At 52.2% G+C, this 57,671-nt stretch carries 43 protein-coding genes (2 of these 43 only partly in view); 22 read left to right on the top strand and 21 right to left on the bottom strand.

Annotation, left to right across the window (positions count from 1 at the left end; translation table 11 throughout):
• Both LA337_18360 and LA337_18355 read right to left on the bottom strand, forming a co-directional pair.
• Nucleotides 1–1,478 carry the 5' portion of a type I secretion system permease/ATPase gene (locus LA337_18360; protein UBI15110.1) on the bottom strand. The gene continues 715 nt to the left of window position 1, outside the view, so only the first 1,478 of its 2,193 coding nucleotides appear in the window; it begins with the start codon at nucleotides 1,476–1,478; its stop codon lies beyond the left edge, outside the window.
• An 89-nt stretch (nucleotides 1,479–1,567) separates the two neighbouring features.
• Nucleotides 1,568–2,911: a TolC family outer membrane protein gene (locus LA337_18355; GenBank protein ID UBI15109.1), complete on the bottom strand. Its 1,344-nt coding sequence runs from the start codon at nucleotides 2,909–2,911 to the stop codon at nucleotides 1,568–1,570.
• A gap of 332 nt (nucleotides 2,912–3,243) precedes the next feature.
• Between LA337_18355 and LA337_18350 the strand changes: the two genes are divergently transcribed.
• Nucleotides 3,244–12,333 (top strand): retention module-containing protein, encoded by a 9,090-nt coding sequence (locus LA337_18350; protein ID UBI15108.1) that lies wholly within the window; start codon nucleotides 3,244–3,246, stop codon nucleotides 12,331–12,333.
• Between the two features lie 62 nt (nucleotides 12,334–12,395).
• Nucleotides 12,396–12,671 (top strand): hypothetical protein, encoded by a 276-nt coding sequence (locus LA337_18345; protein UBI15107.1) that lies wholly within the window; start codon nucleotides 12,396–12,398, stop codon nucleotides 12,669–12,671.
• A gap of 83 nt (nucleotides 12,672–12,754) precedes the next feature.
• Here LA337_18345 and LA337_18340 read toward each other — a convergent pair whose 3' ends face one another.
• Genes LA337_18340 through LA337_18320 form a run of 5 tightly spaced genes read right to left on the bottom strand, consistent with a single transcriptional unit; the run spans nucleotide 12,755 to nucleotide 19,388 of the window.
• Entirely contained in the window at nucleotides 12,755–14,689 is a 1,935-nt protein-coding gene (locus LA337_18340; GenBank protein UBI15106.1) for an EAL domain-containing protein, read from the bottom strand.
• Between the two features lie 9 nt (nucleotides 14,690–14,698).
• Nucleotides 14,699–15,337, bottom strand: a complete 639-nt coding sequence (locus LA337_18335; GenBank protein UBI18511.1) for a transglutaminase-like cysteine peptidase — start codon at nucleotides 15,335–15,337, stop codon at nucleotides 14,699–14,701.
• Between the two features lie 56 nt (nucleotides 15,338–15,393).
• Nucleotides 15,394–16,287, bottom strand: a complete 894-nt coding sequence (locus LA337_18330; GenBank protein UBI15105.1) for a transporter substrate-binding domain-containing protein — start codon at nucleotides 16,285–16,287, stop codon at nucleotides 15,394–15,396.
• Complete coding sequence (locus LA337_18325) at nucleotides 16,271–17,203, bottom strand: transporter substrate-binding domain-containing protein (protein ID UBI15104.1); 933 nt, start codon at nucleotides 17,201–17,203, stop codon at nucleotides 16,271–16,273. The genes LA337_18330 and LA337_18325 overlap by 17 nt, the downstream gene beginning before the upstream one ends.
• A complete protein-coding gene (locus LA337_18320) occupies nucleotides 17,196–19,388 on the bottom strand; it encodes an EAL domain-containing protein (GenBank protein UBI15103.1) in 2,193 nt (730 codons plus the stop codon). The genes LA337_18325 and LA337_18320 overlap by 8 nt, the downstream gene beginning before the upstream one ends.
• Before the next feature lie 696 nt (nucleotides 19,389–20,084).
• Here LA337_18320 and LA337_18315 point away from each other — a divergent pair.
• From LA337_18315 to LA337_18275, 9 genes are all read left to right on the top strand, one after another.
• Nucleotides 20,085–22,193 (top strand): EAL domain-containing protein, encoded by a 2,109-nt coding sequence (locus LA337_18315; GenBank protein UBI15102.1) that lies wholly within the window; start codon nucleotides 20,085–20,087, stop codon nucleotides 22,191–22,193.
• Nucleotides 22,194–22,255: 62 nt separating this feature from the next.
• On the top strand, nucleotides 22,256–24,346 hold the full coding sequence (locus tag LA337_18310; GenBank protein ID UBI15101.1) for a methyl-accepting chemotaxis protein: 2,091 nt from the start codon (nucleotides 22,256–22,258) through the stop codon (nucleotides 24,344–24,346).
• Nucleotides 24,343–25,410: a chemotaxis protein CheB gene (locus LA337_18305; protein ID UBI15100.1), complete on the top strand. Its 1,068-nt coding sequence runs from the start codon at nucleotides 24,343–24,345 to the stop codon at nucleotides 25,408–25,410. The genes LA337_18310 and LA337_18305 overlap by 4 nt, the downstream gene beginning before the upstream one ends.
• Entirely contained in the window at nucleotides 25,407–26,819 is a 1,413-nt protein-coding gene (locus LA337_18300; protein ID UBI15099.1) for a chemotaxis protein CheR, read from the top strand. Before LA337_18305 ends, LA337_18300 begins: the two co-directional genes overlap by 4 nt.
• Nucleotides 26,820–26,830: 11 nt before the next feature.
• A complete protein-coding gene (locus LA337_18295; GenBank protein UBI15098.1) occupies nucleotides 26,831–28,963 on the top strand; it encodes a response regulator in 2,133 nt (710 codons plus the stop codon).
• 22 nt (nucleotides 28,964–28,985) lie between these two features.
• Nucleotides 28,986–29,348: a response regulator gene (locus tag LA337_18290; GenBank protein UBI15097.1), complete on the top strand. Its 363-nt coding sequence runs from the start codon at nucleotides 28,986–28,988 to the stop codon at nucleotides 29,346–29,348.
• A gap of 13 nt (nucleotides 29,349–29,361) precedes the next feature.
• Nucleotides 29,362–31,038 carry a diguanylate cyclase gene (locus LA337_18285; protein ID UBI15096.1) on the top strand — a complete coding sequence of 559 codons (1,677 nt, stop codon included), beginning with the start codon at nucleotides 29,362–29,364 and terminating at the stop codon, nucleotides 31,036–31,038.
• An 11-nt stretch (nucleotides 31,039–31,049) separates the two neighbouring features.
• Nucleotides 31,050–31,574, top strand: coding sequence for a chemotaxis protein CheW (locus LA337_18280; protein ID UBI15095.1), 525 nt, complete (start codon nucleotides 31,050–31,052; stop codon nucleotides 31,572–31,574).
• Nucleotides 31,558–31,917 (top strand): hypothetical protein, encoded by a 360-nt coding sequence (locus LA337_18275; GenBank protein ID UBI15094.1) that lies wholly within the window; start codon nucleotides 31,558–31,560, stop codon nucleotides 31,915–31,917. Before LA337_18280 ends, LA337_18275 begins: the two co-directional genes overlap by 17 nt.
• A gap of 6 nt (nucleotides 31,918–31,923) precedes the next feature.
• Here LA337_18275 and sitD read toward each other — a convergent pair whose 3' ends face one another.
• The 6 genes from sitD to LA337_18245 form a co-directional block, all read right to left on the bottom strand.
• Entirely contained in the window at nucleotides 31,924–32,775 is an 852-nt protein-coding gene (gene sitD, locus LA337_18270; GenBank protein UBI15093.1) for an iron/manganese ABC transporter permease subunit SitD, read from the bottom strand.
• A complete protein-coding gene (sitC, locus tag LA337_18265) occupies nucleotides 32,772–33,629 on the bottom strand; it encodes an iron/manganese ABC transporter permease subunit SitC (protein ID UBI15092.1) in 858 nt (285 codons plus the stop codon). Before sitC ends, sitD begins: the two co-directional genes overlap by 4 nt.
• Before the next feature lie 2 nt (nucleotides 33,630–33,631).
• Nucleotides 33,632–34,447, bottom strand: coding sequence for an iron/manganese ABC transporter ATP-binding protein SitB (gene sitB / locus LA337_18260; protein ID UBI15091.1), 816 nt, complete (start codon nucleotides 34,445–34,447; stop codon nucleotides 33,632–33,634).
• Nucleotides 34,444–35,361 carry a metal ABC transporter substrate-binding protein gene (locus LA337_18255; GenBank protein ID UBI15090.1) on the bottom strand — a complete coding sequence of 306 codons (918 nt, stop codon included), beginning with the start codon at nucleotides 35,359–35,361 and terminating at the stop codon, nucleotides 34,444–34,446. Before LA337_18255 ends, sitB begins: the two co-directional genes overlap by 4 nt.
• A gap of 182 nt (nucleotides 35,362–35,543) precedes the next feature.
• Nucleotides 35,544–36,317: a hypothetical protein gene (locus LA337_18250; GenBank protein ID UBI15089.1), complete on the bottom strand. Its 774-nt coding sequence runs from the start codon at nucleotides 36,315–36,317 to the stop codon at nucleotides 35,544–35,546.
• A gap of 10 nt (nucleotides 36,318–36,327) precedes the next feature.
• Complete coding sequence (locus LA337_18245; GenBank protein ID UBI18510.1) at nucleotides 36,328–37,368, bottom strand: porin; 1,041 nt, start codon at nucleotides 37,366–37,368, stop codon at nucleotides 36,328–36,330.
• A gap of 407 nt (nucleotides 37,369–37,775) precedes the next feature.
• Between LA337_18245 and LA337_18240 the strand changes: the two genes are divergently transcribed.
• Nucleotides 37,776–39,146, top strand: coding sequence for an adenylosuccinate lyase family protein (locus LA337_18240; protein UBI15088.1), 1,371 nt, complete (start codon nucleotides 37,776–37,778; stop codon nucleotides 39,144–39,146).
• A gap of 46 nt (nucleotides 39,147–39,192) precedes the next feature.
• Here LA337_18240 and LA337_18235 read toward each other — a convergent pair whose 3' ends face one another.
• Nucleotides 39,193–40,086, bottom strand: a complete 894-nt coding sequence (locus LA337_18235; GenBank protein ID UBI15087.1) for a MurR/RpiR family transcriptional regulator — start codon at nucleotides 40,084–40,086, stop codon at nucleotides 39,193–39,195.
• 353 nt (nucleotides 40,087–40,439) lie between these two features.
• Between LA337_18235 and dcuC the strand changes: the two genes are divergently transcribed.
• From dcuC to LA337_18220, 3 genes are all read left to right on the top strand, one after another.
• A complete protein-coding gene (gene dcuC / locus LA337_18230) occupies nucleotides 40,440–41,807 on the top strand; it encodes a C4-dicarboxylate transporter DcuC (protein UBI15086.1) in 1,368 nt (455 codons plus the stop codon).
• Nucleotides 41,808–41,859: 52 nt separating this feature from the next.
• On the top strand, nucleotides 41,860–43,554 hold the full coding sequence (locus LA337_18225; protein ID UBI15085.1) for an NAD-dependent malic enzyme: 1,695 nt from the start codon (nucleotides 41,860–41,862) through the stop codon (nucleotides 43,552–43,554).
• 85 nt (nucleotides 43,555–43,639) lie between these two features.
• The gene (locus LA337_18220) at nucleotides 43,640–43,984 is read left to right on the top strand and encodes a nitrous oxide-stimulated promoter family protein (protein ID UBI15084.1); all 345 of its coding nucleotides are present in this window, start codon (nucleotides 43,640–43,642) and stop codon (nucleotides 43,982–43,984) included.
• Nucleotides 43,985–44,100: 116 nt separating this feature from the next.
• Here the strand turns inward: LA337_18220 and LA337_18215 are convergent, their stop codons facing one another.
• The 7 genes from LA337_18215 to hypA form a co-directional block, all read right to left on the bottom strand.
• Nucleotides 44,101–44,529: a TOBE domain-containing protein gene (locus tag LA337_18215; protein UBI15083.1), complete on the bottom strand. Its 429-nt coding sequence runs from the start codon at nucleotides 44,527–44,529 to the stop codon at nucleotides 44,101–44,103.
• Nucleotides 44,530–44,573: 44 nt separating this feature from the next.
• Complete coding sequence (gene flhA, locus LA337_18210; GenBank protein ID UBI15082.1) at nucleotides 44,574–46,652, bottom strand: formate hydrogenlyase transcriptional activator FlhA; 2,079 nt, start codon at nucleotides 46,650–46,652, stop codon at nucleotides 44,574–44,576.
• A 206-nt stretch (nucleotides 46,653–46,858) separates the two neighbouring features.
• Nucleotides 46,859–47,869, bottom strand: a complete 1,011-nt coding sequence (gene hypE, locus LA337_18205; protein ID UBI15081.1) for a hydrogenase maturation carbamoyl dehydratase HypE — start codon at nucleotides 47,867–47,869, stop codon at nucleotides 46,859–46,861.
• The gene (gene hypD, locus LA337_18200) at nucleotides 47,866–48,987 is read right to left on the bottom strand and encodes a hydrogenase formation protein HypD (protein UBI15080.1); all 1,122 of its coding nucleotides are present in this window, start codon (nucleotides 48,985–48,987) and stop codon (nucleotides 47,866–47,868) included. Before hypD ends, hypE begins: the two co-directional genes overlap by 4 nt.
• On the bottom strand, nucleotides 48,987–49,259 hold the full coding sequence (gene hypC / locus LA337_18195) for a hydrogenase 3 maturation protein HypC (GenBank protein ID UBI18509.1): 273 nt from the start codon (nucleotides 49,257–49,259) through the stop codon (nucleotides 48,987–48,989). Before hypC ends, hypD begins: the two co-directional genes overlap by 1 nt.
• Nucleotides 49,250–50,122 (bottom strand): hydrogenase nickel incorporation protein HypB, encoded by an 873-nt coding sequence (hypB, locus tag LA337_18190; protein UBI15079.1) that lies wholly within the window; start codon nucleotides 50,120–50,122, stop codon nucleotides 49,250–49,252. The genes hypC and hypB overlap by 10 nt, the downstream gene beginning before the upstream one ends.
• A gap of 103 nt (nucleotides 50,123–50,225) precedes the next feature.
• Complete coding sequence (gene hypA, locus LA337_18185; protein UBI15078.1) at nucleotides 50,226–50,597, bottom strand: hydrogenase maturation nickel metallochaperone HypA; 372 nt, start codon at nucleotides 50,595–50,597, stop codon at nucleotides 50,226–50,228.
• A 198-nt stretch (nucleotides 50,598–50,795) separates the two neighbouring features.
• On the opposite strand from hypA, the gene hycA reads away from it, so the two are divergent.
• The 7 genes from hycA to hycG all read left to right on the top strand — a co-directional run.
• Nucleotides 50,796–51,254, top strand: coding sequence for a formate hydrogenlyase regulator HycA (hycA, locus tag LA337_18180; GenBank protein ID UBI15077.1), 459 nt, complete (start codon nucleotides 50,796–50,798; stop codon nucleotides 51,252–51,254).
• Nucleotides 51,255–51,397: 143 nt separating this feature from the next.
• The gene (gene hycB, locus LA337_18175) at nucleotides 51,398–52,009 is read left to right on the top strand and encodes a formate hydrogenlyase subunit HycB (protein ID UBI15076.1); all 612 of its coding nucleotides are present in this window, start codon (nucleotides 51,398–51,400) and stop codon (nucleotides 52,007–52,009) included.
• Nucleotides 52,006–53,832, top strand: coding sequence for a formate hydrogenlyase subunit 3 (gene hycC / locus LA337_18170; protein UBI15075.1), 1,827 nt, complete (start codon nucleotides 52,006–52,008; stop codon nucleotides 53,830–53,832). Before hycB ends, hycC begins: the two co-directional genes overlap by 4 nt.
• A gap of 2 nt (nucleotides 53,833–53,834) precedes the next feature.
• Complete coding sequence (locus tag LA337_18165) at nucleotides 53,835–54,758, top strand: respiratory chain complex I subunit 1 family protein (protein UBI15074.1); 924 nt, start codon at nucleotides 53,835–53,837, stop codon at nucleotides 54,756–54,758.
• A 17-nt stretch (nucleotides 54,759–54,775) separates the two neighbouring features.
• A complete protein-coding gene (gene hycE / locus LA337_18160) occupies nucleotides 54,776–56,485 on the top strand; it encodes a formate hydrogenlyase subunit HycE (GenBank protein ID UBI15073.1) in 1,710 nt (569 codons plus the stop codon).
• A 9-nt stretch (nucleotides 56,486–56,494) separates the two neighbouring features.
• Nucleotides 56,495–57,037, top strand: a complete 543-nt coding sequence (gene hycF, locus LA337_18155; protein UBI15072.1) for a formate hydrogenlyase subunit HycF — start codon at nucleotides 56,495–56,497, stop codon at nucleotides 57,035–57,037.
• On the top strand, nucleotides 57,037–57,671 hold the 5' portion of the coding sequence (gene hycG / locus LA337_18150) for a formate hydrogenlyase subunit HycG (protein ID UBI15071.1). It continues 133 nt past the right edge of the window; 635 of the gene's 768 nt are visible here — the first part of the coding sequence; its start codon is at nucleotides 57,037–57,039; its stop codon lies off the right edge, out of view. Before hycF ends, hycG begins: the two co-directional genes overlap by 1 nt.

Here is a 57,671-nt window from a genome sequence, read left to right as displayed (position 1 = left end):
CCCTGTAACTGTTCCCGCTTGAGCGGATTTTCATCCGCGCGACGCTCCTGCGCCAGCGACATCATTTTCTCGGTATTTTTGATGGTGAGCTTCGCCTGCTGATAGCGGGCGATAAGGCCGGTAAGCTGGCCCAGCGGCATCAGAGCGCGACCATTGAGCATGTAGCAGGCGATCAAACCACCCATACTCAGCTTACCGCCGATAATCATGTATACCCCGACGATGATCATCACCACGCCCGAAATTTGCTGGAACCAGCCGGTGAGGTTGCTTGCCAGGCTGGACAAGGTTTTGACGCGCAGTTCCAGACGACTCAGGCTGCCCAGCGTCTGTTCCCACTGGAACTGGCGTTCACTTTGGGCATTGTTCACTTTGATGGCATCCAGGCTGCCCAGGGTTTCAATCAGCAATGCCTGACGTTCGCTGGCGAGGCTCATGGTTTTTGCCACCGCGTCGTTGACCGGTTTTTGCAGCGCCCAACTACACAGCAAGGCAATCGGCAATGTCAGTATCGGGATCCATGCCAGGGCGCCGCCGATAATGCCGATAACGATCAGCAGCAACAGGGTGAAGGGCAGATCGATAATCGTCGTCAGCGTGAGCGATGAGAGGAAATCACGCAGCGACTGGAATTCATGAATGTTTTGCGCAAAGCTCCCCACCCGCGCAGGGCGCTCTTTCATCTCCATGCCGATAATGCGTTCAAACAGGGTCGAGGAGATGATGAGATCGCTTTTTTTACCCGCAAGATCCAAACAGATACCGCGTAGCATTTTCAGGATCAGATCAAAGATAAAGGCCAGACAAATCCCCACCGCCAACACCCATAACGTGACCGTTGCCTGGTTTGGCACGACGCGGTCATAGACGTTCATGGTAAAAAGCGGCGTGCCGAGCGCAATCAGGTTGATCAGCAGGCTGGCCAGCACCGCATCCATATACAGAAAGCGTGATAGCTTCAGCGTGTCTTTAAACCAGGATTTAGTGCGTGGCAGGAAGGCTTCCGCCTGCAAATCGAATTCATGACGCGGATGCGCAAAAATGACTTTACCCGCATAGTTGCGCTCAAGCGTGGCTAAATCGACGCAAATTTCTCCACCTTCGCTTTCGCTGGGCATAAAGCGGGCGCTGCCGTCATCGTTCCATGCTAACAATACGCCGGTTCCGCCAGCGTTCAATAACAACACTGCTGGCAAAGACATTCCCGGAATTTTATCGAGCGTGCGCCTGACGACTCGCGCTTTTAAACCGGCTCTTGCCGCCGCGCGTGGAAATATATTCAGCGTGAGCCGATCGTTTTCTAATGGCAGACCGCTGCTGAGTGTTGAACGACTCGCCGGTTTACCATGCAGAGAACACAGAATAAGTAAGCTATCTAATAACGGGTCGTCATTATGGCTACGTGGGTCGTGATATTGAGAACCTGGCGGAACATAATTCTCGGGGACGTCATTTAATAATTCGGCTTGTGCACTCATTTTCGCAACCATTCTGACCGTACACGGTTAAATAATAGCAGGCTTATAATAAGCATGTAGGTCAGAGATTTAATGGGTATTAATAATTATTAATTAAGTTCCGGTAAACTATTTTCTTCTGCAGAATCTACCGGTTGCCCTGACGGCGGCGGTGTGATTTTTAGAATATTCATTAATTCACCGGTGCGTTCGCTAATTCGATAGCCGCTGGTCATTGCCAGATAACGTAATTCAACAAGGCGACGTTTAGAGGAGAACACTTCATTTTCACTATCGAGTAAATCCAGCAGGGTACGTTCGCCAAGACTGAATTGATCCTGATAAGCCGTGCGCACTTTGACGCTTCGGTCGGCATATTCTTCTGCAGAAGGAAGCTGGGCGCGTGCGTTTTGCAGCGCTGTCCAGGCCAGGCGCAGCTCCTGATTCAACTGGCGAAGCGTGTTATTGCGCACATCCTGAGCCTGCTTGTGCAGATAAGCGCGGGAGTTCATATTGGCTTTGTCGCTGCCGCCCTGGTACAGGTTGTAATGCAGTTTAACCATCGCCTCCCATTCTTCGGTTTGTGCGCGGGTGGTATCGGTGTTGTTGCTAATCCCGCGGGAAAGCTCTACGTCTACGCGTGGATAGAAAGTTGATTTCGAGGCCTCATATTGCTGGTGCGCAGCTTCGATATCCGCATTGGCGGACTTCAGTAATGGATTATTTTTCTCCATTCGGCTTTTGGCTTCTTCCAGCGAGGTCGGCAGATGAGAGTCAATGCTCTCTGGCTGGCTTAAGCCCTGCGGATCCATGCCCGTTACGCTGACAAAGGTGGTTTTCGCGTCTTCCAGATTGGTCTGCTCGGTCAGCAGATTGTTACGCGCCTGGGCCAGACGCGCTTCGGCCTGCATAAAGTCTCCGGAGCGACCAACGCCCTGATCGGTACGCAGTTTTATCTGGTCGTAAATGCGCTCATGATTCGCCAGGTCGTCTTCTGCAAGGCGCACAAACTCTTCGCGTTGCAGCACATCGAAATAGGCCTGAATTACGGCATAAGCGGTACTTTCGCTGGTGTTCATTACGCCGTAGGCGCGCGAGTCAACGGTCGCTTTTTGCCGCGCCACTTCGCTATTGGTGGCAAAACCGTTGAACACATTTTGCTCAAGGCTGAGAGTCGCTTCGTTAGGCGATTGAGTCAGACCGTTATTGCGACCTGCCGCGCGGGTAGTCGCATCATCAACATTTTTGCGCCCGGCTTCTGCGTTCAGATTCAGGGACGGTAAATAGCCGCCTTGTGCCGCCCGCAGTTCTTGCTCTGAGGAATAACGGCTATTTATTGCGGCATTAACTTCTGGATGATTCGCTAATGCTTCTTTAACGGTATTTTGTAAGTCTTCTGCAATTGCTACATTTATTGAAAAGCACGAAAGCAGAAAAACTAAAAACTTCTTCATGACATGAATGCCTTATATCTCACGGTTATGACATCCAGTTGTCGTCGCTATCATCCATTTTTACAAATGCGTTATATTAATTAACAAATATGAATTATCTTAATTAATGGCTGTTATCAGCTATTCGACGACATGTTTTGTCACATCGTGTTTTATTTTTGGTTATTTTTTATTATATTTATTTGCCAGTCAAGTCTCATGTAATTGCATTCAATAAAATGTGTTTTTTTCTACATTGAGATATTAATGTTTACATTAAATTAATGTGATATTTGTTCGTTAATATATTAGCGAGTTTATAAAAATAATGATGATATTTAAGTGAGGTTACGGTGAGCAAATTACTCGGTGTGATCAAAGCAATCATTGGACAGGTTTACGTTATTGATGCCAATGGCGCACAACGACAGGTTCATGAAGGCGACAGGGTATATAGCGGTGAAGAAATTGTGACCGGCGCCAGCGGCGCGGTAAGCGTCTCTTTACCTGACGGAAAAACGCTGGATATCGGGCGTAACAGCCACTGGGGCGAGCATGGGTTACAGGCCAGCCATAACCCGGAGAGTAGTGCCCAGGATATTGCCGCCGCACAAAAAGCCATTGCCGAAGGCGCTGATCCGACGCAGGTGCTGGAAGCCACCGCTGCAGGTAATGAAGCGCCGATAACATTAGAGGGCGGCGGAGGCGGTCATACTCTGGTGCAGCTTGAATTGACCGGGCAGGTGGTTGATCCGACAGCAGGTTTTAACACTCAAGGTCTCGGTAGTCCGGGCTGGGATATCAATCTGCCGATAGGAGGCGTGACCGAGGGCTCCGCGAATATTTTCCCGCCAGAAGTGCAAATTACCGAGTTTGCCGGCAACGATGGTTTTATTAACAAAAGCGAATTTCACCAGACCCATTTAAGTGGCACCAGTAATCAAAATCACGTCACGCTTACCTTCACCGATAGCCAAAAAAACACATTCACCGTAACTGTTCCGGTTAACAACGGGCACTGGAATATTGCTACCGATCTGGCAGGACTGGTACCTGGAAATGTAACAGTTGTGGCAATCGCGACCGATGTGACGGGACGGACGGCGGAAAGTTTTGACCATGCGCTGATTGATATTACTGGACCAAATATCAGCATTAGCGTTGAAAATGTCACGCCGGATAACCTCATAAACTTCGAAGAGTCACGCCAACCGCAAACGTTAATCCACGGGATTGTCGGCGGTGATGCAAGGCCTGGCGATCTCATTTCCTTACTGGTCGATGGCCGGGAATATACCGGCGTTGTTACCGACCCGGGGACAGGGACTCTGACTTATACCATCCCGGTGCTGACTCAGGGATTATTGAATGACCCGAACATTCACGCCACGTTAACCTCTGTCGACGATGCCGGAAACAGCACCACGGTTTCTACCGATCATCACGTCAACAACGATCTGTTTGCGCAAAATGCCGTGACCATTGAAACGGTGGCGAATGATGATGTCGTCAACGCCAATGAGTTTCGTATGCCGACCGTTATTTCAGGCGTTGCCAGCGGTGATGCGAAAGCGGGCGATCCGGTAACGCTGACCATTCAGGGCAAAGCGTTTCACGGCACGGTTTTCGACGATCATGGTCAGCTACGCTATGAAATTGTGGTGCCTTCCGCAACCCTGAAGGAAGGTGCGAACGATGTGCAGGTGACGCTGGTCAGCCATGACGCTGTAGGTAATGAAGCCACCGCCGTAACGCATCGCACTGTGGTGCTGGATACTCAGGCGCATAACGCGCTGTCCATCGACAATGTGACCGACGATAACACCCTGAATCGTGTAGAGCTGTATATGCGCAACCAGGTGATTTCCGGCACAGTGAGTGGCGAAGACGCCAAAGTTGGCGACCCGCTGCAACTGGAGATTAACGGTCATCAGTACCACGCTCAGGTTATCTCCCTTGGCAATAACAGGCTGGGATACCGTGTTGCGGTGAGCTCATCTGACTTTGCAAATAACAGCACGCCGGTTGATGGTAACGTGGAAGTGAAGGTTACAGTCACCTCTCACGATGCGGCGGGCAACCTGGCGATTGCCACCGATACTCACAGCGTACACATTGATAATCTCGCGACTAATCAGGTCAACATTGGCGCGGTAGCGACGGACGATGTGGTCAACGCCATTGAAAACCGTATGACCACGCTGATTAGCGGCGTGGCGGGCGGTGATGCCAAAGCGGGCGACGCGGTTGTCGTTAGCGTGCAGGGGCTTAAATTTGCCGGAACGGTGGTCGATGATAACGGCCAGATGCGTTACGAAGTGGCATTACCGAAAGGGACGCTGCTGGAAGGTAAAAACGATGTGGTGGTGACCCTGGTCAGTCACGATGCGGCAGGTAACGAAGTAACGGCGATCGCGCACCGTACCATCATGCTGGACACTCAGGCGCACAACTCTCTGACAATTAATGATGTAGACAGCGATAACACCCTGAATCGGAGTGAGCTGTACTCACGTAACCAGGTCATCTCCGGCTCCATCGGCAGCAATGAAGATGCTAAACCTGGCGATCCGGTTCAACTCGAAATTAACGGTCACCAGTACCGCGGGGAGGTTATCGATTTAGGCAACAATACGCTGGGCTACCGTATCACGGTAGACACTTCAGACTTTGCCAACAACAGCGTACCGATTGACGGTAATGTGGAAGTGAAGGTCACGGTTACCTCTCACGATGCGGCGGGTAACCTGGCGATCGCCACCGACACCCACAACGTGCACATTGATAACTTTGCCACCAACCAGGTCAGCATCGACGCGGTAGCGACGGATGACGTAGTCAACGCCATTGAAAACCGCATGGTAACGCTGATTAGCGGTGCAGCCGGCGGTGATGCCAGAGCAGGCGATGTGGTCACTGTTAGCATGCGTGGGCAAAACTATACCGGAACGGTCGTTAATGATAACGGCCAGTTGCGCTATGAAGTTGCACTGCCGAAGACGGCCTTGCTGGAAGGCAAAAATGAGGTGGCGGTAACGCTTGTCAGCCATGATGCGGTGGGGAATGAAGTTACCGCTCTGGCGCATCGCACCATCACGCTGGACACGCAGGCGCATAATACTGTCCGTATACATGACGTCACTGTAGATAATGCGTTGAATTATCAAGAGCTAACGGCGGCTAAACAGACGATTACCGGTTTTGTTGGCGGTGAAGATGCGAAGGTCAACGATCCGGTCTTACTGGAGATAAACGGCCATCAGTACAGCGGTAAGGTGATTGATTTTGGCCGCGGAAAACTGGGGTACAGCATCGATGTAGACTCGTCTGCATTCGCCGATAACAGCGGTCATGTGCTGACGAATGTGAAAATTACCGCAATGGTGACTTCTCATGACGCCGCGGGTAACCTGGCGATCGCGACCGATTCCCATAAAGTTCATATCGATAACTACGCGGAAAACACCCTCAAGATTGACGCAGTGGCGACGGACAATGTGGTCAACGCCAGTGAAAACCGGATGCCCACCATTATTAGTATCGTAGCCGGTGGCGATGCCCGGGAGGGGGATGCGGTAAAAATAAGCGTTCATGGGCAAGACTTTAACGGCACGGTGGTCAACGATAACGGTCAGCTACGCTATGAAGTGGTTCTGCCGCATGGAACCTTGCATGAAGGTAAGAATGCGGTAGTTGCGACCCTGTTGAGCCATGACGCGCTGGGCAACGCAGTGACCAGTGAGTCGCACCGGATTATCACGGTTGATACTCATGCGCAAAACGCTATCTCACTGGATAACATTGCCACGGACAATGTCATCAATTTCCAGGAACTGTCTGCGGCAACACAGCGCATTACCGGCATCGTCGATGGTGAAGATGCGAAAGTTGGCGATCCCATTCAACTGGACGTTAATGGTCATCAGTACGCAAGCCAGGTCATTGACCTTGGTCACGGGCATCTGGGTTACCGCATTGATGTTGACTCATCAGCCTTTGCGAATAATAGCGTCCATGTGTTAACGGATGTCGATGTGCATGTCACTGTCACCTCTCATGATGCGGCGGGTAACCTTGCCATCGCTACCGATAGCCATAAAATTCACATCGATAATTTTGCCAAAAACGAGGTAACGACTGATGTAGTGGCATCGGATGATGTGGTGAACGCCATTGAAAACCGCATGCCGACGCTGATTAGCGGTATCGCGAAAGGTCTGGATGCCAAAGCGGGTGACGTGGTGACTGTTCACGTGCAGGGGCAAAATCAGGACTTTAGCGGCACGGTGGTTAACGAGCACGGCGTTCTGCGCTACGACGTGTTTGTTCCAACGGGTGTGTTGCAGGAAGGCAGCAACGACGTGATGGTGACGCTGGTCAGCCACGACGCTGCGGGCAATCAGGCGGTGGCGGTAGAGCATCGAAGCGTTACGCTGGATACGCAAGCGCAAAGCACCGTCACTATTGATAGCGTCACTGATGACAACAACCTTAACCATCTTGAGCTGGATACGCCGATGCAGCTCATCAGCGGTAAGGTCGGCGGTGATGCGCAGGTTGGCGATGCGGTGATCGTAGAAATCAATCACCAGACGTTTAACGGCAAGGTGATTGATCTCGGGGGCGGTCACTTAGGCTATCAGGTCCCGGTCGACTCAACGGCGTTCAGCGATAACAAAGGTAACCAGGATAAAAATGTGACCGTGAGCGTCACGGTTATCTCCCACGATGCGGTTAAAAATGAGGTCATTACCACCGCAACCCATGACGTCCATATTGATAACCATGCCGGGGCCAGAATTACCGTTGATACGGTAGCGGGCGATGACAAGCTCAACGGTGCAGAAGCCGCGAAACACCTCACTGAGGTGATGGGGACGGTTGGCGGCGGCGATGTGCATGTCGGGGATAAAGTTCAGGTTATCGTACATGGACATACCTACGAAACAACCGTTCAGCGACTCCCGGAGCATAACAATGCGCTGGGATATAAGCTGGACGTTCTGAGCCGCGATCTGGTCAAAGACCCGCATATCGTGGCCCGCGTAGTCGGCGAAGATAATGTGCATAATTTCCAGAAAGCGGAGATATCGCACGATCTGGTGGTTGATTTACATGCGAAAGCCATGCTGACAATTGATCCCGTCACTGGCGACAATATGATTAATGGCGATGAATCAAAACAGCCATTCACGTATGTAACCGGGAAAGTGGCTGGGGACGTTCATGTCAATGACGTTGTTTACCTTACCGTGAATGGTCACGTCCTGACGGGGAAAGTGAGTGACGTAGGAGGCGGGGTTCTCGGCTACAGCATTAAAGTCAGTACTGCCGACCTGATCTCCGATCCGCATTTAACCGCGACGGTCAGCACCACTGATGGCGCGGGCAACCCGGCTACGGCCAATGCAGAAACCACCGTTATTATCGATACCCGTGTGGATGCGCAGATAACCATTGATGCCGTGACGCCGGATAATACGCTGAACCTTGCTGAGCAAATGCATGGCTATACGATAGTGAGCGGTACGGTGAGCGGTGAAGTTCATCCGGGCGATCCGTTCACCATGACCATCAATGGACACAACTATTCAGGCGTGGTGGAAGATCGCGGCAATCAGCAGATGGGCTTCCATATTCCGGTTGCCACGGCCGATCTGGTTGCCGATCCGCATATCGACGTCACCATGGATATCACGGACGATGCCCTGAACCATGCGCAAATTACAGCGCATCATACGGTTACGCTGGACGCTGAAGCGAAAGCCTCAATCACTATCGATCCGGTAACGGGCGATGATGTATTGAATCAGATTGAATTAGGGCAAACCACGACGATCGTCAGCGGTACGGTCGGTGGCGATGCAAAAATTAATGATGTGGTGCACCTGAATATTGGTGGCCATACGGTTGATGCCACCGTGGTGGACCTGCCAAATCTGGGAACGTTGGGTTACGCCATTAAGGTGGATACCCAGTGGCTGCAAAACGATCCGCATATTACTGCAACCATCACCACTACCGATGCGGCAGGTAATAACGCGACGGCAGATGCGCACAGTACCGTGGTCATTGACGATAAGATTGACGCGATTGTGCATATTGATCCGATCTTCACCGGTAGCGGTGGTGGGGTGATTAACCACGACGCAGCCCTTAATCCGCAAACGACGGTTACGGGTACGGTGGGAGGCGATGTCAAAATCGGCGATACCGTTGAGTTGACCATCAATCATCAGATCTACTATGCGCAGGTGGAAGATCACGGCGGCCAGCGGGCTTTCAGCACTAAGGTGTCGACCCTGGATCTGCTTCTGGATCCGAACATCCATGCCGAAGTAACGGCAAAAGATGACGCAGGCAATATTGCACACGGGCACGATGACATGCCTGTGGTGGTTGATACCGTTGCAGATGCCGGGATAACGATTGACTCTGCGATGTCTCAGGGGGGTCAAAGCCTCAATCCGCACGGACGTCCCGAATTCATCACGGTAACGGGGCATGTTGATCCAGACGCACAGTCTGGCGATGTGGTTACGGTCGATGTCGGCGGCGGCCAGTTGCAAACTAATGTGATCACGCTGCCGGATGGAAAGCTGGGTTACACGTTTAATGTTGTTTCAGGGGCCTGGCATGATGACGGTAATATCACGGTATCCATCACCACTCATGATGATCATGGCAATACGGCAACGGCGGTAGAACATAAGTTTATTGACCTTCCATGGTTAGGCAATATCGCTGTTCCAGCCAATACTCCTTATGGTATGCACACCCCGTCGACAACAGGTACTGGCACCACACCGCCGCACCAACCGACCGTGCATCTCACCGTTGATAAAGTGGCGGGCGATGACGTTCTCAACCACGATGAAGCGCAAAAAGGAACCACGGCTATCCGAGGTCTGGTCACCGGCGACGTTCAGTCCGGAGACAATGTTATTGTCACCATCAATCATGTGCAGTACTCCGGGCACGTCATGACTATCCCGACGATGCCGGGGCAACTGGCATACGAAGTGGATGTGCCGACGAGTGAACTGCAGGCGCATCCAACGTTTGATGTCTCTGTTACGGCGGGGATTGCGACAGACTCGGTGCAGAAAACCATCACCATCGACACGGATAACCCGCTGCAGATAACGATGGATAAGATTGCCGGTGATGATGTTATCAATGCGGCGGAAGCGCAAAGCGGTAAAACCACCATCAGCGGTACGGTAAGCGGTGAAGGGATTCATGACGGGAGCGTGGTGAGCCTGCAGGTTAATGGCAATACGCTGACCGCGGTAGTGCATGATGATAAACACGGACACTGGGCCTGGTCCACGAAGGTCAGTATCAACGACCTGCATAATGATCCGGATGTTGTCGCGACGGTATTGGCGACGGATGCTCATGGCAATCAGGGCAGTGCCTCCGCCAGCAGCCATGTCGTGGTCGATCTGAGCGCTAATGCTGGCGTGACGATTGATAAAATTGCCGATGACAATGTGCTTAATGCGCAGGAGTCGCAGCAGCATAAGATGACCGTAACGGGGTCGGTCTCAGGAGATGTGCACCCGGGCGATAAGGTGACGCTGACGGTTAACGGCAACCCTTATGCGGCGACTGTCGATAATAATCATCACTACAGCGTGGATATCTACACCCAAGACCTGCTGGCCGACAGCGCCATTGTCGCCACCGTTTCAGGATATGACGATCACGGTAACGTGCAGCCAGCCAGTTTCACGCAGGGCTACTCGATTGATAAAACGGCAGGCGGCAGTGTGACCATCAACACCGTCGGCGGCGACGATATTATCAATGCTGATGAAGTGAAAGGCGGTAGCGTTGAGGTGAGTGGTACGGTGGATGGCGATGTGCATCTCGGTGATAAAGTTGCCATTCTCATCGATGGCGTCACGGTACATACGCGTGTTATTGAGCTGCCGCATATGAACGGACAGCTGGGCTACAAAGCGATGGTGAGCACGACTGGACTGCAAAACGACCCAACTATCCATGTGAGTGTGCAAGGACAGGATTCGGCGTTGAACCCAATGCATGCCGTGAACGACAAAACGGTCACTATCGACACGCAGCTGAATGCCGCCATCATACTGGATGACGTGACGACAGACGACGTGCTGAATGACCTGGAAACGCAGCAAGCGAAAACCATCATCAGCGGTCATGTGACGGGAGATGTAGACGTCGGCGATCAGGTGACTGTCACGGTTAACGGTAAAGATCTGGTTGCTGATGTGAAAGACAGCAGTGGTCAAAAAGTGTTTAGCGTCGAGGCCAGTACGGCCGACCTGCTTCACGATCAAAATATTACCGCTCATGTCATTGCCCACGATGATTCCGGCAACCATGGAAAAATCGATACCAGTAAGGCCATCACCATTGACAGGACCGCTGCGGGAACGATGGATATTGATAATGTCACCCAGGATAACGTTCTCAATCATCAGGAACTCACTGGAGCGACGGTGAGGGTAACCGGGCATCTTGGCGGTGATGTGGATGTGTGGGATTCGATCAAATTAAACATTGGCGGTCAGGAATTTACCGGTTCGGTAGATACGCTGAGCAATGGCGATCGGGTTTATCACGTTGATGTGGACAGTCATGTCATGGAAGTGAACACCACATTTTCGGTGGAGGTCAAAGGCCATGATGCGCCGGGCAATCCGTATTCAAAGACAACGTCCCACAGCTATTCGGTTGATCAACAGGCAGACGCCACGCTTATCGTCGATAAAGTTACCGGGGATAACCATATCTCACGCGCGGAATCACAGCATACCGTCACGCATATTACCGGCAGCGTGAGCGGTGATGTGCATGATGGCGAGCATATTAAAGCGCTGGTAAATGGTCACCAGTACGATGCCATTCTTCATCAGGGCAATAATGGGCTGACCTATGACATTGAGGCCGATACCTCCGCATTCCGTGCAGGTCATAACCGGGTAAACGTATTGGTTGAGGCGCATGATGACCACGGCAATACTACGCCTTATAGCCAAACGCTGAACGTGACGATGGACGATCCCACGCCAGTGAAAGGACATACGGTGGATAAAGGGAATCATGCTGCGATGCAACATGCGCTGCATAACCTGTTCGATGACAATGCATTGTCTCTGTCTTACGCGCCAGCAGCAACCGGGCACGGCCAAGCGACAGCCGTGCTCAGCGCTGACGATAAGGCGAAGGGCGTACTCGAAAAAGTCGATCTCAGCGATCTGGCGCGCGAACTGCATGAAGGCGTAGATATTGCGAAGTACATTCAAAGCGGCGGCGATCATCACTTGATCGCCAGTCCGGCAAAAGTGGCGCATGGAATAGATACCGCGCTGTCTGGTCCGGCAAGTAGCGAGATGCATTCTCCGAGCTACTCGTTAGATCACCTGATTGCTAAACCCGATCAAAACCACACCCACTAACGATTGCCTGCTGCCTTGCGTAAACAGGGCAGCAGCATCTTGCAAAATGAAAAGGCATTGATATGAATTCTGATTCATCTGCTGCAAACGTGCAGGCAGAAGGCGGGGCAAAAAGCCCGGAAAATGGCAACCAGCAGGCTTTAGCGACGTTGCAAAAAAGCGACCTCGAGATGGTGCGCGTGCTCGACGATCTGATTTACCTGTTGATGCGTAAAGGCGTGATTGCCATTACCGATCTCCCGCCGATGGCGCAGGTTAAATTATTGAATCGTGCGAACGCGCGCCAGGAACTTGGCGGGTTAGAACAACTACTAGGCGGTGATGATCGTATTTTTTAGCTGACGCAGGCAGTGAGTTTGTTGGCCGGATAAGCGAAGCGCCATCCGGCAACATACAAGCGTATCAAGGCTGCCTGCTTTTATCAGAGCGGTGCGGGTTCACCTAATAATTGGCCCATTGCGCCATCAATCCCTAACTCCTGCAATACCTTCAGTTCGCCTTGTGTTTCAACCCGTTCGGCAATGAGCGGCAAGTCAATACTGCGCGTGGCGCTGCATAATACTTCAATAAATAAACGCTTATCGTTTTCTTCATCAATATTGCGGATATAGCTGCTGTCGATTTTCAGGTAAGCAAGTCCCCACTGTGACAGATGGCCGATCATATCGAAACGACTACCGAAGTGTTGCAGACCCAGCGCGCAGCGGTGCTGACTGACGGCTTTAACAAACGCCGCCATTTGATAAGGGCCTGGCAGTTGGTTCTCATCCAGTTCCAGAATCAACTGACTGGCTAATTTCGGTGAATAACGCAGCGGGTGGAGCAGCTCAGCAATGGCGGTCGCACTGGCGACAGAGCTCCCGGAGATACTCAATGCCAATTTTCCGGGCGCGGTTTTCAACTGATTCAACGTTAGTTTCAGCATCACTTTATCGAGGCGTTGGCTCCAGCCAAAGCGGTGGATCCACGGCAGGAATCGACCGGCGGTAAGGGTATTACCTTGTTCATCAATGATGCGCGACAGCACCTTGTAATGCAGAATTTTGTCGGGCTGGCGGCAATCGACCACCGGCTGATAAACCAACTGGAACTGCTGGTTTTCCAGCGCATGCTCCAGACGAACAAACCACAAATGCTGATCTTCTGTACTCGCAGGTACCTCTGCGGTGGGAACGACCTGATGATCGGTGCGCGTTTCGGCTTCTACCAGCAGGCGATCGGCCTGAATCAGCAATGACTGGGCGTTATCTCCGGCGCTAAACGGCACCATGCTGGTGTAGGCCACCGGCTGTTGGTCTGACATCCCGGTGGCGTAAAAGGCCGTCAGCTTTTGGCCGAGCGAATGGGACAAGTCCAGCATTTCACCGTGGGTCACGCCAGGACATAGCAGGGCAAACTCACCGCCGCGAATTCGGGCCAGCGTACTGTCGAGAGAGGCATATTTTTCTTTATGCGCGTTCAGCAGGTTGGCGATATTGAGCAACAGCTTATCGGTATGCGGCCCGCCAAAACGCTGATTCAGACCGCCCAAATCCTGAATGCGGACCAGCAACAGATATCCCGGCGCGGTATCGGCGTCGCTTAGCCGCGCCTGAAGCTGCATATCGAACGCCCGGCGGTTGGCAATTCCAGTCTGGCTGTCGAGATAAGCCTCATTGTGCAGACGTTCGCTGTAGATAGCTTGTTCTTCAAATAACGACTTGAGCTTCGCAGCCATCAAATTCATAGCGCCCACAACGCGGCGCAATTCTGGCGTTTTGGGCAACTCGTGGAGCGTCAGAAACTCGCGGCGGGTAATCGCTTCCGACTGCTTTGCCAGATAATTGAGCGGGCGTAGCAGCTTGCGCAGCAGTAGACTACCGGCGAATAAACAGGCGAGGCTGCAGGACAGCATCCACAACAGATTACCCAGGGTATTGTCCCACAGACGCTGTACGGCAAAGATAGGATCGCTGGTCACTTCAACCCGTGCAGCCTGCTGCCAGCCGCGCATAATCGTTGCCTCACCGGTTTGCGGAGTGACATCCACCAGATCAACGAACCAGCCTGGGACGTCGGGAATAGATGACGCAGCGCTGCGCTCAAGCATCATTTTGCCGTTTGCCAGGTCGACGATGCGGATTTTTTTGTAGTAACCGCTATCGAAAATAGAGCTCACCATCAGCTCGATCATTGCCGGGTCGTTGACGTTGGGCGTCAGCGAAACGCCCAGCGCCGTTGCCGCATCCTGGGCATGTGAAAGAAGTTGGTTATTGGATTGATTGCGGGAACTCTCCAGCGTCACAATAAAATTGCCGCTGAATACAACCATCATAAAGAGAGAGATTGCCAGAAGTAACTGTTTAAAAAGAGACACGGGCGATTCCTATTTATCCATCGGGAAGCCTTCTTCCCGCATTTTGGTGAAAACTTGCTGCCAGCGAGATAGCCTTTTGCTGTCCCCAACACGTTTATTGTTCTGATTGCCGGGAAGCCAAAGGCCAGTGTTGTTAAAGGAGTAGACGGGTAATAAATCCATGCGCTGCGTAGCAGGTGAAATAGTGCTGGTCAGGCTGTCGAGCACCAGAGGAATCGCCTCAGGGGTGGCGTACCAGGTCAGCACCATGTGCGCGCGGTTTAAACGCAGGGCTTTAACGTAAGTGATGCGTAGCTTGTCTTCGGAGACACCCAACTGGCGGAGGGTGAAATATTTGGCGATCGCGTAGTCTTCACAATCCGCTTCACCTTTGCGCAGCGACTCAATGGGAGTGGCCCAGTAATCCACGCTGTGCCAGGCATCAATGTCTTCGGTATAACGGATTTTATCGTTAAAGAATTGATTTACGGCGCGTAATTGCGTTTGCTCGTCGGCACTGCGCAACGTAAGCAAAAGCTGTTGCCAGGCGCGGATCCGTTGTTGCGCCTCTGGCGTTGCCGGGCCGTAAAGCGCATCAGACTTCTGCTGAATACTGGCAAAATCCCAGGCCGCACGTAGCGAATGGACCGATAGCAGCAACAGCAGCATCCCGGGGATTTTCCACAGGCGAAGCAGGCGGTGGCGTAAGCTGTTGCTGATAATGTTCAATGGTTATGCTGGCAACTGCCTGGCGATGGATTTTTCATCTTTTCGCAGGTCCAGGGAGACAACCACTTTTTGCGTAATTGCATATTGGTCGGCGAGGCAAAAAAGTCCTTCAGCGTACTGTTAACAAACGCCACAAACTGCAGATCGTTTTTCCTCATCATAATGGCATAGTGCATATCGTTACCGATGCTCTGTGCTGAGACGCTGAACAGTTCGGGTTGTTCGCTATGATTAATCAGCGGCCAGGCGAGAATATCATCAACAAAGAACGCGGCGGATTCATTATGCGCCATCTTCTCAAATGCACCCTTTATGGTAGTGCTGGTAATCGTTGAAATATTAAGATGTTGCTCTCTGTTTGCTTTATTAAATTCCAGCAAATCTTTTGAGCTTCCGGTCAGACTCACCGTGCGTCCTTTAAGATCGGCAATTGACTGGATATTATTTTTACGCAAAGAGATGATGCGCATCTTTGCGGTGTAATAGTTGTCAGAAAACGACACGCTGGAGGTTCGCTCCGGCGCATTGGTATTTACGCCACAGTCCATATCTATTTTACGCGTGTTTAATGCGGAGAAGCGTTCGGCAAAATTCACGGGAATATAATGAATGGTTAGATTGTTGAGCTTCAGATACTGGCGTAACTTATCGGCAATCATGTTACATACCGCGATGGTATACCCCGTGACCTTGCCACTGTTGTCTGTAAAAGAGAACGGCGGCAGCTGGCGATAACCCACGTTTAGCACGCTGCTGTTCTGAATGTGGTCGAGCGTCGCAGCGTTCTGTTGCGCCATCAGCGCGGGGGAAATGACGATGCCTGCCAGTAACAACAGCCATTGCACCGTGCGCTTCATCCTTGTCATCTCACGATTAATTATATTTTTCATAATCAAAACTGATCTTCTTTTTAGCTGCGGTTAATGCTTTCAGGTTGTCTGACATGGGGATGTTTAAATTAATAGCTTGCGGGGCAATGGGAGACAGAAACCATTTATTGTACAGCGCAGTAAATTCGTTGCTGGTCATCAGGGAAGAGAGCGTGGCATCAACGAATTCTTTAAATTCTTTATCGTGTAACGGCAGTAACAAGCCTGCCGGTAGTGGAGCGCTAAGCGCAATGTTGGAAAGTTCATAGTCTTCAGGGTTAGGTGTTTGCGCAATCATCCCTTTCAGTAAAACGGTGCTGGAGATCAGCGCAGAATACTCGCCGTTCTTCAGTTCATTGAAGGCTGTAATGTTATTGGTATCGAGCTGAATATTAATATCCAGGTCATTAGCGGCATTCACTTTTTGCAGTTGTTCAACGTAAATCGTACCACTTTTTACCAGCACGCTATGTCCCGAAAGTTCTGCCAGACTGTCATTACTTTCATTTTTACGCATCACAAAGCGGGTGCTTGAAAAGTAAAACGGCAGTGAAAATTCGCTAATAGTGTGGCGACTTTTCGAATAAAAGGCAGGTATACACATGATGTCTGCCATGTGGTTTTTAATCAGTACAAACTGCGATGCTGAATTGGCTTTTACCCACTTTACATTCAGCTTTTTAAGCTGAAGTTTTGTCTTGAGCGCGCTGACGATACTGTTGCAGATATCGATAGAGAAACCCGCAGGGCGGTTGCCGTTCTGCCAGGAAAAAGGAAACGCATCATCCTGATAACCAAGGGTAATGGTTTTTGTAGTCGCGATCTGCTCCAGCGTGTGCAGTTGCAACTGAGTTCCCGCTAAGCATGGCGTAGCCCCAACCATCAGCAGGGCAACCGCCATCAGCATGCGTTTTGCCAGGCGCAAGATGTCAGACATGGCACAGTCCTTCTTCACTGACCTCTGCGGCAAACGCGGCAAGTACCTCACGTTCACGCAGCGGATAGCTAAAGAAATAGCCCTGTACATTCTGGCATTCAATGGCGCGCAAAATGTCGCGCTGCTGTGCGGTTTCCACCCCTTCAGCGGTAACCGACATATTGTATTTATGGGCAAACTGAATCAGCATCACAATCAAATACTGGCTGGCATTATCCTGCTGGAGCTTATCGACCAACGTGCGCGCGATCTTGATACGCGTGAAGGGATAGATCAGCAGATAGTCCAGCGCCGCGTAGCCGGTTCCTAAATCGTCCATCGCGATTTCAATACCCAGAGAACGGATCTCTTTCAGTACGGGTAAGGCGATCGATTTATCCAGTTTTTCTGATTCGGTGATTTCTATTTCCAGGCGTTCCGCTGAGATCTGGCTGATGCGTAACGCATCTTTAATCACGTCAACCAGTCCGGGGCTGTGCAACTGGTAGGCCGAGATATTAACGGCAACTCTGACATGCTCTGGCCATTTGGCTGCGGCTTCGCAGGACTGGCGAATAATCCATTCGCCTAAACGCACAATCAGGCCGGAGCTTTCGGCGATATTGATAAAATAATCGGGATAAATCAGCCCCTTAGTGGGGTGATTCCAGCGGATCAGCGATTCGTAGCCATAAACGCTTTCATCTTGCAGATTAATAATCGGCTGGTAATGAAGTTCGAACTCCTTGTTATCAATACCATCGATAATTTCCTGATTAATGAACAGGCTGTGGGTTTGCATCATCACCATGCCGTCTTCGAAGAAGTGGTAGCAACCCCGGCCATGATGTTTAGACGCGTACATGGCAAGGTCGGCATTGATCATGAGCGTTGAGGTAGTATTCCCCTGTCTGGGCGCGGTGGTAATACCGATGCTACAGCTGATAGAAAAAGTATGAGAACTCCAGGTAAACGGGGTGCTCAGCGCGCGGATGATACGCTTCGCCAGCCGATTCGCTTCTTTGATGGCGTTGTCGTCGACATGTTGCAGGATGGCGAATTCATCACCGCCCAGACGCGCCGCAATATCGTTGGGACCCAGCAATAACTGCAGACGTTGGGCAACGCTGATTAACAGTTCATCGCCCGCTTTATGGCCAAAGGTATCGTTCACCGGCTTGAAGTTGTCGAGGTCAATCAACAGCAGATTGAACGCTCTGTCCTCCAGATGCAGTTCACTAACGCGCTTATCCAACGCCTGGCCGAACGAAACGCGGTTGGGTAATCCGGTGAGTGAATCATGATGGGCCATATGCTCCATCTTCTGCGACATTTCATGCATGCGTTGCAGATAGCCACGCTCTTTCATCGCGACGCGCAGTTTTTCAATGGCCCCGGCCAGATGCCCAATTTCGTCATCCTGATCAAGATAGGGGGTTATGCAATCCGTCTCTTCATGGGCGATGCGGGTGAGGGAGTTTATCAGCAGCGGAACAGGACGGAACAGGCGGCGCATAAACATTGTGACCAGGGCCAGCGTCACCAGTAAAATCAGAACAAAAATGATACTGCTCTTTTTAAGCATCGCGTCGTAGGTGGCATACAACTCGCTTTTTTTACCGATGCTGCTTATCAGGCTCCCGAGGATCTCACCAGAAGGCGTCAAAATAGGTACGGCGCTGATAAAGCACTCTTCGCCATTAATCTGGGCGAAACCAACATAGTAATTGACCAGCACATCGCGCGGCAGGCGGCCTGAGAAGGAGATAATCCCTTCGCCATCTTCTGATTTGTTATTGATGCCAACGAAGCCTTTCTCCGGCGTATAGAGAAACAGCCAGGTGGGGCTGTGCGTCTGAACTGACGCCAGCGCCAGGACGTCTACCGGGTTATAACCGGTTTGCAGGATGGAGTCGGTATCGCCAATCTGTCTGTCGGAGACGATGCGGGATATCTGCCCCGCATCGCTGGTCTCAACCGAAACGGTGGTATACACGCTACGGATGATGTAGGTCATAATCTGCGCATTTGCTTCAGCTCGCTGTACCCACTGCTGATAAGAAAAGTTGTCTATCAGGCTCCAGTTAGTAAAGGCGCCAGCGCTAAAAGCAATAACGATACCCGCCAGCAAGAACTGCGTTATTTTGCCAGTGATGGAATGTTGCCACCCTTTTATTGCTTTAAGGGAAAACAGAGACTTTGCCACGGATTATGTTAATTCCTGAAAAGATTACGCGATACTAAATTTAATTTCTGTTATTACTTAATGGAATATTATTGTTGCAAACAAGTAGATGAAAGATGTGAAACGTAATGACGTAACAAATAACTAACATTGAACCATGGTGAGTAATGACAAAAATAACGGTATGCGAATATAGATAACGCTGCTCTTTTCGTCAACAGGCAAAAGTGTGCATAAAAATACATTTTTCGTTATGCCCTCGACAACATATTAATGTTGACATTAATGCTGTCCGCGAAGCTTTTTTGTGCACACTGGTTGGAGGTGCTAATGGCTTATCACTGGAGTTCTTGTTTTTTTACGTGGCATCAATGAATTAGCTTTTATTTTATCAGGGAAGGACGTGGCATTATCCCTGCGGGATGTCCATTTTTGTCTATAAATGGGTATTTATTTCCTGATTTGATATGAATAAGATGCTCACTTCAATATAGAACCTTATTTTATTTTCTCAGTGCGCGGTCAATGTTGACAATTTTGCTATGGTGCATCGACTGACCCAAAAGGATTTGTTTGTGACATTCGAGTCTGGATTAAAGTCCTATTGGTATAGTGCATAGCGGATAAATTGATTTGGACGCAATAATAAATACAAACACTGTGAAAAACATTCGGGAATGGTGCCTGCCACTTGTTTTACCCGGCCTTTTTTACCCATTGGCACAATATCTTAACGGTTACAGTATTCTCAATAATACTATTTTAACAGTTTACGATCTCCGGCTGGCCGTATTTTCAGCCGCATTAGTCTTGTTTGGTTTTCGGGTGATACCGGGATTTGTTCTGTTCCTTATCGTCATGTTTGCGATCGGCCCGCAAAACCAACGGGTAGATGCGTTGTGCCTGATCGTGGCTTCCACCTTAAGCTACGCCGCTTACCGCAGAGTCACGGGCAGACGCAGTTGCGTTAGCTTTGGTCGTATCAAAATCAGCCTTAATCGTCTGGTCTGGCTGTGTGGCTATAACGTCCTGCTGTATCTGGTGTTGGGCAAAATCTTTGCCATATTTGTCACCCATGGCCAACGACCGGATGTGGATAACTTTCCGGCGTTAAGTCTGGGTATGCTGGTACGCGTTCAGGGGAGCATCAACGGCTGTCTGACGGGTATCCCTTTATTTTACAAGATATATCGAATCATCCGTCGACCATCTTTCCTGCTGACTTTCTGGCGGGCAATTGCTGCACAATGTAAAGGCAATATCAGCGCCTTTGGCGCTATTTCATGGTGCGCCTTACTCTTTTTGTTGATGTTCTTTTTAACATCACCGGACAATCTGAACGTCTTTTTCTCTCTCTATAGCCTGATCTTGCTGTTCCCGTTAATGCTGTGGGGATCCATTAAAATTGGTCATTTGTTCACCATGCTGGTGTGGACCATCGTGGTGATCATTTTAGGCAAACATAACGACAGTTATATCGCCAGCGATGTGGACTTCATTCAGCATCAGGCGCTGGTTTCAACGTTGATCTTTGTCTTTACGCTTACCATCGTGATCATGGGAGTGCTGGCCAAATTTACCCGCCAGCGATTTAACCAGGCGCTTCTGCTCGGCCTGACCGATCCGATGACGGGTATGGCGAATCTGCGTGCGCTGAAGACGGAGCTGTTTACGACTGAGCACGCGACGGTGTGCCTGATACAAATTCCGGAGCTGGAGCTGTTTTCGCGCCGCTATGGCTTTCATTTTCGCGCCCGCTATCAGAAGATCCTCGCCGACCATCTGCGCCAACACCTGGTTAAAAGCGAGAAAGTCTATTACCACGCGGGTTACGATCTGCTGATTCGGCTTGAAAATAGTACCTGGGAACGGCTATGCGACTTGTACCAGGCGGCCAATAGTTTTCGGCTTTTTTACAATAACCATCGGCTGGGTTTTCGCAGCGGTTTGGGCTATTGCCTGATTAACGATCTCAGTGATGACATTTATCAGTTGGTGGGGAAGCTGGGCATGGTGGCGGGTTTATCGCTGACCAACGGCAGGCCGGAAAACATTGAGGCGCAGCATAGCCGGATCCTCGGCAACCACATTGTCGATAAAACGGAAATTCGCACCGCGCTGCAAAATGCGCTGGATAACAACGCGTTTGTGCTGATGGCGCAGCCAATCGTCAGTACCAATGGTGAAGCGCCGTATCATGAAATATTGATCCGCATGCTCAACGAACGGGGGGAATTTATTCCTCCGAACAGCTTTCTGCCGGTTGCTCATGATGCGGGGCTGGCGCCTGATATCGATCTCTGGGTTATCGAAAATACCCTGAAATTTATGCGTAACCATCCGCAGCGCTGTTTTTCCATCAACCTGGCGCCGGTGACGGTATGTCGCTCCAATATTATCGCGAAGTTCACCCAGCTCCTGCACGATTACGCGGTGGAGCCGCAGCGAATTATTTTTGAGATAACGGAAGCCGATACGCTTTCAGACAAAGAGCAAACCGTGGAAACGCTTCGTTTAATACGCCAACTGGGATGTCGGGTAGCCATTGATGACTTTGGTACCGGGTTTGCCAGTCATGCCCGCCTGATGAATATCGAAGCAGACATTCTGAAGATCGATGGCTCTTTTATTCGACGGATCACCGAAAGTGAAATCAGCTATTACATCGTCGAGTCATTCTGCCGCGTTGCCGAAATGAAAAATATGCAGGTTGTCGCCGAGTTTGTTGAAAACGCTACGATTCAGGCGTGTCTGGAAAAAATGGATGTGGGGTGGTTACAGGGATATCACATTGGCAAGCCTACGCCGCTGCTTTCGCTGGAATAAGCAGAGCGCGAACTTCTTATGACCAAAAAGAGTCATTTCTTCTCAGGTAGAGAATAAAAAATATGAGTGACATTATTAAAGTGAAAAATCGAACGGCGGGTGCCAGCGGTGTGGGGCCGCGCGTTCGGGTGCTATCCTGGCTACACAATATCCATCCCGGTGTAGCGATGAAGCTCGGCATGATTCTGGTGGTTTGTATCGCAACATTGCTGATTGGCGCCTCTTTTATATTATCGTCTTATCTTTCCAGACAACTGCAGGTCAATGCGCTGGAGATGATTAAGACCAACACGCGTATATTCCACAACAGCATATCTAACGAATTCCAGCGAGTGACACGCGATGCGGAGCATTACAGCAATGTTTATATTAACAACTACCAAAACGTTGCCAATAAACCGCTGCGTTACATGGACTCTACTGAATTAAAAGCGGTCCTGAGTAACCCGAACACCAACGCGCATTTCACCGAACTAACCAGCGTATTTGCCAGCACGTTTATTTTGCAAGGCGAGCAGTTTGTGCGCGTTAGTAGCACCTTGCTGGCAAGTTCAGGCAATACGGCAACCGCAACGGCGTTGGGGCGCGACAACCCGGCATTACCGTTACTTTTGAAGAACAAACCTTTTTCCGGCGTAGTGACGCTATTTGGTAAGCAGTTTATTAGTCACTATGAACCGATTGCCGATAAATATGGCCAGGTGGTTGGGGCGGTTGCGGTAGGTTTTGACGTCAAACAAAGTCTGCAACCGATTATTCAGCGTTTGCTGAATGTGCATATTGGCAAAGATGGCTATGCCTACGTACTGGATGCCGGATTTGAACCGGGTCGGATGTTGGTCCATCCCTCATTGAACAACCAGCAGGCCATTAATATTACTGATGCCAATGGTTTTAAGCTATTTGCCGATATGCTCGAACATAAAAATGGCATCACCTATTACAACTGGGTGAGCGGTTATGGCGCATTGCCGAAAACCAAAGTCGCCGTTTATGAATACGTTGAAGGGATTAACTGGATAATCGCAACGACCAACTACGTTGACGATGTCGCCAAAAGCAGCAATCTGGTGCGTAACGGTCTGCTGTTATTCACCGCGCTGCTGCTGCCCATCATTTTATTGCTGATTGCCGTTGCCAGCCGCTTCCTGATTTCCCGGCGCTTAAACCGCGTATTGGGGATTGCGCAGAGTATCGCTGAAGGCGACTTAACGGTGGATGTGCAGGTCGATCATCACGATGAGATTGGCGAGTTGCTGAGCGCGGTAGAAACGATGCGCCAGCGTTTGCACTCGCTGGTCGGTGGTATGGTTTCTCATGCGAATTCGGTGCATCAGGCGTCGCTGCACATCACCGAGGCGGTAGATGGTCAGGCGTCAACCAGCGTGGAAACCTCTTCTTCAGTGGCTGAAATTACCTCTACCATGGAGGAACTGTCAGCGTCTTCCACGCAAATTGCTGAACATTCGCGGGCGGTTGTGGATATCGCCAATCAGACCCTTGATGACTGTAATAAAGGTTCAGAATCGATGTCGCAGTTGCTGATGCGCATGACGGATATTGACACCGACAATCAGCAAAACATGCGTGAAATCATGATGCTCGGCAATAAGTCGACGGAAATCAGTCGCGTGATGGTAATCATTAACAGCGTCGCGGATCAAACGAAACTGATCGCCTTTAACGCCGCGCTGGAAGCGGCCAGCGCCGGGGAAGCCGGTAAGCGTTTCTCGGTGGTGGCAGCTGAAATCCGCCGTCTGGCCGACTCGGTAACGGAATCGACGGTTGAGATTGAGAATAAGATCAGCGAGATCCAAAACGCAATCAATCGCCTGGTGCTGAACGCCGAAAAAGGCGGCGAGAGCATCAAAGCGGGCGCCAGAGCGTGCAAAGTCAGCGCCGAGCATCTGAATGATATCGTCGTGACTGCAGAGCAAACCTCGACGGCGGCGCTGCAAATATCCCTGTCTACCCAGCAGCAGAAAACAGCAAGTAATCAGGTGGTTATGGCGCTGCGAGAGATTGTCGTTGCCAGTAACTATACCTCGCAGTCCATCAAAGACATTCTGGTTGTCAGCCAGGACATGACGCAGTTGTCGAAAGCGCTGAAAGAGGCGTCGTCCTCATTCACTCTGATGGAAGCAGAAGCATGAATAGCGGCAACATTCGGGTGCTGATCCTCGACCTGGGCAGCGCGTCGCGTAATGAGCTGGTCAGGCAACTGGAGGATCACCCGCATATTAAGGTGGTGGGGCAAGCAGCCCATCGCCGGCTGGCGATTCGGTTGTTGCAACAGCTGATGCCCGATCTGCTGATTCTGACGCTGGATACCTCAAGCGCCGATAACGTCGAGGTTGTCGAAACGATTATGGCAACCAGCGCCATCCCCATTTTGGTCATGAGATTTTGCCCAGAAAAACAATGGGATGATGATTACATTTCACGCGGTGCGCTGGCGGTGCTGCATCATAGCAGTGATTTCCCGCTATCAACGGACGCCCTGCATCGCAAAGTAGAATTGCTGGTTGGCGTGAAAGTTATTCGTCATATCAAGGGATTACGCCATCCAGGTGAACCGGTGATGCCAACTGCACGACCGACAACGGATGCCGCACAGTCGCCGCAGGACTGGCCTTTTGTGCTGGCGATTGCCTGCTCGACGGGCGGGCCGCAGGCGCTGAGTAAGCTATTGCAGGAACTCCCCGGTACGTTCCCGTGTCCGGTGCTAATCGCCCAGCATATAGCTGATGGTTTCGCAAAAGATATGGTGCGCTGGCTGGACAGCGTGACCGAGCTGAAGGTACGACTGGCGCAGGAAGACGATCGGGTACAGGCCGGGTATGTATATATATTACCGCCGGAGCAGCATCTGATCGTCAAAAACAACCAGCGTCTGGCGGCGATCCCCAGACAGGAAAGTGACGTTTACCATCCCAGTTGCAATCTGTTGCTGGAGTCGGTGGCTGAAGTGTTTCGCGAAAAAGCCGTCGGACTGATTATGACGGGGATGGGCAGCGATGGCTGTCGCGGCATCGAGCTTATTTTCCGGCGAGGCGGCAGAACGCTGGCGCAGGACGAAGAGAGTTCGGTGGTATTCGGTATGAATAAGAACGCGATCGACAAGCAGTTGATACACCGCACGATCCCACTGGATGGCCTCGCCAAAGTGTTGCTTGCAATGGCGTGTCACGGGCGCTTTGAGAGTAAATTGCCATGATCCCCAATCTTCCTGATTATGCCCGTCTGATCAAAGAACGGGTCGGTTTACACTTCGATAACGCCATGGAAGCACTGCTGAAAACGGCGCTGAGTCGGCGAATGGCTGAGCGAAAAATCAGTGATTACTATGAATACTACGAGCAACTGCGTATCTCGCAGAACGAGTTTGATAGCTTCATTACGTTGATTACGATTAACGAAACCTATTTTTTCCGTGAAAGCGATACGCTGGATTTAATCTGTGACAAGTGGATCCCACGTCTGTTGCAACAGCGTAGCGGCCCGGTGCGTATTCTGAGTGCCGGATGCTCCTCGGGGGAAGAAGCCTACTCGCTGGCTATCAAGCTGCATGAGAAATTCCTCGGCGCGATGGCGCAGCGTATTGAAATTTACGGCTGTGATATTGACCCGGCAATCCTCGCAAAAGCCCGTAACGCCTGCTATTCAAGCTACTCGTTTCGCGGCGTCGACCCGAGTATTCAGCAACGTTATTTTACCCGCTCGGGAAACCTCTACCGGCTGCATGATGAGATTCGTGAGAAAGTCTCCTTTCATCGCACCAACATTATAAAAGAGCAGTTGCTGCCGGAAGTGGACATCATTTTGCTGCGCAACGTGTCCATCTATTTCGACACGCCAACGCGTCGTGAACTGCACGGTAATTTATTGAAGATGTTACAGCCGCAGGGGGCCTTATTTTTTGGCAATGCAGAAACGCTGGCCAACAATTTCGACATTCTAAAACTGGAGCAGGAAGAGGGCATTTTCTATTTTTGTCACCATCGCGAAGCGGCGAAGGTCGCGCCCGTGCCCCGAGCTGCATCGCGCGTTGCGCCGCCGAGAACGGTGGTTGAACAGGACGCTTCTGCGCCAACGGTGCAGCAGAATAATGACTGGCTGAAGAAAGCACGCGCCTGTCTCGATGAGAAATGTTTTTCTGAAGCCGAAAAGTGTATCGCCTGCGTATTACGCGACGATCCCCGTAATCAGGATGCGCTGCTGATCCAGGGGGTGATAGCCCTTGAGCAACGTGAATTTTCTCAGACAGCCGGCAACGCGCAGCAGATCCTCGCGCAGGATGAGTGGTCGGCAGAGGCCAAAATGCTGCTCGGCCTGGCGATGATGTGGCAACACCAGACGCAGCAGGCTATCGCCTGGTTCAAACAGGTGGTTTATCAGGAACCGGGCTACTGGCCGGCACACTATTACCTGGCCGAAATGTACCGACAAAGCGAGCTGCGCCAGCCCGCACAACGGACTTATCGCGTGGTAATGCAGTTACTGAATGCTGAAATGAACAATCCATCATCGGTTTGTCGTCTGCGTTTGCCGATCGTTTTTCCAGGCCATACGTTTCGTTTCCTGTGTGAACATCAACTGGCGCAATTCGCCCACCAAAGTGGCTAATAAGAGCGATTATGGCTATCTGTCTAAAAAAATTCGTTCTGCGCTTTATTGATGAAGGGAGAGGTCATTTGCAGACGATCAGCGAAGGGGCGTTTCTCCTCTCCGCTGATGAGCATACGGAAGCCTGGATAGGCGAGATGTTTCGCGCCGCGCATACCCTGAAAGGGGGCGCGCGGATGCTGAAACTGCAAAGTATCGCCGATGTCACTCATCATCTTGAGGATGTATTGAGTGAGCTGCGTGATAACAAACTGACGCCGGACAGGGCGCTGGGCAATCTGATTCATGAGTCCGTGGAGTATCTCTCCGGCCAGTTGACGCAGCTTTTTGTCAGCGAAGGGGATAATCAGTTGCCACCGGCGGACGCCGGGCTGTGCGAACGCCTTGCCCGCGCCAGCCGGGGAGAGGCTGTCACACTGGCGGTCGAAGGTGCAGGGACAACGGAAAAAGCAGGCACCCCAACGCCTGCAGCGGCAGCCAGCATGGATTCCGGCATTAAGCAGGCCGATTTCGTGCGGGTAAAGCTGAATAAGCTCGATGGCCTGATCGACATCCTGGGGGAAGTTCTCGCCGGGCATGACCGCCTTGAGCAACAGATCCAAAATCTGAGTCAACTGGTCCCGCGACTGCCAGGCCTGAGCGCCGAACAGCTTCGCCAGCAGATCCACGATTTCAGCGCGCAGTTGAAAGAGAGCGTCCAGCTCCAGCATTTGCAAATGTTTGAACTGTACGACGTGGCGGCACGGATCCGCATGCTGCCGCTTTCAACGTTGTTTGAACCGATTTCGCTGCAGGTCAGTGAGCTGGCTTCCACGCTGAATAAGCAGGTGGTATGCCGCTTTGTCGGCGGAGAAGTGGAAATCGATCGTCAGCTGATTGACCGCTTATCGGAGTCGCTGACGCATTTACTGCGTAACGCCGTCGATCACGGGATTGGCGAGATCGATGAACGTCTGGCGCTCGGTAAATCCACGCGTGGCACCATTACCATCACTACCCAACAGGACGGCAGTGGGATACTACTGCGTATCGAAGATGACGGTCGCGGTCTGAACTATGAGGCCATCAGCGCGAAGGCGGTTAGTAAAGGTCTGGTTCCTGCTTCCATGGCCGGGCAGCTCTCCGAGCAGGAGTGTAATGAGCTGATTTTTCATCCTGGTTTTTCTACCAGCAAGATAGTCTCCGAGCTTTCCGGCCGCGGCGTGGGCCTTGATGTGGTGCGCAAAACGGTGGTGACCGATCTGCAAGGAGATTTACAGGTTTATAGCCGTGCGGGCGTCGGAACCAGCTTTAGTCTGCGTCTGCCTGTTTCGCTAACGATGATGCGCATTCTGCAATTTGAAGAGCAGGGACACCTGTTCGGACTGGCCGCGCAGTATGTGGTCGAGGTGGTGGAGTGCACGGCGCAGGGAATTAGCGATATTGCCGGGCGACCCGCCATTATTTTGCATAACGAGTTTATCCCGGTGGTCTGCACAGGCGCCTTGCTGGGTATTAATGAGCGTCAGGGAAGTTCTCCACCGGCTGGGCAGCGGTTAATCGTGGTGCAAAACCAGTTTAGCAAAATGGCGCTGCGGGTGGATAAGCTGCTCGATGAACGCAAGATGATGATCAAACCGTTACCGAAGCATATGCAGCAGCAGTCGCTGGTTTCCGGGATGGTACAAACGCCGGAAAACCAATTAGTCAGCATTCTGCAAGTCCCCGCGCTGATGGCGATGGCGCAGCAATCGCGACAAACCACGGCACCCGCACCGGCGGCAAACGTTACGCCGGATGCCTGGCACGTGCTGGTGGTTGACGACTCCCTCAATACCCGCGAGATAGAAAAGAATGTGCTGGAAGCGCACGGTTATCAGGTCACGCTGGCAGAAGACGGATTGTCTGGACTGCAAAAAGCGAAACTGACCCAGTTTGATGCCGTACTGACGGATGTCGAGATGCCGTTTATGGATGGTTTCACCTTCACCAAATCCTTGCGAGGAGAGAAAAATTATCAGCACACGCCAATCATCATCGTGACGTCCCGCGCAAAGGAAGAGGACCGGCGGCGAGGGATTCAGGTGGGGGCGGATGCCTACATCGCCAAAGGCGATTTCGAGCAGGACAGTTTGATAAAAACATTAAAAATGCTTTTGTGCTGATGGCGCAAAATCGAGAGAGAAGATGCGAATTTTATTAGTTGATGATGATCTTTTTGCGGCCGAACTGGCGTCTATTTTTTTGCAAATGGATGGCTACGATGTGGTGATTGTGGAAAGCGCGATTTCCGCCTTAGCAAGCCTGGACTCGGACAACAATATCGACCTGGTTATTAGCGATCTGCATATGCCAGAGATTAGCGGACTGGATTTACTGGCGTTGTTACGCGCTCAGCACTGGTCCAAACCTTTTATTTTACTGAGTGCCAATGAAGTGACGGCCAGCGACGTTGCGTACGACCGTTGGGTTAAAAAAGATGAAAACCTTGCGGAAAATCTGGGGGCTGCGGTGAACGCGCTACTGCAGCCACCTGCGGTTACGAAATAAGCCTGGGCGTGTGATGAAACAAGAAAATAAACACATAGCGATGGCGGCTGCGCAGGAAAAAATAGCGCGTTTGCGCCAGGGGTTTTTACGTCGAATCCCCGACATGCTGGCGCAAGCGGAAAGATTACTCGTTCAACTGGTCGCAGAGCCCAGCGAAGCCTGTCGTAAACAGCTGTATATTCTGCTGCACAGTATCCACGGTTCGGCGGGATCATTTGGTTTTAGCCCGCTGGCGAATGCTTCAGCAGAAGGTGAGCGTTTACTGACGGAGCCAGAAACGGAGGCTGGCACGCTGCATTACGATGAGCTGCGGCGAATCATTCGCTGGTTGTACACCCTGACTCAGGAGCAGCTCAATCTTGAGCATCGCATCAGCGATACGGATTTCACTTTACCGATCGCCGCGCAACGCCCGGAAGAGGGATATGTTCGGCGGGCCAGCAAGCCTATCTACCTGTGTGATGATGACCTCGACCAGGTTGAACTGCTCGCTACTCAACTGCGCTGCTTTGGTTTTACCTGCCATGTGTTCGCAAGCACGCAGGATTTTAGTCAGGCCGTATTGTTGCAACCGCCTGCCGTGGTAATTATGGACGTCAGCTTTCCGGACAACGCCTACGGTGGACCGCTGGCGATGTCGGATCTGAAGCGCAAAGTGGGTAAACCTTTCCCGGTGTTGTTTCTCTCGTGTCATAGCGATTTTAACGCCCGCATCAACGCCATTAAATCCGGCTGTGATGGTTACTACGTAAAACCGGCTTCGATTACCGATTTAGTACAGGAACTTCACCGCCTGACTCAACCGTCGCTGAGAAAACCTTATCAGGTGCTGATGATCGATGACGAGCCGGCGGTGGCGGAGTACAACGCCGAAATGCTGCGCATGGCGGGAATGGAAGTACATGTATTGGAAAAACCTCACTATTTACTGCACGTGCTGAATGCGCAACCGATCGATCTGGTGTTGATGGATTACCACATGCCGGAGTTCAGCGGCGAGGAACTGACAAAACTGATTCGCCAAATACCGCAACATATTGGCCTGCCTATCGCTTATCTCTCCAGCGAGACCAACAAGCATGCGCAGTTGGGAGCGATGAGTATTGGCGCGGAGGATTTTATTCTCAAACAGGCCGATCCAGAGGAGTTGATTCGAGCCGTATCGATCCGCGCGGAAAGAATGCGCGTCCTGCGTGCCCGCATGTCGCAGGACAGCCTGAGCGGGTTATATAACCACTCGACGACCACCCATTTTCTTAAAAGCGCGATTGCCGAGTCGAACTACAGTGGCAACCCGTTTTGCATGGTGATGGTGGACCTGGATCGCTTCAAAAGCGTTAACGATACCTACGGTCATGCGGTCGGCGATCAGGTGATTGTCGGTATTTCGCAGCTGTTTTCGCATCGCTTACGCAGCACCGATATCGTGGGGCGTTACGGTGGTGAAGAATTTGTCATCATCATGCCTAACACCAGCAGTGACAAGGCGGCGCGGGTGGTCGAACGATTACGTAGAGATTACGAACAGGTCACGTTTTCCGTCAATGATGTCAGCTTTCACAGCACCTTCAGCGCGGGTATTGCGCAGTGGCAGTTTGGCGATCGGATCGAAACGCTGCGCGAACGTGCCGATCAGGCGCTATACGCCGCGAAGCAAAATGGCCGCAACACCTTCTGCGTTGCTGAGTAAAAGGAGAAAACATGAGCCAACAGCTGGAGCACATTCTCGCGCTGAATCATGGCGAAAAGCCGGAATGTGAAAACGTTGATGAGCCGCAGCGTACGCTGGTGTTATTTCAACTGGCGGGTAAGAATTTTGCTTTTTACGGCGCGCAGATCAAAGAGATCCTCGCAGAGCGCCCGATCTCCTGGGTTCCCTGTTGCCCGCCAATGCTTGAAGGGGTCATTAATTACCGCGGGCGAGTCGAGTCGGTGATGAGGCTGGACAGCCTGATCGACACCCCTGCCGTCAATCTGGCAGGTAAACGCACCATCCTGATTGGTTGTGCCGAAAAAATGCAAAGCGGGATCCTGATAGACAAACTGATTGATGTGCTGGACGTTGTTGAAAGCCAGATTCATTTGCCGGGAGACTCGCTGCCTTCGGCGCTGCAAACGATCGCAGTGGGTGTGGTTAACGTGACGGAAACCTGGTTCACGCTGCTCGACCTGAATCTGGTGTTTGATCGTTATCAGGAGACCCGTGGCTATGACGGCTCTCACTAACCTTGCAGCGGTGCGCGTCACGCTGGGTTCGCAGAATTTTTATATTCCGGCCAGCCAGGTTGGACGCTGCGCGCTGGTGACGCATGTTGTACCGGAAATCCCGCGCTTTAGTCACTGGCTGGGTATTGCCGATGAGCCGCAGGAGGGCAGACACTTGCATTTATGCGTTCCTGACAGCGGCGTTGATACCGGCTGGTACTTTTGGGGACAGCTGGAGAACGTGATGCTCTCCAGCGACACCATTTTTGCCGTTCCGCCGCTTCTGGCGCGCAGTTGCCATCTGCCTGCGCTGCGCGCTTTGGTGGGGCGAGAGGCGTTCAGCCCGCTGTTAAGCTGGCGCTGATTAGCCCTATAGCACATCATGCAGGCGTCGCCGTTCTAAACGGCGGTCGCGCAGGGTGGAATAAATAAAGGTAATCACAAACAGCAGGGAAAATAGTACGACGATGGTAGGGGCCGGAGCACTGTCGATGAAAAATGACAGGTACACGCCCATAAACGAGGTAATAACCGACATAACCACCGCCAGCCACAAGGCGTGAGAAAACTTTCGCGTCATTAAAATCGCAATGGCGCCAGGCGCAATCAGTAAGGAGATCGACAAAATAATCCCGACTGATTTTAGCGTGGCGACAATCGTCAGGGCTATCATGCATAACAGGCCGTAATGCAGAAGTGCGGTGTTAAGCCCGCTGGCTTTTGCCTGATGCGGGTCGAACGCATGCAGCAGCAGATCTTTCCATTTAAGTCCGATGATAAGCGCTATTCCCAGCGTGATAACCGCGGTTTGCATGATATCGCTTAACGATACGCCCAGCATGTCGCCGAACAGTATATGATCGAGATGGACTTCTGACTGGATAGAGACGTACAACACCAGTCCCGCACCAAACATGCCCGAAAAGACAATCCCCATCAGAGTATCGCGTTTGATACGGCTGTTATCGTCGAGATAGCCCGTCGCCACCGCACAGAATAGCCCGGCGATAAACGCGCCAATTGCCAGCGGGATACCTGCAATCCATGCCAGCACAATTCCCGGGAAAACCGCGTGGCTCATGGCATCGCCCATTAGCGCCCAGCCTTTGAGTACTAAAAATACCGACAGCAGCGCGCAGGGGACGGCGACAATAGTGGAGATGACCAGCGCATTGACCATAAAGCTGAACTGAAAAGGTTCCAGCAGCATTGTTAAGATCATACTTGCTCCTTGTTCACCAGACGGGCTCGGCGGCGATTCGCCAGCAGACCGTGTTTTGGCGCGAAGACAAATGCCAGCAGGAACAGCAGCGTTTGCAGAACGACAATAATTCCGCCGGTTGCGCCGTCCAGCCAGTAGCTCAGCCAGGCGCCGAAAAAGCTGGTCAGGCTGCCGATAGCGACGGCGATGGTGAGCAGGCGAGGAAAACGATCGGTCAGCAGCCAGGCCGTTGCTCCGGGCGTCACCACCAGGCAAATCACCAGAAATGCGCCGACGGTTTGCAGTGCGGCGACGGTGGAAACGGAGAGCAGCGTAAAAAATAACAGCTTCAACCGGCCCGGGTTCAGACCGATAGACCGCGCGTGGTTTTCATCAAAAAAGACCACCATCAGATCTTTCCACTTCAAAAACAGGATAGTCAGCGAGATAACGCCGATGATGGCCAGTTGCAGAATATCTTCCGGCGCAATCGCCAGCACGTTGCCGAGAATAATGGTCTGAATGTTCACCGACATCGGATTGAGCGACACCATAAATAGCCCGATACCGAAAAAGGACGAAAAAATCAGTCCGATAATGGCATCTTCCTTCAGGCGTGAACGTTGATTGAGAAACAGCATGCTGCCCGCCGCCAGTCCGCCGGAAAGAAATGCGCCAAGCGCGAAGGGAAGCCCTAACATATAAGCTCCGGCAACGCCCGGAACGATAGAGTGCGACAGCGCATCGCCAATCAGCGACCAGCCTTTGAGCATCAGATAGCAGGAGAGAAACGCGCACAGGCCGCCGACCATCGCCGAGACCCACATGGCGTTGAGCATGTACTGGTAGCCAAACGGCTCCGTCAGCCAGTTCATGATTATTTACCCTCGCTTGTCGCGCGTCGCGAAATAAACGGGCGTTCATCATCGGTAATCACGTGTTGTTCACCGCCGCTCAGCGCAACGTGACGCAGTACGCCGCTGAATGCCAGCTCGAGATTCTCGTGAGTAAAGGTGATTTCGGTTGGTCCACTTGCCAGCACCGTGCCTTTAATCATCACCGTGTAATCACAAAACTCGGTGACGGATCCCAGATTATGGGTAGAGACCAGCATGGTCCGCCCCTCATCACGCAGTTCACGCAGCAGGTCGATGATCCGGGCCTCGGTTTTCACATCCACGCCGGTGAAGGGTTCATCCAGTAAAATAACCTGCCCGTCCTGCGCGATGGCTCTTGCCAGAAAAACGCGTTTTTTCTGCCCTCCGGATAATTCACCTATCTGGCGATGGCGATAGTCCAGCATATCCACCCGCGCCAGCGCCGCATCCACGCAGGCGTGGTCAATCTGTTTTGGCCGACGCAGCCACCCCATATGGCCAAAGCGTCCCATCATCACGACATCTTCCACCAGTACCGGAAATGACCAGTCCACCTCTTCTGACTGAGGGACATAGGCAATCAGATTCTGTTTGAGCGCCTTATTAACCGGCTGTTGCAGAATCGATATTTCCCCGTGCGCCAGGCGGACAAAACCCATCAGCGCTTTAAAAAGCGTTGATTTTCCCGAACCGTTTACGCCGACCAGAGCGGCAATTGAGCCGCCCGGTATCTGAAAAGTGGCGTCCCGCAATGCGGTGTGACCGTTGCGATACGTCACCGTAACCTGATTTACGGTAATCGCAGAGTGACTCATGGTTGTCTCTCCAGGCCCTTATTGATGCCGTTGACAATGGTTTGTGTGGTTACGCGCAGTAAATCCAGATAGGTCGGAACCGGGCCGTCGGCAGCGCTGAGCGAATCGACATACAGCACGCCGCCGTAATGTGCGCCAGACTCACGGGCAACCTGACGTGCTGGTTTGTCGGACACGGTGCTTTCGCTAAATACCGTTGGGATATGATGCGCTCTGATCGCATCGATCACCTTGCGTACCTGTTTGGGCGTGCCTTGCTGATCGGCATTGATTGGCCACAGATACAGCTCCTGAAGGTTGTTATCACGCGCGAGGTAAGAGAATGCGCCTTCGCTGGTGACCAGCCAGCGTTTATCAGCAGGGAGCTTTGCCAGTTCTGCATGCAATGGCGCCAGGGTCTGCTGGATTTTTGCTTTATAATTCTGCGCATTTTTCTGGTAGGTGGCGGCATTGTCTGGATCGTATTTCATCAGCGCATCGCGAATGTTATCCACGTAGATAAGCGCGTTCTCCGCTGACATCCAGGCATGCGGGTTTGGTTTACCGTTGTACGGCCCTTCGCTGATACCCATTGGCTGCACGCCGTTTGAGACCATCACTTCCGGTACGCCGGACAAATTTTGGTAGAAGCGGGCAAACCATAGTTCGAGGTTAAGGCCGTTGGAGAGAATAAGCTGCGCGCCTTGCGCCCGTTTTATATCTCCCGGCGTGGGTTGATATTCGTGAATTTCTGCTCCGGGTTTGGTGATGGAGCTGACGTCCGCCGCGTCACCCGCTACGTTGCTGGCCATATCGGCAATCACCGTAAAGGTGGTTATCACTTTAAACTTTTCTTTCGCCCAGGCGGGTGACAGCGTCAGCGCCGTTAACGCGCTGGCAAGGAGAAATGATTTCAGATGGGGCAGATGCGGCATAGTATCCCTCACAACAAAGTGGTTAATTTATCAACGAATATAGCCTTTGCTATGTTATATAGCACAAGGTATAAATAAATGAAAATAATTCTTATTTGCGTAGGGAGCTAAGGAATTGGCGGGGGATAATGCGTTTCACGCCGACAGAATTGCCGGCGTGTCGGTGATGAATTACCTGATGATTACGACTTCTGGAACTCAGTGACGGTGTCCCATGCAATCTGTTGTAACGCTTTGGCGGTAGCAGGGGTCATGTCCGTATCAACGGGAAGCGCGCCACCGACCGGAGACTGGTTATACAGGGTGGCAAAGAATACGCATGCGGCGAGATACGTTCCAGAAATTGAAGGATGTACACCATCATGATAATACAGATTTATCTCCGGATGGGTTTTGCGCGCTTTCTCAAAAGCCAGGCCAACCGGAGCGACATATCCTCCCGTTTTCTGCGCAATAGAGATATAAGCGTCCGCCAGTTTTTGGCTATCTTCGGGTTTGTCTTTTTTCGGCCAGGTCATGAAATAGACGACTTTTGCACCCGCTTGATGTGCCATGTTGGCCATTTGGGTTGCAGAATCAACGAAGTTTTGTCGGGTACTTTCTTTCTTTGAAATCGTTTCTGTGGAGTTCCCCTGTAATACCACTACATCCCATTTCTGTAGCGTGTTCTGGTAGCGCATATTCTCAATTTGCCAGCCTAAATGGCCGCTGGAAATCGTGATCCCGCGATACTTATACCCTTTTGCATGGTCAGGCAATAAAGACTGTGTCAAATCCCGTAATCGGGTATTGATATTGTTGTTATAGAACGTGAACGAGTTGCCATACAGCGCGACGATTTTATTCTCGCCATCCATTTTCGCATGTGCGGAAGGCGCTAATAATGTATCAGCGTGAGCGCAGATACTACTCAGTGCCAGAGCCGTTGCTGTGACAAGCAAAGTTATCTTTTTCATCGGTTATCTCTTAGAAATCGTAACGGAGCCCAACGATAAGCGCATCATCATTGGTTTTTTTGTTCTTACTGGCGAATTCTTTATCGTAAGTAAATGATAACCACGTATCCTCAGCCAATGTTAATTGCGCCTCAGAACGCCAGTCTTCTTTTTCAGCAATATCTTTACCGTCTTCATTTAAAAAACTATACCCGGTGAGTACCTTGACGGTGCCAAAGTTGTAGGAAATGAGCGAATCCATTCCTTTATAATTATTATCACTATTGTTATCACGGGAAATAGAAGTCCGTAATGCGGTTACCGCGACCTCATAGGCTTTATAACCGAGTTGTAACCCTCCCATAATTTGATCGTTTTGATTACGCCCATCGGTGGTCACTACGCCATCCTGTCGTTTGTAACGACTGGCCGCGAGTGCTGGTGTAATTCTAAAATCACCAAATTTGAAAGACTTGCGATAGCTGGCCATCGCGCCGTAATCCAGGGCTTCGTTGTCGCTGTTGCCATTACCGGAGACCCATGCCAGTTGAATTTCGTTACCGGCAAATTTGGCGTTCCACTGAACGGTGCCGTCCTGGCGGTTGAACTGGTACGAATCATCTATAGTTGTAATACCATAGCTATAGATATTGGGAGTGAAGTTTTTATATTTATCGGTCATTTTCATTACCTGATACAACGGGTTTTTGGTTCTCCCGGTGATCAGTTCACCCCATGTTTTATTTGACAGACCGACATAGGAATAGCGGGCCTCCATATCGCTTTCACCGGTATTGTTATCATTTTTTTCGGTACGCACCTGCCATTCCAAACGACCCACGATTTTAGTCTCAGGCAGAATATCCAGATCTCGGGTGAGATAAATACCTACACGGCCACCCAGATCGCTTCGGCTTTCACTGCCGGCAAATGAATTCTGGCCACTTGCTATTTTGCCCTCAACGCGGCCATAGATATCCAGAGTATTGCCATCCTTATTATAGACGTTTAAGGCGAACGCCGAGGAACTCATACCCATAAGTAATATTAGTGAATAATTTTTTAGCTTCATGTCATCCCTCAAACAAGCATAAATTTCCTGACCATAAAAATGAATTTCACAGCGAGGTAATTGTTTGTGGAAATGGAATGTCAGCGGTATGGGAATCATTTTTTCTCGTGATGAAATGTGATTATTCACGCATAAATATCTCCGATTTCACTATTGTATTAATGGTTCTTATATTTAATAAGCATTTTTTTGGAAATATTGCAGTTGTTTAAAATGTAATTCACAAATTACTGTGAAGTACATCGCACTTCTACTTGGTGAGAAAAATGAAAATGGGAATATTGCATTCTCATGGCCATTTTTGGGGTGGGAATACTATTTTCCCCTATAATTTGGAAAACAGATCCCGCAAACTTGATTAATCACATTTTCGATTTTGACGCATTCATTGGCCGGAGAGGCGCTGTATGTTCGGTAAGCAAACAACGGTATTTGATTCTGATCTTTATTCTTCATTGTTCACCCAGGGGCGGATGCGGGAAATATGGTCTGACGACAATCTGCTGCGGTGTTGGTTGCGGTTTGAGGCGACTGTCGCTCGCGTGCAAGGCGAGCTGGGGATTATCCCTGAGCAAGCCGCCGTCGAAATTGAAAAAACGTGCAGGGATATACAGATAGATTGGCCGGCCCTGGCGCAGGAAACGCAGACGGTTGGTATGGCGATAAAACCGTTGATCGATCAGATCTCTGCTTGCGGCACACCGTTGGTCAGCCAGTTTCTGCACTGGGGATGTACCACTCAGGACCTGCTGGACTCTGGCGTGGCGATGAGACTACAACAAACGCTGCACCTGCTGCGCGAGCAATTACTTGATGTTGGCGAAGCGATGAAAGCGATGGCAATACGTCATACCAGGACGGTGATGGTTGCGCGCACCAATTCGGTGGATGCCTCTGCGACAACATGGGGGCTACATGTTTGCAGTTATCTGGCGGAGGTTAACCGCCATCTGATAAGACTCCAGCAGCTGTACCCGCGCGCGGTCACCGGGCTCTTTGGCGGCGCGGTAGGTAATCTGGCCTCGGTGGGCGAGCAGGGAATGGAAACGCGTGAACGGCTGATGCGAGCGCTGGGTCTGAACGTGCCCTGCGGCATTAATAATGCCAGCCAGGATGCGGTTGTTGAAGTCGTGCAGTTTTTTGCCCTTGTTCACGGCACGCTGTGTCGTCTGGCCAACGATGTCGAAACAATGGGACGCACGCCGATTGCTGAAGTGCTTGAGGGTGAGGGCGGCGGAGGGTCGAGCACGATGCCGCACAAAGTTAATCCGCGTGCCAGTAACATGATGCAAACGCTGGCAAGGATGGGATGGATGTATGCGTCTGGCGCCCCAGCAATGCTGGATCAACAGGACGTACGGGCTGCCTCAATGAGGGTATTAAACTGGACAATCCTCCCGGAGGCCTCTAATGCTTTATCGACCAGCCTGACACGCGCAAAGAATCTGATTGCGCATCTCATTATTAATGAAGAGAAGATGCGCGCCAATTTTGACTGTTCGAAGCACTTTATTATGTCGGAATCGCTGACGATGAGGCTTGCCGCCAAAATTGGCAGAGAGTCTGCCTATAACTTAGTTAAAGACCTGCTGAAGCATGCAAACGGTGAGCAGAGTTTCATGGAGATTGTCCAGGCTAGCCCGGAAATCCGCGCATCATTATCTGTAGAGGAAATTGCCGACGCCTGCGAGCCGCTGTCATATATCGGAGCGAACGACGCGCTAATCGCTGAAACTATAGCTGGGTTCGATCGCGTGAAAACCCCAGAGATAGCCTGATGCATCCTGTTGCCAGGAGTGAGAACACTCCTGGCTGCTGGTGGGTCTAAGTATTGTGGGCTGATGCTGAAAATGTTTCGAAAAAGACGAACAACTCCTCCAGTTGGGCAAAATTCCCCTCGCTCTCACCTTTCTCATACGCCAGATGCAATATAAGTTCGATAAAAAAGAAGCCAAGAATACGGCTTTGAAAAATGGATTGTACGTCGCTGGGAAGAACGAACTGCAGATCGCAGAACTTACCGTAAGGATTCGCCTCTGAGTTGGTAACCAGGACCACGACGGCATTCTTTTTTCTGAACCACTTTGCAATATTGAGCGCTACCCGGTTAAATCGGTAGTAGGAGAACACAATCAAGACATCCTCCTCCTCAATATTGAGGAGGCATTTGGGGAGTTCGCTGATGTCCGTCGGTAACAGGGTGATGTCACTGCGAAAGTACTTTAGCAGTGTACAAAAGTGCGTTGCCATTGCATGAGATGATGAAGGGCCGACGACATAAATATGACGTTGATTGTTCAATACCAGATCGATAAACGCATTAAGGCTTTCAATATCGATATTATTTTTAAATTGATTAAATAATTCTGATACTTTGTGGGTGAAATCGGTAACGATACTTTCAGTGGTAATGCTGGGGTTGTTACGTAGTTTGATGTTTTTCTCAAAGGGTGCGGATATTTTATTTTTTGATAGCGTAATGTCTAATGCTTTGCGAAAAGCAGCATAACCCGTAAACCCAATTTTATTTAAAAATCGGCCAATGGTGGCCTTGCTTACCATCGCATTTTGCGAGAGATCAACAATGCCATGATAGGGGAGTTCATTGAAGTGTTTATTAATGTACTCATTAAGTCGGCACTCAGATTCAGTCAGATCACCCATATTAAGAGTAAGTGAGTTATACTCATCCAGACTTAACGTGTTTTTTTTGTACATAGATAACACCCGATGGCTGCTGTATATCAACGTTGTTATAGGGTAATACGCTTTCGACGTCAATCATAGAATGAATATGTTGGAAACCCGCATCCAGCCTTTTCTAAGGGATGCGACCGCATTCAGATGAGTTGCGATCTTACTCACAAAAAGTGGTGGGAAAACACCTTTCCCGTATTTTACAACCACACAACCCATTACAATTAAATCTCAATATTTGAGTATGTAATACGTTAAATTTACGTGCATATTATAGCTGCTTATATATAGGTGTGATTTTTTACTATCCTACATAAGCTATGATGATATGACAGATAACCCTACCCGATTTGTATGGCATAGGAATTGTTATTATGACGGCGTTTATTATAGCAATAGTGATAACAGTTATTGCTGCATGGTTAATTGTGAAAAACTATCAGCCGCAAACTGTTCTATTACTCGCTGGACTGGCATTATTGACCATTACCGTACTGTTTTATCCTGAAAACAGCATTCTTTATGATAAAGCAAAATCCACGGGGTCAACCTGGCTGGATATCTTTAGTTTTGCAAAAGAATCGCTTACCACACAAATCGCGGGTATTGGTCTTATCATCATGGCGGCGGGTGGATTTGCCAGCTATATGGATCACATTAAAGCGTCGAACGCGATGGTGAATATGTGCATTCGACCGCTGCAGGTGATTAAAGCGCCATACCTGATCCTTGCGTTAGGGTATATCTGCGCACAGCTTCTGCACGTGGCAATTTCAAGTGCGGCAGGTCTGGCAATGTTGCTGCTGGTAACATTCTTCCCGGTCCTGGTACGCCTGGGAGTCAGTAAAGCCTCCGCGGCCGCGATGATCGGTCTGTGCGCGTTTATGGATTTAGGGCCCGCGGTTGGTACGGCGAATCTGGCAGCCAAGCATGCTGGCATGGAAAGCGCTATCTACTTTGCTCATTACCAGATGCCAGTGGCGGTGGTCGTAATGCTGGCCGTAGCGGTGGTGATTTACTTCAGCGCGAAGTATTTCGACAAAAAAGATGGCTTTGTTCCTGGAGCGCAAAGCGTAGCACAAGCGGAAGAAGAAGGCCGTAAGGTGCCCGTCATTTATGCGCTGTTGCCCGTCCTGCCTGTGGTACTGGTGCTGGTCTTTAGCCCTTTGGTTATCAAATCCATCAAAATTGACGTGGTCACAGCAATGATCCTTGGCGCGGTCGTCGCGTTTTTCTTCGAACTGGTGGCTACCCGAGATTTCAAAAGCTGCTGCAAAGGATTACAGGTCTTTTTCAAAGGGATGGGCAGCATGTTTACCAGCATCGTTTCCTTGCTGGTATGTGCGGATATTTATGCCCAGGGGCTGCAGAAAATTGGTGCGGTGGACTACCTGTTGCAGTCCGTGCAAAACGCAGGGCTGGGTTTTACCAGCATGACGCTGGTAATGACCGCGCTGGTGGGCGTCACCGCCGTCCTGACTGGCTCTGGCGTTGCAGCCTTTTTCTCTTTCTCCGGCCTGGCACCTTCGATTGCGGCAAAATTCGGTGAAAACGCTGTCAATATGATCCTGCCAATGCAGTTGATGGCGGGAATGGGGCGTTCAATGTCTCCGGTGGCTGGCATCATTATTGCGGTAAGCAAGGCAGGGGAATGCTCACCGTTTATGATTGTCAGAAGAACGCTGCTTCCAGCGCTGGCCGGTATCGCGGCGATGCTGGTTGCCAACTATGTCCTGATTTGAATCCCGAGAGCCTGTTGATGCAGGCTCTTATTTTTTTATCTGGTTGTAATTTATGGATGGCAACGTGACAAACGATGTTTTATACGTCCCGTTTACGGGGAAGTTACTGCTTGAGTCTCCGTTATTAAACAAGGGAAGTAGCTTCACGCAGCAAGAAAGACATGACTTTAACCTGAGTGGGCTACTGCCTTGCGCGATTGAGAATATTGATGAACAAGCTGAGCGGGCGTATCAACAATATCTTGAGGCTGAATCCCACAGCGCTCGACATATTTACCTGCGTAATATCCAGGATACCAACGAAACTTTATTTTATTACCTGTTGAAAAATCACCTGCCCGAGATGTTGCCAATCGTTTATACCCCAGTAGTCGGGGCTGCCTGCGAAAAATTCTCCTGGATATATCGTCGGGCGCGTGGTGTCTTTATTTCCTGGCCCGATCGCGATCGTATTGACGATATTTTGCATGATATTCCACGACACGATATCAAGGTCATCGTCGTCACTGATGGTGAGCGCATTCTGGGACTAGGTGACCAGGGCGTTGGCGGTATGGGGATCCCTATCGGGAAACTGTCGCTCTATACCGTCTGTGGCGGGGTTAATCCGGCGAATACGCTACCCATTCTGCTGGATGTCGGTACGAACAATACGCGACTGCTGGACGATCCGCGCTATATCGGCTGGCGTCATCCGCGCATAACTGGCGAAGACTACTTCGCATTCATTGGTATGTTTATTGCTGCCGTAAAACGGCGCTGGCCTAACGTTCTGCTGCAGTTTGAAGATTTCGCCCAGCATACCGCTGTACCGTTACTGGACCGCTATCGCGATGAGCTGTGCTGTTTTAATGATGATATTCAGGGCACGGCGTCGGTGGCTCTGGCGACCGTGGTTGCTGCCTGTCGTGGCAGCGGCCGCGATTTCCGTCAGCAATCGATTGTGATTGTGGGCGCGGGTGCTGCCGGATGTGGGATCGCCCGACATATTATCGCCTGCCGCATCTCTGAAGGAATGAGCCAGGCCGAAGCCCGACGGACCATTTTTATGGTGGATCGCGACGGTCTGGTGATGACCACCAATCATGGATTAGCGGATTTCCAGCAACCGCTGGCGCAGCCTCCTGTGGCCTTATCTGACTGGCTGTATGAGGGGCAGACACCGTCGTTACTGGAGGTTATCCACAATGCCAAACCTTCGGTGATGCTGGGTGTGTCGGGCCAGGCCGGATTATTTTCGCAGGAGGTGATTAGCACGATGTACCAATACTGCGATCGGCCGATTGTTATGCCGTTGTCGAATCCCACCTCGAGAATGGAAGCGCGGCCAGAAGATATTGTTCGCTGGACCGAGGGACGGGCCATCATCGCGACCGGCAGTCCCTGCGATGCGGTTGAATTTAATGGGTGTTCCATTCCGGTTGCGCAGTGCAATAACGTTTATGTTTTCCCGGCCATCGGTCTGGGGGCTATCGCCAGCGGCGCGGCGCGAATAACAGAAGCCATGTTGATGGCGGCAAGCCGTGCGCTGGCCGATGCTTCTCCGCTGGTGCATAACGGGGAAGGCGCTCTGTTGCCGGAGATTGGGACAATCTGTGACGTGACGCGCCGCATTGCCTTCGAGGTCGGCAAGACGGCGCAGCAGTCAGGTGTGGCAGAGAAGATGAGCGACGACGCGCTGTTGCAGAGCATCAACGATAACTTTTGGCTACCGCACTACCGTCCTTATAAACGCAGGGCAATTTAGTCATTCTCGTGGGGAATTGATCTCATGTGATGGTTGCCTTCACTGTTAAGGTGTATTATTTATGCAACTTAATTGTGGAGGCATCATGTCCGGCAAACGTATTGCACGTGAAAAAATGACGATCCAGAGAATGATCTCGCTGTATGAAAGCCAGTGTCCGCAGGCTTCAGACGAGCCGGGGCATTACGATGCGTTGTTTGCCTATGCGCAAAAGCGCCTCGATAAGTGCGTATTTGGTGAGGAAAAACCGGCCTGTAAACAGTGCCCTGTGCACTGTTATCAACCTGCTAAACGCGAAGAGATGAAGCAAATTATGCGCTGGGCTGGACCAAGAATGCTCTGGCGTCATCCGATTCTGACCGTGCGTCATCTGATTGATGACAAACGTCCGGTACCGGAATTGCCAGAGAAATACCAGCGGAAGAAGTAATTCTATGCCGGATGGCGGCGATGCTTTATCTGGCCTACGAGAGCAAGCGCTCCTGCCGCGTAGGCCCGATAAGCACAGCGCTATCGGGCAAACTGGCCATGCGTTGACGATGGCGATTACGCTTTGGTGGCAATCAGAATGGCTGAGGCTTTGATCAGCGCAACAACGCGGCTTCCCTGGCTCAGTTTCATCTCTTGCTGACTTTCGTTGGTGACGACGGCAACAATCTCAAAGCCTGCGTCAGTTTTGATATGTACCGTGGCGTTGACTGCGCCTTCGGTGACCTGGGAAACGCTACCGGCAAACTGGTTACGGGCAGAGAACTTCAGGCCGCAGTCTTCTGTTGCCAGCGTTACCCACGGCGCTTTAATCAGGGCAATCGCCTCTTTCCCTTTTGCCAGACCCAACGCCTGCTGGCTGCTATGGGTTACAATCGCGACCAGTTTTGCGCCGCCAGCCAGCGTCAGTTCAACTTCATCATTCACTGCGCCCGTAGCGACTGCGCTCACCGTACCGGTTAATTGATTACGTGCTGATACCGCCATACTGCCTCCTTTCGTTGAGATATCACCCAGTATAACCACACTGGCTAAACCAGTGCATCCTTATCAATCCCCAATCGTTTCATGCGTGAGAGTAACGTTGTGCGTTTCAGCCCCAGTCTTTGCGCCGCGCCTTTCGGACCGGCAACGACGCCGTTGGTCTCTTTTAGCACGCGCATTATCAGCTGATATTCATCTTCGCCGTCCTGCGCGACTTCGGTCGCCACTGGTGGGGTGGATGGCGCCAACGCGACAACATCCGGCAGGGACAGTTGCAGCACGTTGCCTCGGGTGAGCAGAACGGCGCGCTCTACCACGTTTTCCAGTTCACGCACGTTACCCGGCCATTCCATATTGCTCAGCGTACGCAGAGCTTCGGCGGGAATACTGTCGATATTGCGCCCCATTCGGCGGGCAATTTTAAAGGTGAAGGCTTTCACCAGTAGCGGAATATCTTCCGGGCGCTCACGCAGCGGCGGCAGATGGATCGGGAAGACGTTCAGCCGATAGTAGAGATCGTTACGAAACTCGCGATCGGCGACCATCTTTTTCAGATCGCGGTTGGTGGCGGCGATCAAGCGAACGTCGGTCTGGATCAGCTTATTGCTGCCCAGACGTTCAAACTCCTGCTCCTGCAGAACGCGCAGCAGCTTCGGCTGAAGTTCCAGCGGCATGTCGCCAACTTCGTCGAGGAACAACGAACTTTTGTCCGCCAGTTCGAAACGCCCAATCCGCTGCGTGCTGGCCCCGGTAAACGCGCCGCGCTCATGGCCAAACAGATCGCTTTCCAGCAATCCGGCAGGCATTGCCGCGCAGTTCATTTTCACCATTCGGCGGGCGTTGCGTCCGCTCAGGTTGTGAATTGCTCGCGCGATTAGCTCCTTACCCGTTCCGGTTTCACCCAGAATCAGGACGGTGCTGTCGCTTTGCGCCACCATTTCGACCTGTTTGAGTACGCTGTACATCGCTTCGCTGCGGCCAATGATTTCGCCGAACTCACTCTCCACGTTGTTGAGTTGTTCCGTCAACGCCAGGTTTTCGTCGACCAGACGTTCCTTCAGGCGGTGGATCTCCTGGTAGGCGAGGGCGTTATCTACGGCGATCGCCACGCGTTCGGCGATTTGACGCAGCAGTTTTAGGTTGGCGGTGGTGAACACTTTCTCTTCGCACTGCGCCAGCTTCAGTACTCCGAGCATAGTATTGCCGGACATCAGCGGCAGCAGGCACAGAGTCTGTAGCTGGTTGCCCCAGGTTTCGAACAGCATCCGTTCGTAAGGAGCAAGGGTATCGCGTTCACTCAGGTTAATCAGCAGCATCTCTTTGCTTTTGAAGACCCGTTCAGAGAGTGTGCCTGCTTCGTCCACCTCACTTTGTTCGTGCGCCGGATGATGTTCATCCAGATAATGGGTGGAATAAATGCTGAGTTTATTCTTGCGATCGCTGCGTAACACGATGCTGATAGCATCAATGTCGAAGTAGTGATGGATCTCCTTGGCGACTTCGCTAACCAGTTCATCAATGTCGAGACGCGAGAGCACCGCATTGGTGATGGCGACCAGGATGCGAAAGTTGTCGCGCTCGCGGCACAGTAAATCGTAATCGACGTTGTTGCTGACCCTGCTTTGAATTTGTTCAGCAACAACGCCGACTATTTGCGTGAAGGTCTGCAGCCGGTTGTACTCTTTTTCACTCCACGGCCGATCTTCATTACGGATGAATTCGCAGCCGCCAAAGATTCGCCCATCTGCCGCCAGCGGCAACAGACAGTAGTGGCCAAATTCAGAATACAGCCCGCCTGAGGCCAGTTGCGGCCAGGTTTCCGTAAACTCATGATAGTTGCAGTGCAGCGCATCGGGGCGAGACAAAATACGGCGTACCGGGCCATGCGCCAGCACCGTTTCGTCTTCATAATCGATGGGTTTACCATTTTCACGCGTCGCAAAATAACGCGCACGCTGCGTTTGTGCCTGCCACAAGACAATAGCCGCACAGTCGGCCAGCGCTGAACGCTTGACCAGCTGCGAAAGCGCCTCGCTGAGAGACGGGAGATCGGGCTGCTGTAATAATGTACGAGTAATATCGAACAGGCCTTGCTGTCCAAGGTCACTCATCGGTGTATACGACATATTGCTTTTCCAGGAAAAGCACCGCAGAACGGTGCGAAAACGGTAAATGAATTATAGGTATAAGTCGTAATTTATTGCCGGATTGGTCCGGCTACACGAACCGTAGGCCCGATCGGCAAAGCGCCATCGGGCGAAAATGCATCGTTAATGCCGGATGTCGACGCAAATGCGTCTTATCCGGCCTACAGCTTGCTGCCAACCGGCTGTTAGCATATACGAGGCAATGGCTCGGCGTGTGGTAAATCGAGGGTTCGTTTCACGCCGTAGAGTCCGGCAAGACGTACACCTTTACGTTCCACCACTTCACCAATCATTGCGGCATCGCGCCCTAACGGATGCGCGCGCAGCGCGGCAAGCGCCGTTTCAGCCGCCTGGCGCTCAACGGCAATCACCAGCTTGCCCTCGTTAGCAAAGTTGAGCGCATCCAGACCCAGCAGTTCGCAAACGCCGCGCACCGCGGGCTTCACGGGCAGGGCCGCTTCAGACAGCTCAATACCAAATCCGCATGAGGCGGCAAATTCATGCGTTACCGCATTCACGCCGCCACGGGTCGCGTCACGCAGCGCCTTCACGCCGGGAATATCACGTAGCGTCTGGATAAGCGGCGTTAATACCGCGCAGTCGCTGACCAGTTCACCATCAAGACCCAACTGTTCGCGCAGGTTAAGGATAGTTGCGCCGTGATCGCCAAGCGTACCGCTGACCAGCAGCACATCGCCCGGGCTGAGGGTCTGTGCCCCCCAGTGAATGTTGGCGGGGATCGCCCCCATTCCGGCGGTGTTGATGAACAGCTTGTCTGCTGCGCCGCGCTGCACGACTTTAGTATCGCCGGTTACGATGGCGATGCCCGCTTCGCGCGCGGTTGCTGCCATGCTGTTAACGACGGTTTTCAGCGTCTCCATCGGCAGACCCTCTTCGAGGATAAAACCACAGGAGAGGTAGCGCGGGATTGCGCCGCTGACCGCTACGTCGTTAGCCGTACCGCAAATAGCCAGCTTGCCGATATTGCCGCCCGGGAAGAACAACGGATCGATAACATAGCTGTCGGTTGAAAATGCCAGACGATCGCCTTCTGCCACCAGCTGCGCCAGTTCCAGACGTGCCTGATCCTCTTGTTCTGCCAGCCACGGATTAGCAAAAGCTTCCATAAACAGACTGTTGATCAACTGCTGCATAGCCTGACCGCCGCTACCGTGGGCGAGTTGTACGCTGTTCATGCTTCACACTCCTGCTGACGATACTGATACCAGGCGGCACATGCGCCTTCTGAGGAGACCATCAGGGCGCCAAACGCGGTCTCCGGGTTACAGGTTTTGCCAAATAGCGGGCACTGATGCGGTTTGCATCGACCGGTCAATACCTCTCCGCAACGGGCGCGCGGATCGTCATACACCTGCTGCGGCGCTGGCTGGAAATGCGCTTCGGCATCAAAACGCTGATAGTCTGGCGTCAGGTGAACGCCAGAGGATTCAATTACGCCCAGGCCGCGCCATTCACTGTCGCCATTGACGCAGAACACGTCGGCGATAGCCTTTTGCGCTAACGCGTTACCGGCGTCCGGCACCACGCGGCGGTACTGGTTTTCGACCTGACTATGCTCGGCAATCTTCTGTTCAATCAACATCACCACGCCCTGCAGCAAATCGAGCGGTTCGAAACCGGCGACCACTAACGGACGATGGAAGTCTGACGCAATGAAGTTATAGGCATCGGTACCAATCACCATGCTGACGTGGCCTGGCGCTAAAAAGGCGTCGATGCCGTTGTCCGGCTGCTCCAGCAGACTGCGCAGCGTAGGAATAAGCGTGATGTGCTGGCAGAAAAAGTAAAAGTTCTGCACGTTACGCTGTTTTGCCTGCTGCAGGGTGATGGCGGTGGTTGGCATTGTGGTTTCAAAACCCAGGCCAAAGAACACTACCTTACGCGTTGGGTTTTCCTGCGCCAGCTTCAGCGCATCCATCGGTGAATAGACGATGCGGATATCTGCGCCGCGTGCTTTGGCTTGTAGCAAAGAACCTTGTTTACCCGGGACGCGCATCGCATCGCCAAAGGTGCAGAAAATCACTTCTGGATGGCTGGCGATTTCAACACAGCTGTCGATTCTGCCCATCGGCAGAACGCAAACCGGGCAGCCTGGTCCATGAATAAACTCGACATTTTCAGGCAATAACTGGTCGAGACCGAACTTGAAGATAGCGTGGGTATGACCACCACAAACTTCCATGATGCGCAGCGGGCGTTCAGCCGTGTAGGGGAGGAGTGCGGCACGTTCACACAGGTGCTCTATCAACTGCATCACCTGTTCTGGTGCGCGGTATTCGTCAACAAAACGCATTATTTTTCCTCGCCATACAGCAATGCGCCGACATCCGGCTCAACGTCAAACATATTTTGCAGCGCGTCGAGCGTGTCGCGCGCTTCAGCTTCATTAATGATGCTCATGGCAAAACCGACGTGGACCAGTACCCACTGACCCAGACGAGGTTGACCATGTTCATCGCAGCTTCCGACCAGCGTCAGGTCGACGTCACGCTGAATACCGCAAACGTCGACTTTAGCCTGGTTGCCATCAATGGTGCGGATTTGACCCGGAACACCTATGCACATCGCTGCGCCTCCAGCCAGGAGAGCCATTGATCCATGCCTTCGCCGCTGGTGGCAGAAATCAGGATAATCTCAATTTCCGGGTTCACTTCCCGGGCGCTGGCGATGCACTTCTCTACGTCAAAATTGAGGTACGGCAGCAGATCGACTTTGTTGAGCAGCATCAGCGACGCGGCGGCAAACATATGTGGGTATTTTAGCGGCTTGTCTTCACCTTCGGTGACGGAAAGCACCGCCACTTTATGACGCTCGCCGAGGTCGAAGCTGGCCGGGCAAACCAGGTTCCCGACGTTTTCAATGAACAGAATGCCGTTGTCTTCAAGCGGCAAACGCGGCGCGGCGTCAGCAATCATTTGGGCGTCGAGGTGACAGCCTTTACCGGTGTTGACCTGAATGGCTGGGGTGCCTGTGGCGCGAATACGGGCGGCATCATTAACCGTCTGCTGGTCGCCTTCAATCACGGCGCACGGCACGCTGTCTTTAAGCTTCATCAGCGTTTCGGTCAGTAGCGTGGTTTTACCGGAGCCAGGGCTTGAGACAAGGTTCAGCACCAGATGTTGACGGGCAGCAAAGCGGGCGCGGTTGCGCTCGGCCAGACGGTTGTTTTTGTCCAGCACGTCAATTTCCACTTCCAGCATCCGACGCTGGCTCATGCCTGGCGCGTGGGTGCCTGCTTCTCCGTGACCGTAGTGCAAATCGCCTTCTTCGGTCTGGCTTGGCGTGAAACTGGAGGTCTTCACACCGGTTATGTTCAGCGCCGGACGAGCTGCCGGGGCAAATGGCGCGCTGCGAAACGCCGAGTGGGGATTATGCTCATCACCCTCTATATAAAGGTTGCCTTCAGCGCAACCACATGTCGTACACATCGCTCACTCCTGATCTTTATCTTGCGGTATATCTGTTGCCGGATGGCGGCTTCGTCTTTTCCGGCCAACAACTCAGGCCATTCCTGTAGGCCGGACAAGACGCTTAGGCGTCGGCATCCGGCGCTGGAGTTTCATCTATTTCAATACGTCGAATCTGTAAGCCGTCATCGGCCACAATTCTCAGCATATCGCTGTTGCATTGCGGACATCTGCGCACGCGTTGCGTCAGTAAGGTGACGTATTGCTGACAAGATTCGCACCAACATTCGGCTTCTTGTTCTTCGAGGTGGAGTTTACAACCTTCTGCAAGGGTCCCGCGGCATACCAGATCAAAACAAAAGGCGAGAGCGCTGGTTTCTACGCAAGAAAATGCGCCAATTTTGAGCCAGACCCCAGTTACTCGCTGAGCACCGTATTGCGTGGCCTGTTGTTCAATCAATTCCAGTGCCCGTTGGCAGAGGGTTATTTCGTGCATACCGCCTCCTGTGAAGTTGCGATATTAAAAGCAATAAACATGCCAGGTTGAAATTTCCCGCGAGTGACAATGACGACGATGACGAAATGACACGTCGTCACCGGGTTTATGTTTTTTATCTATATGAAAATAAAGAATTTTAATTTTGGCATGAAATGTGCTTAAGGGTGTTCATCTCTGCTAAACGGGTAACCTGACATGACTATTTGGGAAATAAGCGAAAAAGCCGATTACATCGCTGAACGGCACCGTCGCCTACAGGACCAGTGGCGTATTTACTGTAACTCGCTGGTTCAGGGGATCACCCTGTCAAAAGCGCGTTTGCATCATGCAATGAGCTGCGCACCGGACAAGGATCTCTGCTTCGTCCTTTTTGAACACTTCACTATCTACGTCACGCTGGCGGACGGCTTTAACAGCCACACCATCGAATACTACGTTGAAACGAAAGATGGTGATGATAAACAACTGATTGCACGGGCAGAGTTGACCATCGACGGTAAAGTCGATGAGCGTATCAGCAACCGCGATCGCGAGCAGGTGCTGGAGCACTATCTCGAAAAAATCGCCACCGTCTACGACAGCCTGTACACCGCGGTTGAGAACAATATGCCGGTGAATTTAAGCCAACTGGTTAAGGGACACAGCCCGGCTTAAGCCTCGGGTGCTGCCCACTTTTGTCATGATGCGCTTTCATATTGCGTCACGACAGTTTAGGGAATGGGCATGTCGAAAAATGTCGAAATGACATTTACCAGACATGTTTTCGTCAAAAATGACTATCACCTGAGGAATGCCTGGTGAATCGTTTTGTAATTGCTGACTCCACTCTTTGTATCGGCTGCCACACCTGTGAAGCCGCCTGCTCAGAGACACATCGCCAGCATGGCCTGCAGTCAATGCCGCGCCTGAAAGTGATGTTAAATGAAAAAGAATCCGCGCCGCAGCTTTGCCACCAGTGTGAAGATGCACCTTGCGCCACCGTGTGTCCGGTTAATGCCATTAACCGCGTTGATGGCGCCGTACAGCTGAACGAAAGCCTGTGCGTAAGCTGCAAACTGTGCGGGATTGCCTGTCCGTTTGGCGCAATTGAGTTTTCCGGTAGCCGTCCGCTGCATATCCCGGCAAACGCCAATACACCAAAAGCGCCTCCGGCTCCGCCAGCGCCTGCCCGCGTGAGCTCGCTGCTGGATTGGGTTCCGGGCGTTCGCGCCATCGCGGTGAAATGCGATCTGTGCAGTTTTGATGAGCTTGGTCCGGCCTGTGTACGCATGTGCCCAACCAAAGCCCTGCATCTGGTGAGCAACATGGATATCGCCCGCGCCAGCAAACGTAAGCGTGAGCTGACTTTCAATACCGATTTCGGCGATCTCACCTTGTTTCAGCAGGCTCAGAGTGGAGATGCAAAATGAGCGCAATTTCACTAATTAACAGCGGCGTGGCCTGGTTTACAGCGGCTGCGGTTCTGGCATTTCTGTTTTCGTTTCATAAACCGCTGAGCGGCTGGATTGCCGGGGTTGGCGGTGCGGTGGGCAGCCTGTGTACGGCGGCTGCGGGATTTCTCGTACTGACCCGCGCCGTTGCGATTAGCGGCGTGATGCCGTTTATCGGCCACAGTCTGCAAGTCACGCCGCTGAACGCTATCTGGCTGATTACGCTGGGCCTGTGCGGCCTGTTTGTCAGCCTGTACAACATTGACTGGCATCGTCATCCGCAGGTGAAAGCTAACGGCCTGCTGGTGAATCTGCTGATGGCCGCGGCGGTATGTGCGGTGGTGGCCAGCAACCTCGGAACGCTGGTGGTGATGGCGGAAATCATGGCGCTGTGCGCCGTGTTCCTCACCGGCTGCAGTAAAGAGGGCAAACTGTGGTTTGCGCTGGGACGCGTCGGTACGCTGCTGCTGGCTATTGCCTGTTACCTGGTGTGGCAACGTTACGGCACCCTGGAGTTGCGCCTGCTTGACCTGCGTACTCAGGAGCTGCCCCTTGGCTCTGACATCTGGCTGCTGGGCGTGGCGGGTTTTGGCCTGCTGGCCGGGATTATTCCGCTGCACGGATGGGTGCCACAGGCGCACGCCAACGCCAGCGCACCGGCTGCGGCGCTGTTCTCTACCGTCGTCATGAAGGTGGGGCTGCTGGGTATTCTCTCCCTGTCGCTGCTGGGCGGTAACGCGCCGCTGTGGTGGGGGATTACGCTGCTGGTGCTGGGTATGATCACCGCATTTGTCGGCGGTCTGTATGCGCTGATGGAACACAACATTCAGCGTCTGCTGGCGTACCACACGCTGGAAAACATCGGCATTATTCTGCTGGGTCTGGGTGCTGGCGTGACCGGGATTTCCCTGAATCAACCGGCGCTGATTGCGCTGGGTTTGACCGGCGGTCTGTACCACCTGGTAAACCACAGCCTGTTCAAAAGCGTTCTGTTCCTGGGCGCAGGTAGCATCTGGTTCCGTACCGGTCATCGTGATATCGAAAAACTGGGTGGTATTGGTAAACGTATGCCGGTTATCTCTCTGGCGATGCTGGTTGGCCTGATGGCGATGGCCGCACTGCCGCCGCTGAACGGTTTTGCCGGTGAGTGGGTTATCTACCAGTCCTTCTTTAAGCTTGGCAACAGCGGCGCGTTTGTCGGCCGTCTGTTAGGACCGTTGCTGGCGGTAGGACTGGCGATTACCGGCGCGCTGGCGGTGATGTGTATGGCGAAAGTCTATGGCGTTACGTTCCTTGGCGCACCGCGCACGAAGGAAGCTGAAAACGCCTGCTGCGCGCCAATCCTGATGGGGGTGAGCGTCGTTGCGCTGGCTATCTGTTGCGTGATTGGCGGCGTGGCGGCGCCGTGGCTGCTGCCGATGATCTCCTCTGCCGTTCCGCTGCCGCTGGAAACGGCGAACACCACCGTTTCTCAGCCAATGATCACGCTGCTGCTGATCGCATGTCCGCTGCTGCCGTTCATCATCATGGCAATTTTCAAAGGCAACCGTCTGCCGTCGCGTTCACGCGGTGCGGCATGGGTGTGTGGTTACGATCATGAGCAGTCAATGGTCATTACCGCGCACGGTTTTGCCATGCCGGTGAAAGAAGCCTTTGCCCCGGTACTAAAACTGCGTAAATGGCTAAACCCGGTATCACTGGTTCCGGGCTGGCAGAATGCGGCTGCCCCGGTGCTGTTCCGTCGTCTGGCATTGATTGAGCTGGCGGTGCTGGTGGTGATTGTGGTTTCACGAGGAGCCTGAGAATGAGTGTTTTATATCCGTTAATTCAGGCGCTGGTGCTGTTTGCCGTTGCGCCGCTACTTTCCGGTGTTACCCGCGTGGCGCGTGCGCGTTTGCACAATCGCCGTGGTCCGGGCGTTTTGCAGGAATACCGCGACATTATCAAACTGCTGGGCCGTCAGAGCATTGCGCCTGCGGATTCCAGCTGGGTTTTCCGCCTGACACCGTTCGTGATGGTGGGCGTGATGCTGACTATCGCCACCGCGTTGCCGGTAGTGACCGTTGGCTCGCCGCTGCCGCAACTGGGCGATCTGATCACCTTGATTTACCTGTTCGCCATCGCCCGTTTCTTCTTCTCTATCGCGGGTCTGGATACCGGTAGCCCATTTACCGCTATTGGCGCCAGCCGCGAAGCGATGCTCGGCGTACTGGTTGAACCTATCCTGCTGCTGGGGCTGTGGGTAGCGGCGCAGGTTGCTGGCTCAACTCATATCAGCAATATCGCCGATACCATTTATCACTGGCCTGCTGCGCGCAGCATCCCGCTGATTCTGGCGCTGTGCGCCTGTGCTTTCGCCACTTTTATCGAAATGGGCAAACTGCCGTTCGATCTGGCGGAAGCAGAGCAGGAGCTGCAGGAAGGTCCATTGACCGAATACAGCGGCAGCGGTTTTGCGGTGCTGAAATGGGGCATTAGCCTCAAGCAACTGGTCGTTCTGCAAATGTTCGTCGGCGTGTTCCTGCCGTGGGGACAGATGGAAACCTTCACCGCCGGTGGGCTGCTGTTGGCGCTGGTGATTGCCGTCGTCAAGCTGGTCCTCGGCGTGCTGGTTATCGCCCTGTTCGAAAACAGCATGGCGCGTCTGCGTTTTTGCGCCACTTCACGCGTGACCTGGGCCGGTTTTGGGTTTGCGTTTTTAGCGTTCGTCTCCTTGCTGGTGGCGTGATTTAAGAGAGTTTGAGCATGTCTGAAGAAAAATTAGGTCAACAATATCTCGCTGCGCTGCACCAGGCCTTTCCGGGTGTCGTACTGGATGAAGCCTGGCAGACCAAAGATCAGCTGACGATCACCGTCAAGGTGAACTACCTGCCGGAAGTGGTGGAGTTCCTGTACTACAAACAGGGCGGCTGGTTGTCCGTGCTGTTTGGTAACGACGAACGCCAGCTGTGCGGCCATTATGCCGTTTACTACGTGATGTCGATGGAGCAGGGCACCAAGTGCTGGATAACCGTCCGCGTTGAGGTCGATGCCAATAAGCTGGAGTTTCCGTCCGTCACGCCGCGCGTTCCGGCTGCAGTCTGGGGCGAGCGCGAAGTGCGCGATATGTACGGTTTGATCCCGGTAGGTTTACCGGATGAACGTCGTCTGGTACTGCCGGATGACTGGCCGGACGAACTCTACCCACTGCGTAAAGACAGTATGGATTATCGTCAGCGCCCGGCCCCGACCACCGATGCCGAAACCTACGAGTTCATCAACGAACTGGGCGACAAGAAAAACAACGTGGTGCCAATTGGTCCGCTGCACGTCACCTCCGATGAACCCGGTCACTTCCGCCTGTTCGTTGACGGCGAGAACATCATCGACGCCGACTACCGTCTGTTCTATGTTCACCGCGGCATGGAGAAACTGGCGGAAACCCGTATGGGTTATAACGAAGTCACGTTCCTGTCGGATCGCGTGTGCGGTATCTGTGGTTTTGCGCATAGCACCGCATATACCACCTCCGTTGAGAATGCGATGGGCATCGTGGTGCCAGAGCGTGCGCAGATGATCCGCGCCATTCTGCTAGAAGTTGAGCGTCTGCACTCGCACCTGCTGAACCTCGGCCTGGCCTGTCACTTCACCGGTTTTGACTCCGGCTTTATGCAGTTCTTCCGCGTGCGCGAAACGTCGATGAAGATGGCCGAGATCCTCACCGGGGCACGTAAAACCTACGGTCTGAACCTGATCGGCGGTATTCGTCGCGACCTGTTGAAAGAGGATATGATCCAGACCCGTCAACTGGCGCAGCAGATGCGCCGTGACGTGCAGGAACTGGTCGATATGCTGCTCAGCACGCCGAACATGGAACAACGTACCGTTGGTATCGGTCGTCTGGATCCGGAAATTGCTCGTGACTTCAGTAACGTCGGCCCAATGGTACGCGCCAGCGGTCACGCGCGTGACACCCGTGCCGATCACCCGTTTGTCGGTTATGGTCTGCTGCCGATGGAAGTTCATAGCGAGCAGGGTTGCGACGTTATTTCTCGTCTGAAAGTCCGTATCAATGAAGTCTACACCGCACTGAATATGATCGACTTTGGTCTGGACAACCTGCCGGGCGGCCCGCTGATGGTGGAAGGCTTTACCTATATTCCTCACCGCTTCGCACTGGGCTTTGCTGAAGCGCCGCGCGGAGATGACATCCACTGGAGCATGACCGGCGACAACCAGAAACTGTATCGCTGGCGCTGCCGTGCGGCGACGTACGCCAACTGGCCGACGCTGCGCTATATGCTGCGTGGCAACACCGTTTCCGATGCCCCGCTGATTATCGGTAGCCTCGACCCTTGCTACTCCTGTACTGACCGTATGACCGTGGTTGATGTGCGTAAGAAGAAGAGCAAAGTCGTGCCGTACAAAGAACTTGAGCGCTACAGCATCGAGCGTAAAAACTCGCCGCTGAAATAAGGAATCGCCATGTTTACCTTTATCAAAAAAGTCATCAAAACCGGGGCGCCGACGTCGTCGTATCCGCTGGAGCCGATTGCGGTCGATAAAAACTTCCGTGGCAAACCGGAACATAATCCGCAGCAGTGCATTGGCTGCGCGGCCTGTGTGAATGCATGCCCGTCGAACGCGCTAACGGTAGAAACCGATCTGGTTACCCATGAGCTGGCGTGGCAGTTCAACCTCGGTCGCTGTATCTTCTGCGCCCGCTGCGAAGAAGTCTGTCCGACGGCGGCAATCAAACTGTCGCAGGAGTATGAACTGGCGGTGTGGAAGAAAGAGGATTTCCTGCAGCAGTCACGCTTTGCGCTGTGTAATTGCCGCGTATGTAACCGCCCGTTTGCGGTACAAAAAGAGATCGACTACGCCATTGCGCTGCTGAAGCACAACGGTGACAGCCGTGCGGAAAACCACCGCGAAAGCTTTGAGACCTGCCCGGATTGTAAGCGCCAGAAATGTCTGGTGCCGTCTGACCGTATTGAACTGACTCGCCATATGAAAGAGGCCAGCTGATGAGCAATTTATTAGGCCCACGTGACGCCAACGGTATTCCAGTGCCGATGACGGTGGATGAATCCATTGCCAGCATGAAAGCGTCGCTGCTTAAAAGCATCAAGCGTTCAGCGTACGTTTACCGTGTGGACTGCGGCGGCTGCAACGGCTGTGAAATCGAAATTTTCGCCACGCTTTCTCCGCTGTTTGATGCCGAACGTTTTGGTATCAAAGTGGTACCGTCGCCGCGCCATGCGGATATTCTGCTGTTTACCGGCGCGGTAACGCGTGCCATGCGCTCTCCGGCGTTGCGCGCCTGGCAGTCAGCGCCGGATCCGAAAATTTGTATCTCTTACGGTGCCTGCGGTAACAGCGGCGGTATCTTCCACGACTTATACTGCGTATGGGGCGGCACGGACAAAATCGTACCGGTGGACGTGTATATTCCAGGTTGCCCGCCGACGCCTGCGGCAACGCTGTACGGCTTTGCCATGGCGCTGGGACTGCTGGAACAAAAAATTCACGCGCGAGCGCCGGGTGAACTGGACGAACAGCCGGCGGAAATTCTGCATCCGGATATGGTTCAGCCGCTGCGTGTGAAGGTGGACCGCGAAGCACGCCGTCTGGCGGGATACCGCTATGGCCGCCAGATTGC

Origin of the sequence: Citrobacter europaeus (assembly GCA_020099315.1) — a bacterium.
Classification (GTDB): domain Bacteria; phylum Pseudomonadota; class Gammaproteobacteria; order Enterobacterales; family Enterobacteriaceae; genus Citrobacter; species Citrobacter europaeus.
Note: the sequence above shows the minus strand (reverse complement) of the source record. Positions and strands in the feature narration are given on the sequence as shown.

What these genes read in the sequence shown, in the direction of transcription:
- hypA (UBI15078.1), bottom strand. Translation starts at nt 50,597, where the DNA reads ATGCACGAAATAACCCTCTGCCAACGGGCACTGGAATTGATTGAACAA.
- hypC (UBI18509.1), bottom strand. Translation starts at nt 49,259, where the DNA reads ATGTGCATAGGTGTTCCGGGTCAAATCCGCACCATTGATGGCAACCAG.
- LA337_18220 (UBI15084.1), top strand. Translation starts at nt 43,640, where the DNA reads ATGTCCGGCAAACGTATTGCACGTGAAAAAATGACGATCCAGAGAATG.
- sitC (UBI15092.1), bottom strand. Translation starts at nt 33,629, where the DNA reads ATGAACTGGCTGACGGAGCCGTTTGGCTACCAGTACATGCTCAACGCC.
- LA337_18290 (UBI15097.1), top strand. Translation starts at nt 28,986, where the DNA reads ATGCGAATTTTATTAGTTGATGATGATCTTTTTGCGGCCGAACTGGCG.
- LA337_18325 (UBI15104.1), bottom strand. Translation starts at nt 17,203, where the DNA reads ATGTCTGACATCTTGCGCCTGGCAAAACGCATGCTGATGGCGGTTGCC.
- LA337_18255 (UBI15090.1), bottom strand. Translation starts at nt 35,361, where the DNA reads ATGCCGCATCTGCCCCATCTGAAATCATTTCTCCTTGCCAGCGCGTTA.
- LA337_18310 (UBI15101.1), top strand. Translation starts at nt 22,256, where the DNA reads ATGAGTGACATTATTAAAGTGAAAAATCGAACGGCGGGTGCCAGCGGT.
- LA337_18285 (UBI15096.1), top strand. Translation starts at nt 29,362, where the DNA reads ATGAAACAAGAAAATAAACACATAGCGATGGCGGCTGCGCAGGAAAAA.
- sitB (UBI15091.1), bottom strand. Translation starts at nt 34,447, where the DNA reads ATGAGTCACTCTGCGATTACCGTAAATCAGGTTACGGTGACGTATCGC.
- LA337_18295 (UBI15098.1), top strand. Translation starts at nt 26,831, where the DNA reads ATGGCTATCTGTCTAAAAAAATTCGTTCTGCGCTTTATTGATGAAGGG.
- LA337_18275 (UBI15094.1), top strand. Translation starts at nt 31,558, where the DNA reads ATGACGGCTCTCACTAACCTTGCAGCGGTGCGCGTCACGCTGGGTTCG.
- LA337_18235 (UBI15087.1), bottom strand. Translation starts at nt 40,086, where the DNA reads ATGTACAAAAAAAACACGTTAAGTCTGGATGAGTATAACTCACTTACT.
- dcuC (UBI15086.1), top strand. Translation starts at nt 40,440, where the DNA reads ATGACGGCGTTTATTATAGCAATAGTGATAACAGTTATTGCTGCATGG.
- hycE (UBI15073.1), top strand. Translation starts at nt 54,776, where the DNA reads ATGTCTGAAGAAAAATTAGGTCAACAATATCTCGCTGCGCTGCACCAG.
- hycF (UBI15072.1), top strand. Translation starts at nt 56,495, where the DNA reads ATGTTTACCTTTATCAAAAAAGTCATCAAAACCGGGGCGCCGACGTCG.
- LA337_18280 (UBI15095.1), top strand. Translation starts at nt 31,050, where the DNA reads ATGAGCCAACAGCTGGAGCACATTCTCGCGCTGAATCATGGCGAAAAG.
- hypB (UBI15079.1), bottom strand. Translation starts at nt 50,122, where the DNA reads ATGTGTACGACATGTGGTTGCGCTGAAGGCAACCTTTATATAGAGGGT.
- LA337_18165 (UBI15074.1), top strand. Translation starts at nt 53,835, where the DNA reads ATGAGTGTTTTATATCCGTTAATTCAGGCGCTGGTGCTGTTTGCCGTT.
- LA337_18330 (UBI15105.1), bottom strand. Translation starts at nt 16,287, where the DNA reads ATGAAAAATATAATTAATCGTGAGATGACAAGGATGAAGCGCACGGTG.
- hycA (UBI15077.1), top strand. Translation starts at nt 50,796, where the DNA reads ATGACTATTTGGGAAATAAGCGAAAAAGCCGATTACATCGCTGAACGG.
- sitD (UBI15093.1), bottom strand. Translation starts at nt 32,775, where the DNA reads ATGATCTTAACAATGCTGCTGGAACCTTTTCAGTTCAGCTTTATGGTC.
- LA337_18305 (UBI15100.1), top strand. Translation starts at nt 24,343, where the DNA reads ATGAATAGCGGCAACATTCGGGTGCTGATCCTCGACCTGGGCAGCGCG.
- hycC (UBI15075.1), top strand. Translation starts at nt 52,006, where the DNA reads ATGAGCGCAATTTCACTAATTAACAGCGGCGTGGCCTGGTTTACAGCG.
- hypD (UBI15080.1), bottom strand. Translation starts at nt 48,987, where the DNA reads ATGCGTTTTGTTGACGAATACCGCGCACCAGAACAGGTGATGCAGTTG.
- LA337_18240 (UBI15088.1), top strand. Translation starts at nt 37,776, where the DNA reads ATGTTCGGTAAGCAAACAACGGTATTTGATTCTGATCTTTATTCTTCA.
- LA337_18225 (UBI15085.1), top strand. Translation starts at nt 41,860, where the DNA reads ATGGATGGCAACGTGACAAACGATGTTTTATACGTCCCGTTTACGGGG.
- LA337_18215 (UBI15083.1), bottom strand. Translation starts at nt 44,529, where the DNA reads ATGGCGGTATCAGCACGTAATCAATTAACCGGTACGGTGAGCGCAGTC.
- hypE (UBI15081.1), bottom strand. Translation starts at nt 47,869, where the DNA reads ATGAACAGCGTACAACTCGCCCACGGTAGCGGCGGTCAGGCTATGCAG.
- LA337_18335 (UBI18511.1), bottom strand. Translation starts at nt 15,337, where the DNA reads ATGCTGCTGTTGCTGCTATCGGTCCATTCGCTACGTGCGGCCTGGGAT.
- LA337_18300 (UBI15099.1), top strand. Translation starts at nt 25,407, where the DNA reads ATGATCCCCAATCTTCCTGATTATGCCCGTCTGATCAAAGAACGGGTC.
- LA337_18245 (UBI18510.1), bottom strand. Translation starts at nt 37,368, where the DNA reads ATGAAGCTAAAAAATTATTCACTAATATTACTTATGGGTATGAGTTCC.
- LA337_18355 (UBI15109.1), bottom strand. Translation starts at nt 2,911, where the DNA reads ATGAAGAAGTTTTTAGTTTTTCTGCTTTCGTGCTTTTCAATAAATGTA.
- flhA (UBI15082.1), bottom strand. Translation starts at nt 46,652, where the DNA reads ATGTCGTATACACCGATGAGTGACCTTGGACAGCAAGGCCTGTTCGAT.
- LA337_18250 (UBI15089.1), bottom strand. Translation starts at nt 36,317, where the DNA reads ATGAAAAAGATAACTTTGCTTGTCACAGCAACGGCTCTGGCACTGAGT.
- LA337_18345 (UBI15107.1), top strand. Translation starts at nt 12,396, where the DNA reads ATGAATTCTGATTCATCTGCTGCAAACGTGCAGGCAGAAGGCGGGGCA.